The 53,532-nt window shown below is 67.7% G+C and carries 61 protein-coding genes and 2 tRNA genes (1 of these 63 only partly in view); 34 read left to right on the forward strand and 29 right to left on the reverse strand.

Annotation, left to right across the window (positions count from 1 at the left end; genetic code table 11):
• Positions 1-455: transposase (locus ACNS84_RS15120; RefSeq protein ID WP_496923260.1), on the reverse strand; the 455-nt coding region annotated here is incomplete at its 3' end.
• 229 nt (positions 456-684) lie between these two features.
• Here ACNS84_RS15120 and purF point away from each other — a divergent pair.
• Together purF and ACNS84_RS15130 are read left to right on the forward strand one after the other, a co-directional pair.
• The gene (gene purF, locus ACNS84_RS15125) at positions 685-2,184 is read left to right on the forward strand and encodes an amidophosphoribosyltransferase (RefSeq protein ID WP_435075695.1); all 1,500 of its coding nucleotides are present in this window, start codon (positions 685-687) and stop codon (positions 2,182-2,184) included.
• Between the two features lie 72 nt (positions 2,185-2,256).
• A complete protein-coding gene (locus tag ACNS84_RS15130) occupies positions 2,257-2,955 on the forward strand; it encodes a halocyanin domain-containing protein (RefSeq protein ID WP_435075696.1) in 699 nt (232 codons plus the stop codon).
• A gap of 16 nt (positions 2,956-2,971) precedes the next feature.
• On the opposite strand, the gene ACNS84_RS15135 is transcribed toward ACNS84_RS15130, so the two are convergent.
• Together ACNS84_RS15135 and ACNS84_RS15140 are read right to left on the reverse strand one after the other, a co-directional pair.
• On the reverse strand, positions 2,972-3,520 hold the full coding sequence (locus tag ACNS84_RS15135) for a metal-dependent hydrolase (protein ID WP_435075697.1): 549 nt from the start codon (positions 3,518-3,520) through the stop codon (positions 2,972-2,974).
• 67 nt (positions 3,521-3,587) lie between these two features.
• Complete coding sequence (locus tag ACNS84_RS15140; protein ID WP_435075698.1) at positions 3,588-4,148, reverse strand: DUF420 domain-containing protein; 561 nt, start codon at positions 4,146-4,148, stop codon at positions 3,588-3,590.
• Positions 4,149-4,325: 177 nt separating this feature from the next.
• On the opposite strand from ACNS84_RS15140, the gene ACNS84_RS15145 reads away from it, so the two are divergent.
• Both ACNS84_RS15145 and gatE read left to right on the forward strand, forming a co-directional pair.
• A tRNA-Leu gene (locus ACNS84_RS15145) sits at positions 4,326-4,410 on the forward strand.
• A gap of 173 nt (positions 4,411-4,583) precedes the next feature.
• Positions 4,584-6,467 (forward strand): Glu-tRNA(Gln) amidotransferase subunit GatE, encoded by a 1,884-nt coding sequence (gatE, locus tag ACNS84_RS15150; RefSeq protein ID WP_435075699.1) that lies wholly within the window; start codon positions 4,584-4,586, stop codon positions 6,465-6,467.
• Between the two features lie 138 nt (positions 6,468-6,605).
• Here the strand turns inward: gatE and ACNS84_RS15155 are convergent, their stop codons facing one another.
• Positions 6,606-7,088 (reverse strand): Lrp/AsnC family transcriptional regulator, encoded by a 483-nt coding sequence (locus ACNS84_RS15155; protein ID WP_435075700.1) that lies wholly within the window; start codon positions 7,086-7,088, stop codon positions 6,606-6,608.
• Between the two features lie 182 nt (positions 7,089-7,270).
• Between ACNS84_RS15155 and ACNS84_RS15160 the strand changes: the two genes are divergently transcribed.
• Positions 7,271-8,218, forward strand: a complete 948-nt coding sequence (locus tag ACNS84_RS15160; protein ID WP_435075701.1) for a DMT family transporter — start codon at positions 7,271-7,273, stop codon at positions 8,216-8,218.
• 36 nt (positions 8,219-8,254) lie between these two features.
• On the opposite strand, the gene ACNS84_RS15165 is transcribed toward ACNS84_RS15160, so the two are convergent.
• Both ACNS84_RS15165 and ACNS84_RS15170 read right to left on the reverse strand, forming a co-directional pair.
• Positions 8,255-8,827, reverse strand: a complete 573-nt coding sequence (locus tag ACNS84_RS15165; protein ID WP_435075702.1) for a DUF8526 domain-containing protein — start codon at positions 8,825-8,827, stop codon at positions 8,255-8,257.
• Positions 8,828-9,038: 211 nt separating this feature from the next.
• The gene (locus tag ACNS84_RS15170) at positions 9,039-9,386 is read right to left on the reverse strand and encodes a 2Fe-2S iron-sulfur cluster-binding protein (RefSeq protein WP_435075703.1); all 348 of its coding nucleotides are present in this window, start codon (positions 9,384-9,386) and stop codon (positions 9,039-9,041) included.
• 103 nt (positions 9,387-9,489) lie between these two features.
• On the opposite strand from ACNS84_RS15170, the gene ACNS84_RS15175 reads away from it, so the two are divergent.
• On the forward strand, positions 9,490-10,470 hold the full coding sequence (locus tag ACNS84_RS15175; RefSeq protein WP_435075704.1) for a biotin--[acetyl-CoA-carboxylase] ligase: 981 nt from the start codon (positions 9,490-9,492) through the stop codon (positions 10,468-10,470).
• A 10-nt stretch (positions 10,471-10,480) separates the two neighbouring features.
• Here ACNS84_RS15175 and ACNS84_RS15180 read toward each other — a convergent pair whose 3' ends face one another.
• The gene (locus tag ACNS84_RS15180) at positions 10,481-11,038 is read right to left on the reverse strand and encodes a universal stress protein (protein ID WP_435075705.1); all 558 of its coding nucleotides are present in this window, start codon (positions 11,036-11,038) and stop codon (positions 10,481-10,483) included.
• A 115-nt stretch (positions 11,039-11,153) separates the two neighbouring features.
• Between ACNS84_RS15180 and ACNS84_RS15185 the strand changes: the two genes are divergently transcribed.
• The gene (locus tag ACNS84_RS15185) at positions 11,154-11,411 is read left to right on the forward strand and encodes a DUF5789 family protein (RefSeq protein ID WP_435075706.1); all 258 of its coding nucleotides are present in this window, start codon (positions 11,154-11,156) and stop codon (positions 11,409-11,411) included.
• 100 nt (positions 11,412-11,511) lie between these two features.
• Positions 11,512-12,714, forward strand: a complete 1,203-nt coding sequence (locus ACNS84_RS15190; RefSeq protein ID WP_435075707.1) for a redox-regulated ATPase YchF — start codon at positions 11,512-11,514, stop codon at positions 12,712-12,714.
• Positions 12,715-12,756: 42 nt separating this feature from the next.
• On the opposite strand, the gene ACNS84_RS15195 is transcribed toward ACNS84_RS15190, so the two are convergent.
• Positions 12,757-14,655 carry an aldehyde ferredoxin oxidoreductase family protein gene (locus ACNS84_RS15195; RefSeq protein ID WP_435075708.1) on the reverse strand — a complete coding sequence of 633 codons (1,899 nt, stop codon included), beginning with the start codon at positions 14,653-14,655 and terminating at the stop codon, positions 12,757-12,759.
• A gap of 100 nt (positions 14,656-14,755) precedes the next feature.
• Here ACNS84_RS15195 and yqeC point away from each other — a divergent pair, with 100 nt between their 5' ends.
• The 3 genes from yqeC to ptsP all read left to right on the forward strand — a co-directional run bounded on the left by yqeC (position 14,756) and on the right by ptsP (position 17,632).
• Positions 14,756-15,508: a selenium cofactor biosynthesis protein YqeC gene (gene yqeC / locus ACNS84_RS15200; RefSeq protein WP_435075709.1), complete on the forward strand. Its 753-nt coding sequence runs from the start codon at positions 14,756-14,758 to the stop codon at positions 15,506-15,508.
• Between the two features lie 112 nt (positions 15,509-15,620).
• Positions 15,621-15,935, forward strand: coding sequence for an HPr family phosphocarrier protein (locus tag ACNS84_RS15205; RefSeq protein WP_435075710.1), 315 nt, complete (start codon positions 15,621-15,623; stop codon positions 15,933-15,935).
• Positions 15,932-17,632 carry a phosphoenolpyruvate--protein phosphotransferase gene (gene ptsP, locus ACNS84_RS15210; protein ID WP_435075711.1) on the forward strand — a complete coding sequence of 567 codons (1,701 nt, stop codon included), beginning with the start codon at positions 15,932-15,934 and terminating at the stop codon, positions 17,630-17,632. Before ACNS84_RS15205 ends, ptsP begins: the two co-directional genes overlap by 4 nt.
• A 3-nt stretch (positions 17,633-17,635) precedes the next feature.
• Here the strand turns inward: ptsP and dhaM are convergent, their stop codons facing one another.
• From dhaM to dhaK, 3 genes are read right to left on the reverse strand one after another with little or no spacing between them, the layout of a single operon-like run.
• Positions 17,636-18,016: a dihydroxyacetone kinase phosphoryl donor subunit DhaM gene (gene dhaM, locus ACNS84_RS15215; RefSeq protein ID WP_435075712.1), complete on the reverse strand. Its 381-nt coding sequence runs from the start codon at positions 18,014-18,016 to the stop codon at positions 17,636-17,638.
• On the reverse strand, positions 18,016-18,783 hold the full coding sequence (gene dhaL, locus ACNS84_RS15220) for a dihydroxyacetone kinase subunit DhaL (RefSeq protein ID WP_435075713.1): 768 nt from the start codon (positions 18,781-18,783) through the stop codon (positions 18,016-18,018). Before dhaL ends, dhaM begins: the two co-directional genes overlap by 1 nt.
• Entirely contained in the window at positions 18,780-19,781 is a 1,002-nt protein-coding gene (dhaK, locus tag ACNS84_RS15225; protein WP_435075714.1) for a dihydroxyacetone kinase subunit DhaK, read from the reverse strand. Before dhaK ends, dhaL begins: the two co-directional genes overlap by 4 nt.
• Positions 19,782-20,009: 228 nt before the next feature.
• On the opposite strand from dhaK, the gene ACNS84_RS15230 reads away from it, so the two are divergent.
• From ACNS84_RS15230 to ACNS84_RS15240, 3 genes are all read left to right on the forward strand, one after another.
• Positions 20,010-20,669 (forward strand): DUF998 domain-containing protein, encoded by a 660-nt coding sequence (locus ACNS84_RS15230; protein WP_435075715.1) that lies wholly within the window; start codon positions 20,010-20,012, stop codon positions 20,667-20,669.
• Positions 20,670-20,823: 154 nt separating this feature from the next.
• Positions 20,824-21,597: an SDR family oxidoreductase gene (locus ACNS84_RS15235; protein WP_435075716.1), complete on the forward strand. Its 774-nt coding sequence runs from the start codon at positions 20,824-20,826 to the stop codon at positions 21,595-21,597.
• Positions 21,598-21,613: 16 nt separating this feature from the next.
• On the forward strand, positions 21,614-21,772 hold the full coding sequence (locus tag ACNS84_RS15240; protein ID WP_435075717.1) for a hypothetical protein: 159 nt from the start codon (positions 21,614-21,616) through the stop codon (positions 21,770-21,772).
• A 217-nt stretch (positions 21,773-21,989) separates the two neighbouring features.
• Here ACNS84_RS15240 and ACNS84_RS15245 read toward each other — a convergent pair.
• Positions 21,990-22,063, reverse strand: a tRNA-Ile gene (locus ACNS84_RS15245).
• A 105-nt stretch (positions 22,064-22,168) separates the two neighbouring features.
• Positions 22,169-22,831 carry an FxsA family protein gene (locus tag ACNS84_RS15250; protein ID WP_435075718.1) on the reverse strand — a complete coding sequence of 221 codons (663 nt, stop codon included), beginning with the start codon at positions 22,829-22,831 and terminating at the stop codon, positions 22,169-22,171.
• 190 nt (positions 22,832-23,021) lie between these two features.
• On the opposite strand from ACNS84_RS15250, the gene ACNS84_RS15255 reads away from it, so the two are divergent.
• The 3 genes from ACNS84_RS15255 (at position 23,022) to ACNS84_RS15265 (ending at position 25,363) form a co-directional block, all read left to right on the forward strand.
• Positions 23,022-23,735, forward strand: a complete 714-nt coding sequence (locus ACNS84_RS15255; RefSeq protein ID WP_435075719.1) for a DUF1405 domain-containing protein — start codon at positions 23,022-23,024, stop codon at positions 23,733-23,735.
• A gap of 159 nt (positions 23,736-23,894) precedes the next feature.
• Complete coding sequence (locus ACNS84_RS15260) at positions 23,895-24,941, forward strand: hypothetical protein (protein WP_435075720.1); 1,047 nt, start codon at positions 23,895-23,897, stop codon at positions 24,939-24,941.
• 107 nt (positions 24,942-25,048) lie between these two features.
• Complete coding sequence (locus tag ACNS84_RS15265; protein WP_435075721.1) at positions 25,049-25,363, forward strand: hypothetical protein; 315 nt, start codon at positions 25,049-25,051, stop codon at positions 25,361-25,363.
• A 36-nt stretch (positions 25,364-25,399) separates the two neighbouring features.
• Here the strand turns inward: ACNS84_RS15265 and engB are convergent, their stop codons facing one another.
• Positions 25,400-26,020 carry a GTP-binding protein EngB gene (engB, locus tag ACNS84_RS15270; RefSeq protein ID WP_435075722.1) on the reverse strand — a complete coding sequence of 207 codons (621 nt, stop codon included), beginning with the start codon at positions 26,018-26,020 and terminating at the stop codon, positions 25,400-25,402.
• A gap of 319 nt (positions 26,021-26,339) precedes the next feature.
• Here engB and ACNS84_RS15275 point away from each other — a divergent pair, with 319 nt between their 5' ends.
• Positions 26,340-27,965, forward strand: a complete 1,626-nt coding sequence (locus ACNS84_RS15275; protein ID WP_435075723.1) for a Na+/H+ antiporter NhaC family protein — start codon at positions 26,340-26,342, stop codon at positions 27,963-27,965.
• Between the two features lie 173 nt (positions 27,966-28,138).
• Here the strand turns inward: ACNS84_RS15275 and ACNS84_RS15280 are convergent, their stop codons facing one another.
• On the reverse strand, positions 28,139-28,846 hold the full coding sequence (locus tag ACNS84_RS15280; RefSeq protein ID WP_435075724.1) for a DUF4013 domain-containing protein: 708 nt from the start codon (positions 28,844-28,846) through the stop codon (positions 28,139-28,141).
• A 142-nt stretch (positions 28,847-28,988) separates the two neighbouring features.
• On the opposite strand from ACNS84_RS15280, the gene ACNS84_RS15285 reads away from it, so the two are divergent.
• Complete coding sequence (locus ACNS84_RS15285; protein ID WP_435075725.1) at positions 28,989-29,762, forward strand: 5-formyltetrahydrofolate cyclo-ligase; 774 nt, start codon at positions 28,989-28,991, stop codon at positions 29,760-29,762.
• A gap of 31 nt (positions 29,763-29,793) precedes the next feature.
• Here the strand turns inward: ACNS84_RS15285 and ACNS84_RS15290 are convergent, their stop codons facing one another.
• The 3 genes from ACNS84_RS15290 to ACNS84_RS15300 form a co-directional block, all read right to left on the reverse strand.
• Positions 29,794-29,994: a DUF8106 domain-containing protein gene (locus ACNS84_RS15290; protein WP_435075726.1), complete on the reverse strand. Its 201-nt coding sequence runs from the start codon at positions 29,992-29,994 to the stop codon at positions 29,794-29,796.
• A 116-nt stretch (positions 29,995-30,110) separates the two neighbouring features.
• A complete protein-coding gene (locus ACNS84_RS15295) occupies positions 30,111-31,205 on the reverse strand; it encodes an archaeosine biosynthesis radical SAM protein RaSEA (protein ID WP_435075727.1) in 1,095 nt (364 codons plus the stop codon).
• The gene (locus ACNS84_RS15300; RefSeq protein ID WP_435075728.1) at positions 31,205-31,684 is read right to left on the reverse strand and encodes a VanZ family protein; all 480 of its coding nucleotides are present in this window, start codon (positions 31,682-31,684) and stop codon (positions 31,205-31,207) included. Before ACNS84_RS15300 ends, ACNS84_RS15295 begins: the two co-directional genes overlap by 1 nt.
• Positions 31,685-31,966: 282 nt before the next feature.
• Here ACNS84_RS15300 and ACNS84_RS15305 point away from each other — a divergent pair, with 282 nt between their 5' ends.
• From ACNS84_RS15305 to ACNS84_RS15315, 3 genes are all read left to right on the forward strand, one after another.
• Positions 31,967-33,904 carry an aldehyde ferredoxin oxidoreductase family protein gene (locus ACNS84_RS15305; protein WP_435075772.1) on the forward strand — a complete coding sequence of 646 codons (1,938 nt, stop codon included), beginning with the start codon at positions 31,967-31,969 and terminating at the stop codon, positions 33,902-33,904.
• A gap of 64 nt (positions 33,905-33,968) precedes the next feature.
• Complete coding sequence (locus ACNS84_RS15310; protein ID WP_435075729.1) at positions 33,969-34,310, forward strand: DUF8066 domain-containing protein; 342 nt, start codon at positions 33,969-33,971, stop codon at positions 34,308-34,310.
• A 62-nt stretch (positions 34,311-34,372) separates the two neighbouring features.
• Positions 34,373-34,741, forward strand: a complete 369-nt coding sequence (locus tag ACNS84_RS15315) for a DUF8147 domain-containing protein (RefSeq protein WP_435075730.1) — start codon at positions 34,373-34,375, stop codon at positions 34,739-34,741.
• Between the two features lie 30 nt (positions 34,742-34,771).
• Here the strand turns inward: ACNS84_RS15315 and ACNS84_RS15320 are convergent, their stop codons facing one another.
• The 4 genes from ACNS84_RS15320 to ACNS84_RS15335 all read right to left on the reverse strand — a co-directional run bounded on the left by ACNS84_RS15320 (position 34,772) and on the right by ACNS84_RS15335 (position 37,282).
• The gene (locus tag ACNS84_RS15320; RefSeq protein ID WP_435075731.1) at positions 34,772-35,125 is read right to left on the reverse strand and encodes an AzlD domain-containing protein; all 354 of its coding nucleotides are present in this window, start codon (positions 35,123-35,125) and stop codon (positions 34,772-34,774) included.
• Positions 35,122-35,751: an AzlC family ABC transporter permease gene (locus ACNS84_RS15325; RefSeq protein WP_435075773.1), complete on the reverse strand. Its 630-nt coding sequence runs from the start codon at positions 35,749-35,751 to the stop codon at positions 35,122-35,124. The genes ACNS84_RS15320 and ACNS84_RS15325 overlap by 4 nt, the downstream gene beginning before the upstream one ends.
• A 77-nt stretch (positions 35,752-35,828) precedes the next feature.
• Positions 35,829-36,701, reverse strand: a complete 873-nt coding sequence (locus tag ACNS84_RS15330; RefSeq protein WP_435075732.1) for an RNA methyltransferase — start codon at positions 36,699-36,701, stop codon at positions 35,829-35,831.
• Complete coding sequence (locus ACNS84_RS15335; protein ID WP_435075733.1) at positions 36,698-37,282, reverse strand: DUF8114 family protein; 585 nt, start codon at positions 37,280-37,282, stop codon at positions 36,698-36,700. Before ACNS84_RS15335 ends, ACNS84_RS15330 begins: the two co-directional genes overlap by 4 nt.
• 127 nt (positions 37,283-37,409) lie before the next feature.
• On the opposite strand from ACNS84_RS15335, the gene ACNS84_RS15340 reads away from it, so the two are divergent.
• Positions 37,410-37,994, forward strand: coding sequence for a DUF192 domain-containing protein (locus ACNS84_RS15340; protein WP_435075734.1), 585 nt, complete (start codon positions 37,410-37,412; stop codon positions 37,992-37,994).
• 6 nt (positions 37,995-38,000) lie between these two features.
• On the opposite strand, the gene ACNS84_RS15345 is transcribed toward ACNS84_RS15340, so the two are convergent.
• Entirely contained in the window at positions 38,001-38,231 is a 231-nt protein-coding gene (locus ACNS84_RS15345) for a hypothetical protein (RefSeq protein WP_435075735.1), read from the reverse strand.
• A gap of 142 nt (positions 38,232-38,373) precedes the next feature.
• Between ACNS84_RS15345 and folP the strand changes: the two genes are divergently transcribed.
• On the forward strand, positions 38,374-39,594 hold the full coding sequence (gene folP / locus ACNS84_RS15350; protein ID WP_435075736.1) for a dihydropteroate synthase: 1,221 nt from the start codon (positions 38,374-38,376) through the stop codon (positions 39,592-39,594).
• Positions 39,595-39,786: 192 nt separating this feature from the next.
• On the forward strand, positions 39,787-40,494 hold the full coding sequence (locus ACNS84_RS15355) for a 6-hydroxymethylpterin diphosphokinase MptE-like protein (protein ID WP_435075737.1): 708 nt from the start codon (positions 39,787-39,789) through the stop codon (positions 40,492-40,494).
• On the opposite strand, the gene ACNS84_RS15360 is transcribed toward ACNS84_RS15355, so the two are convergent.
• Positions 40,491-41,273, reverse strand: a complete 783-nt coding sequence (locus tag ACNS84_RS15360) for a creatininase family protein (protein WP_435075738.1) — start codon at positions 41,271-41,273, stop codon at positions 40,491-40,493. The genes ACNS84_RS15355 and ACNS84_RS15360 overlap by 4 nt on opposite strands.
• A 153-nt stretch (positions 41,274-41,426) precedes the next feature.
• On the opposite strand from ACNS84_RS15360, the gene ACNS84_RS15365 reads away from it, so the two are divergent.
• From ACNS84_RS15365 to ACNS84_RS15395, 7 genes are all read left to right on the forward strand, one after another.
• On the forward strand, positions 41,427-41,825 hold the full coding sequence (locus ACNS84_RS15365) for a nascent polypeptide-associated complex protein (RefSeq protein WP_435075739.1): 399 nt from the start codon (positions 41,427-41,429) through the stop codon (positions 41,823-41,825).
• Positions 41,826-41,835: 10 nt separating this feature from the next.
• Positions 41,836-42,576, forward strand: coding sequence for a methyltransferase domain-containing protein (locus tag ACNS84_RS15370; RefSeq protein WP_435075740.1), 741 nt, complete (start codon positions 41,836-41,838; stop codon positions 42,574-42,576).
• A gap of 41 nt (positions 42,577-42,617) precedes the next feature.
• Positions 42,618-43,709 carry a transcriptional regulator TbsP domain-containing protein gene (locus ACNS84_RS15375; protein ID WP_435075741.1) on the forward strand — a complete coding sequence of 364 codons (1,092 nt, stop codon included), beginning with the start codon at positions 42,618-42,620 and terminating at the stop codon, positions 43,707-43,709.
• A gap of 101 nt (positions 43,710-43,810) precedes the next feature.
• The gene (locus tag ACNS84_RS15380) at positions 43,811-44,932 is read left to right on the forward strand and encodes a pyridoxal phosphate-dependent aminotransferase (protein WP_435075742.1); all 1,122 of its coding nucleotides are present in this window, start codon (positions 43,811-43,813) and stop codon (positions 44,930-44,932) included.
• A gap of 93 nt (positions 44,933-45,025) precedes the next feature.
• Positions 45,026-46,228: a methionine adenosyltransferase gene (locus tag ACNS84_RS15385; protein ID WP_435075743.1), complete on the forward strand. Its 1,203-nt coding sequence runs from the start codon at positions 45,026-45,028 to the stop codon at positions 46,226-46,228.
• A gap of 41 nt (positions 46,229-46,269) precedes the next feature.
• Positions 46,270-46,722, forward strand: coding sequence for a DUF5804 family protein (locus ACNS84_RS15390; protein ID WP_435075744.1), 453 nt, complete (start codon positions 46,270-46,272; stop codon positions 46,720-46,722).
• A 75-nt stretch (positions 46,723-46,797) separates the two neighbouring features.
• Positions 46,798-47,541: a ThuA domain-containing protein gene (locus ACNS84_RS15395; RefSeq protein WP_435075745.1), complete on the forward strand. Its 744-nt coding sequence runs from the start codon at positions 46,798-46,800 to the stop codon at positions 47,539-47,541.
• A gap of 292 nt (positions 47,542-47,833) precedes the next feature.
• Here ACNS84_RS15395 and ACNS84_RS15400 read toward each other — a convergent pair whose 3' ends face one another.
• The 3 genes from ACNS84_RS15400 to pyrB form a co-directional block, all read right to left on the reverse strand.
• The gene (locus ACNS84_RS15400) at positions 47,834-48,694 is read right to left on the reverse strand and encodes a glycoside hydrolase family protein (protein ID WP_435075746.1); all 861 of its coding nucleotides are present in this window, start codon (positions 48,692-48,694) and stop codon (positions 47,834-47,836) included.
• A 313-nt stretch (positions 48,695-49,007) separates the two neighbouring features.
• The gene (gene pyrI / locus ACNS84_RS15405) at positions 49,008-49,466 is read right to left on the reverse strand and encodes an aspartate carbamoyltransferase regulatory subunit (protein WP_435075747.1); all 459 of its coding nucleotides are present in this window, start codon (positions 49,464-49,466) and stop codon (positions 49,008-49,010) included.
• Positions 49,463-50,404, reverse strand: coding sequence for an aspartate carbamoyltransferase (gene pyrB, locus ACNS84_RS15410; RefSeq protein WP_435075748.1), 942 nt, complete (start codon positions 50,402-50,404; stop codon positions 49,463-49,465). The genes pyrI and pyrB overlap by 4 nt, the downstream gene beginning before the upstream one ends.
• A 250-nt stretch (positions 50,405-50,654) precedes the next feature.
• Here pyrB and ACNS84_RS15415 point away from each other — a divergent pair, with 250 nt between their 5' ends.
• Positions 50,655-50,975, forward strand: a complete 321-nt coding sequence (locus ACNS84_RS15415; RefSeq protein WP_435075750.1) for an ASCH domain-containing protein — start codon at positions 50,655-50,657, stop codon at positions 50,973-50,975.
• Positions 50,976-51,008: 33 nt separating this feature from the next.
• Here ACNS84_RS15415 and ACNS84_RS15420 read toward each other — a convergent pair whose 3' ends face one another.
• A complete protein-coding gene (locus tag ACNS84_RS15420) occupies positions 51,009-51,362 on the reverse strand; it encodes a 2Fe-2S iron-sulfur cluster-binding protein (protein ID WP_435075751.1) in 354 nt (117 codons plus the stop codon).
• 142 nt (positions 51,363-51,504) lie between these two features.
• Here ACNS84_RS15420 and mvaD point away from each other — a divergent pair, with 142 nt between their 5' ends.
• Entirely contained in the window at positions 51,505-52,503 is a 999-nt protein-coding gene (mvaD, locus tag ACNS84_RS15425) for a phosphomevalonate decarboxylase MvaD (RefSeq protein ID WP_435075753.1), read from the forward strand.
• Between the two features lie 39 nt (positions 52,504-52,542).
• Here the strand turns inward: mvaD and ACNS84_RS15430 are convergent, their stop codons facing one another.
• On the reverse strand, positions 52,543-53,532 hold the 3' portion of the coding sequence (locus ACNS84_RS15430; RefSeq protein ID WP_435075754.1) for a cryptochrome/photolyase family protein. 531 nt of this gene lie beyond the right edge of the window; 990 of the gene's 1,521 nt are visible here — the last part of the coding sequence; the start codon falls outside the window, past its right edge — the gene reads right to left on this strand; it ends in the stop codon at positions 52,543-52,545.

Below are 53,532 nucleotides of genomic sequence, written 5' to 3' on the forward strand. Positions count from 1 at the left end.
GCTCCACTGTTACAATCGACCAAAAGCGTCGTTTTCACCGACTCAAAGGTGTCTTTGACACGTTTCGCGTAGTTGTGGCTCGATGAGCGGTAAGCGAGACTCGTCGAATCTATCGCTTGAACTTCACCGGATTTGTGGAGAGATGCGGACAACCGTAGAAGGACGCGCCAGATGCGCATTTCGAGATCCTGCTTCCTCGTACACACGGTGGTAAAATCGGGAAGCTCGTCCACCGCAAGTCCGAGTTTAGCAGTGATTCGAGGCATCTCGTGCAGGATATCGAGCAACCGCCGGTACGGTTGGTTGAGATACTCACGAAGACAGTGAATTGCAACGATGACCCAGTCAGCGTAGCCACCATTTCCTTGCTGAAGTGCTGGCTGAGGCTCACCAACGACAGATTTTTGAGACAAATCGACGCATCTGTCGGTGAAGCGGGCGAGTTGGGTGGGCATACTCGACTCGTTCCCGCTTCAATCACTCATAATCCTCGGCAACAGCGTCTCTCGTTGGCGTCTAAACACGGCCCGCGCCCTGTATTCAGCAGAACGCTGAGAACATATCACCGGTTGAGGGTTTCAACAGAGCCTCTGATCCGTATTCGTGGATACAATCTCCATCGTACGCTCCGATAGCACCACGAACACGAGGGTTTTTATCGCCTCCCGCCCCAGCGTCGCGTACATGAACGCCGGTGGGGACTACACCGCTGACGAGCCGCGAGAGAAGTGCGGCGTCGTCGGCATCTCGCTCGCTGACCGCGAGGCCGCGCGGCCGCTGTACTACGCGCTGTACGCGCTCCAACACCGCGGGCAGGAGTCCGCGGGCATCGTCACGCACGACGGGTTCCAACAGCACAGCCACGTCGAGCGCGGGCTCGTCGGCGACGCGTTCGACGAGGGGGACCTGGCGTCGCTGTCGGGCGGGACTGGCATCGGTCACGTCCGCTACCCGACCGCCGGGAGCCTCGACAAGAACTGCGCGCAGCCGTTCTCCGTCTCGTTTAAGTCCGGATCGCTCGGGCTCTCGCACAACGGTAACCTCGTGAACGCTGACGAGGTCCGCGAGGAGCTAGCCGCCGCGGGCCACGCGTTCACCTCCGACGGCGACACCGAAGTGATCGCCCACGACCTCGCGCGAAACCTCCTCGAAGAGGACCTCGTGCGGGCCGTCAAACACACGATGAACCGCATCCACGGCTCCTACTCGCTGGCGATCACTCACGACGACACCGTGCTCGGCGTGCGCGACCCCCTCGGGAACCGCCCGCTCTGCCTCGGAAAGGTGGACGGCGGCTACGTGCTCGCCAGCGAGTCCGCCGCTATCGACACCCTCGACGGGGAGCTGATCCGAGACGTGCGACCGGGCGAACTCGTCGTCCTCGACCCCGACGGCGCGGGCTACGACACGTACCAGCTCGTCGAGCGCGAATCGACCGCCCACTGCTTCTTCGAACACGTCTACTTCGCGCGCCCCGACTCGGTTATTGACGAGAACCTCGTGTACGAGGTCCGCCGGAAGCTCGGGCAGAAGCTCTGGGAGGAGTCCGGCGTCGAAGCCGACGTGGTGATGCCGGTCCCCGACTCCGGTCGGGCGTTCGCCTCCGGCTACGCCGACGCGGCCAGCGAGACGACTGCCGACGGCGAGTCTCGACCGGAGAGTGACACTGGAATCGAGTTTGCCGAGGGGCTGATGAAGAACCGCTACGTCGGACGCACTTTTATCATGCCGACGCAGGACGAGCGCGAGCGCGCGGTCCGGCTGAAGCTCAATCCGATCAAATCGACCGTGGAGGGGAAGTCGGTCACCATCATCGACGACTCCATCGTCCGGGGGACGACCTCGACGCAGTTGGTCGAACTCGTCCGCGAGGCGGGCGCCGAGGAAGTCCACCTTCGGATCGGCGCACCGGCGATCATCGCGCCCTGTTACTTCGGAATCGATATGGCGACCCGCGAGGAGCTCATCGCCGCCGACGCCTCCACCGAGGAGATCCGACAGGAGATCGGTGCAGACTCCCTCTCGTATCTCTCGATCGATGCGGTCGCCGAGGCGCTCGGCGAGAGCCGCGCGGACCTCTGTCTCGGCTGCGTCACCGGCAAGTACCCCTTCGACGTCGAGGGCGAGGAAAGCGACCGCGACCTCGACGACGTCACGCCCGATCCAGCGCCGGCGGACGACTGAGTCGGTTCGCTCGGCTCGCGGCGTGCGCCCGGAATCGGGAATTTAAATACGCCCACGCCGGGAGGTACGGGTATGAGCTTCGACGCCGACGAGACGACGATGAGCCGCCGCGGCCTGTTTCGGACCGGCGCCGCCGGCGCTGTCGCCGCGACCGGCCTCGCCGCCGGGTCCGGTACCGTCGCCGCCCAGTACGGCGGTTGGCTCGACGACGTGGACAACTACGACGGCACCTACGACTACACCGGCCAGGACGAGGTCACGGTTCAGGTCGGCGCGGTCGACGGCCTCAAGTTCGCTCCGGCGGCCATTCTGGTCGATCCGGGAACCACCGTCGTCTGGGAGTGGACCGGCGAGGGCGGCGCACACAACGTCGTCGCTGACGACGAGACGTTCAACAGCGGCGACCCCGTCGCCGAAGCGGGGGCCACCTTCGAGTACTCCTTCGACAACGCCGCGGAGGGAGACACGTTCAATTACCTCTGTGTTCCCCACGAAGCGGTCGGGATGAAAGGGGCCGTGGCGATCGGTTCCGTCGACGACGACCTGATCGACCCGAACGCGGAGGGCGGTGACGGCGGAGACGGTGGCGACGGCGGAAGCGGTGACGGCGGCAACGGCGGCGACGGTGGCGACGGAGAAGGAAGCGGCGACGGCGGCCGCAGCCTCAGCGCGAGCGACATCGGCGCGCTCGCGCTCGGCTTCGGCTTCGCCGGGGCGCTGCTCGTCCCGCTGTTCTACGCGGCCAACCGAATGGCGAAGGCAAACGAATAAAGACCGAACCGACGAGTCACCGACCGTTTTTCTGAGCCGCACCGGCGCCGAGCCGCGACCGAACCACCATAATGACAGCCGTCAGCCACAGCAGTAGTTCGATATAATAAGACGTACTCCCGGCGTAGTACAGCGCGAACTCGCCCGGTGGAATCGCGAGCGGATCGGGTCTCTCGACGACCGGCCACGCGAGGAACAGCGCGTCGCTCGCCCGACCGTTGACGACGACGTGGAACGCGTCCAGCGCGAGGTGCGATCCCCAGCCGACCGCGACCGCGAGTCCGTGCCGGTGGGTTATGGCGACGACGGCGGCGAGCGGCGCAAGCAGCGCCGAGTGACCGATCGACTGGTACACGTCGAACACGCCCAGTAGGCCCAACGGCTTGTCGACAGCGTCGGGGAGCGCGGCGCCGGCGACCAACCACCCCGTGGAGAGCGTCGGGACGGCCACGGACGTCCGGTCGCTCGCGTCCCGTGACGGCAGCCGCATCTGCCGCCGGACTCGCGGATGATCCGCGAGCCACCCGATACCGACGGCGACGAGCAGGTGGGTCGGGAACAACACGGCGCCACGTACGGGCGAGGTCGTCTTCAACGTTCGTCGTCGGGTCGGATTGCGGAGTGCGCTCGCCTCAGAAGGCGTGGTACAGCATGATGTACACGCCGATCCCCATACTGAAGGAGACAAGCCAGAGGACGGCGGCGACGAAGCCGACCTGCGAGTGACGCGTGTGGTACAACGCCGAGAACGGTCGTGTCGCAGCGAGCAGGAGCGCGTAGAAGACGAACGGGAGACAGAGTATCGCGAGGAGGATGTGAATTCCGAGGAACGGAAGATAGAGGTACGTGTAGACGGCCTCGGGACCGGGGAACTCCGTGGTTCCGACGTGGATCAGCCGGTAGAGGTACGCGCTCAGGAAGGCGGCGAAGAGACCGACCGACGTCAGCATGAACGCGCGGTGGCGACGGACGTTGCCGCGCGAAATGGCGCGCCAGCCGAGCAGGATCGTCACGATTGCGGTCGCCGAGACGGCGGCGTTGAAGTGCGGAATGGCGGCGAGGACAGCATCGCTCGCGCGCGGGAGGAGCGCGCTCGGGATCACGCCGCCGACGGCGCCGAACACCAAGGCGAGCGCGACGACGGAGCTCACTGCGGTCAGAAGCGGGACGTTCTCGCGGGCCCACGCGGACATATAGCGCGAAAGGAGCGCCACTCCCAAACCCGTGCCGGTTTCGATGACTGGCCCCGGACTCGGTCACCGCCGCCGACCGACGCCGTCGCCCGATGTCACTCTCCGACACGGCACTGTCGAATGGAAGGGCTTTTAATTGGGGGAAGGGTACGTGGAAACGCGACAGAACACCCGCGAGCGTGGGTAGCCAAGCCAGGCCAACGGCGCAGCGTTGAGGGCGCTGTCCTGTAGAGGTCCGCCGGTTCAAATCCGGTCCCACGCATCGCTCGGCGGTACACCCGCCACACCGATGCACGGTGTTGTCTCTACGACAGCACCCACGCACAATTTCCACCGACAACTACTCACCGAGCGACGGCGCCGCCGCGACGCCTCGCGGTCAGTCCTCGTCCGAACTGCCACCCTTTTAGTCCCGCCCTGTCGGAGTAACGCGTAATGAGCGAGGACGCGACCCCCGAGTACGACCACGAGGAGCTGGGGCTCGTCGCCGGGCTGGAGATCCACCAACAGCTCGACACGGAGACGAAGCTGTTCTGCGACTCTCCGACGACCGAGCGCGACCCCGAGGACGCCGAGCGGGAGATCACCCGCCGGCTCCACCCGACGAAGAGCGAACTCGGCGAACTCGACGACGCCGCGATGGAGGAGAGCCGCGTGGATCGCGAGTTCACCTACCTCGCGTACGACACCACCTGTCTCGTCGAGGAGGACGACGAGCCGCCCCGCCGCGTCGACGACGAGGCGCTGTCGGTCGCGCTGCAGATCGCCGATCTGCTCGACATCTCGGTCGTCGACCAGGCGCACGTGATGCGAAAGCTCGTCATCGACGGCTCGAACACGTCCGGCTTCCAGCGGTCGATACTGCTCGGGCAGAGCGGCGCGATCGAGACGAGCGAGGGTCAGGTGTCGATCGTCGACCTGATGTTGGAGGAGGAGTCGGCCAAGCGCGTCGAGGAGACGGACGACGGCGTCGTCTTCTCGCTCGATCGACTCGGCGTTCCCCTCGTCGAGATCGGGACCGGCCCGGACATCCGAAGCCCCGAGGGCGCCCGCGAGGCGGCCGAGCGCATCGGCATGCTGCTCCGGTCAACCGGCGCGGTCAAGCGTGGTCTCGGGACGATTCGGCAGGACGTCAACGTCTCCATCGCCGAGGGCGCCCGCGTCGAGGTGAAAGGTGTTCAGGACCTCCAGGGGATCGAAGACATCGTCCGCGGCGAGGTCGGTCGCCAGGCCGAACTGATCGAGATCCGGGACGCGCTCCGCGAGCGCGACGCGGCCGTGGGCGACGTCTCGGACGTCACCGACGTCTTCGCCGACACCGACTCCGGAGTTATCCGCGGCGCGCTCGACTCGGGCGGGAAGGTGACCGCGGTCCCCCTGTTCGGCTTCGACGGCCTCGTCGGTCGAGATATCCAGCCCGACCGCCGACTGGGAACCGAGCTCTCGGACCACGCGAAGCGTCACGGTGCGGGCGGCATCTTCCACACCGACGAGCTACCCGCTTACGGCGTGACCGACGAGGAGGTCGCGTCGCTCCGCGACGCGGTCAGCGCCGGGCCCGAGGATGCGGTCGCCATCGTCGCGGCCGACCCGGAGACGGCCGACCTCGCAATCGAGGCCGCCGCCGACCGCGCGGCCGCCGCAATCGAGGGCGTCCCCGAGGAGACCCGTGGCGCCAACGATGACGGAACCACGCGGTACCTTCGGCCGCTCCCCGGCGCCGCGCGGATGTACCCCGAGACGGACGTGCCGCCGGTCGAACCCGATCCGAGCGACGTGGACCGACCGGAACTGCTCGACGAGAAAACCGACCGCTACGTCGAGGCGTTCGACCTCGACCGCGGGCTGGCCGAACAGGTCGCCTTCGGACGGCGCTTCCCGCTGTTCGAGACCGCCGTCGAGCGCGGCGTCGACCCTACCTTCGCGGCATCGACGCTGGAGTCGACGACGACGGAGATACGCCGAGAGGGGGCACCCGTCGAGGCCCTCACCGACGATCACTTCCTCGATCTGTTCGCCCTCGTCGAGGGCGGCGACCTCGCGAAGGAGGGCGTCCCGGAAGTGCTGACGACGCTCGCGGAGAACCCCGAACTCACCGCCGAGGAAGCGGTCGAGGCGGCGGGCCTCTCCGGCGTGAGCGAGGACGAGGTCCGCGAGGCGGTCGTCGAAGTCGTCGACCGCAACGCCGACCAGATCGACGAGGAGGGGATGGGCGCGTTCTCCGGGCTGATGGGCGAGGCTATGGGCGCGCTCCGCGGGAAGGCCGACGGTGAGGTCGTCTCGGACGTGCTCCGCGAGGAGATCGGTAAGCGGTCGTAGCGCTCGCGCGCTGGCCGCAGTCCACCCGTCAGTCCAACGTCCTTGCCCCGTTTTTCACTTGACACGGTGTTCGGTCTCGGGGCGCTGCTGTACGTCGACCGCTCCGTGGGGCCGACGATCAGCAGTTAGAGGTCGGGACTACTCCGTCAACTCCTCGATCAGCGTGTCGAGGTCGTACGTCGCCGGCGCTCGCGGCTCGTCACGGAGCGTAGCGATGGTGAACGTCGAGTTCGTCCGTTCGACCTCGGGGATCGCCTCGAAGTCGCTGATGAGTCGCTCGACAGTGTCCGACGACGAGAGTCGCGCGAGAACAACGAAGTCAGTCTCTCCCATGGTGAAGAACGCCTCTGTGACGCCCTCGACGGCGAGTAACTCCTCCGCGAACTCCTCGTACGGCCCCTCGTAGCTCGCGAGCACCTCCACGATGACGGTGACGCCGAGCCCGAGCGCCTCGTGGTCGAAGTCGTACAGGTCGTTCTCGATCACGCCGTCCTCACGCAGGTTGTTCAGCCGGTAGTGGATCGTCGACACCGGAATTCCGGTCTCCTCGTGGAGTCGTTCCGGACTCCCGGTCCCGAGATCAGAAATCGCCTTCAACAGCCGTACGTCGCGCTCGTCCATACGGTCACTTCGCGTGAGGGATTGTTGTATATTCCGACCGATATACTTGCACTCGACTCCAAGAATCTACTCCGTTTTGGGAGGATATCGAACGCAGTTCATGTGTGTGATTGTTCATTCCAGAATGCGCGGATTTTGAGAGAATGTCTTAACTATCTCCGACAACTTCGAATCAATACTCAATGAACACGAAAAATCTGCTCTCCACTTCTGAATCTGTTGTCGTCGCGTTCGTCCTTCTCGCGATCCTCTGGGGTAGCTCCTTCGTCGCGATCGAGGCGGGCCTGCACTACTTCCCGCCGCTGCTCTTCGCCGGCATCCGATACGCGATCGCCGGTGTGATCGTCTTGGGTGTCGCCGCGGTCGCGTCCGGTCGGACGATCCCTCGCGGCCGCGACGAATGGCTCGGCGTTGCCGTCGCGGGAACGTTCCTGATCGCCGCGTACCACGGCCTGTTGTACGTCGGCGAACAGTACGTCTCCGGGGCGGTCGCCGCGGTGGTCGTGAGCCTCTCGCCAGTGTTGACCGCCGTGTTCGCCGCCCTCCTCCTCCCAAGCGAACGGCTGGGCCCGGTTGAGATCGGCGGGTTCGTGCTGGGAATCATCGGCGTGATCGTGATCGCGGATCCCACGGCCACCGGACTCGGCAGTTCGGCCCTGCTCGGTGTCGTGCTCGCGCTCGGCGGCGCCATCGCCTTCTCGCTCGGTGCCGTCCTGCTTCGTCCGCTCCGGACCGATCTCCCGATCGCGGCCCTGCAGGGGTGGGCGATGGTGCTCGGCGCCGGCATCCTGTTCGCCGGGGCGGCCCTGTTCGGCGAGTCGCCGGCGGCGATCGAGTGGAGCCGAACCGCGGTCGTCTCCCTGACGTACCTCACGCTGCTGTCCGGCGTCGTCGCCTTCCTGATCTACTTCGCGCTGCTCGACGCGGTCGGCCCGGCGCAGCTACACCTCGTCGGGTACGTCGAGCCCCTCGTCGCCGCGGTCGGGAGCTGGGCGCTGCTCGGCACCCTGATCGAGTCGGAAGCGATCATCGGATTCGTCGCAATCCTCGCCGGCTTCATCGCGCTCGAACGACGCCAGATCGCCGCGTACGTCGACATCGACGTCGACATGTACCACTGGACGCGCTGATCGGGCGGCCGGCACGAACTGATTTCTTCGACCCGCTTACCCCTCGACGTCCGCAGTCAGGCCGGCGCGCAGATCGCGACCGAAGTAGTGACCGAGCAGCGCGACGACGAGACCGAGACCGCCACCGACGGCCAATAGGGGAAGCCCCCACTGCTGGAGGTAGTCGATACCGATCGGGAGAAACCCGACTCCGAGGACGTTCGTCACGGCGACGGTCGCCCCCGCCGCGGCGCCGGCGAGCCCGGTCTCGGCGTACCGGCGAGCCGAGAAGACCAACCCGACGAGGAACGCGGCGAGGAAGACGCCGGCGGCGGCCCCGATAGTGCCGCCGACGAGCGGGATTGCTCCCCCGACGAACACGCCGACAGCGACGGCGACGAGCGAGAGCGCGAACGCCTTCGCCGAGAACCAGCGACCGCTCGCCCCGACGCGGCCGGTTTCGGCGTCCATTCCGGCCGTCGCGCCGGAAGTGTCTACCCCTGCGGTGTCGGCGCCCGCCTCGGTCGACGACGCGCTCGTTCCGTCCTCTGCGAGGTCGTCATCGAGGAGGTCGTCGAGGTCGTCCATGGGGTCGCCGTCGGACGCCTCCCGCTCCTTGGAGGGTTGCATACCGAAGGGTTCGCCCGCGAGCCCTTGGCTCTTGTGCCCACCGGCGGATTCCCCGTCAGTGACGTCTCCGAGGCGTTTACCGTCCGTTCACAGACGGGCCGCGAACTACGTCGCGACACGTCTTGCGGGCAGGCATCACCGCTCATTTCACCGGAAACGAGGTGTCTCGAAGGCCAACGCCAGCGACGCGGGATCGGCACACCGCTGACCCTCAGTCGCCTCCCTCGGACTCCCGCGCGCCCCACACGCGCTTGTCGACGAACTCGACCGTCATCGCCTCGTCGACGGTCACCTGACAGGAGAGGCGAGGGTAGCCGAAGCGGGCCGCGAGTCGGTCGTGCCAGTGGTCGGGCGGCGGCCCCTCGTGAATTCGGACGCCGCAGGTCGCGCAGAGCCCGCGCCCGCCGCAGTTGAGACGGCGCGTCGCCCGGGCGTACGGCGACAGGTCGGCGTCGAGCAGCGCGCGTCGCAGGTTACGCCCCCGCTCGACGGTCAGCTCTGTCCGCTCGTCGCCGTCGACGACGACCACCGTCACGGGGTCGCCGCTCGGGTCGCTCATGGAAGATCGAACCGTCGCACCGGGTGACCAAAGCGTTGTGCCCGGACCGTCGTCGGACCGCCGACCCGGAACGACTTTCGGCGCTCGCACCGACTCCGTCGGCATGAACACGCGTCGCGCGTTGCTCGACGCCCTCGCCGACGGGCCGGTCTCCGGACCGGCGCTCGCCGCGGACCTCGACGTCTCGCGAGCCGCCGTGTGGAAGGCGGTCGAAGCCCTCCGCGAGGAGGGGTTCGCAGTCGAGTCGACGGCCGACGGCTACGTCGCGCCCGCGGACCCCGCGTACTGCGCGGCCGGCATCGAGTTCGAACTCGACGCCCCGTACGTCGTCGAGTACCACGACAGCCTGCCCTCCACGAACGACCGCGCCCGCGAACTGGCGGCGGAGGGAGCCGAAGACGTCGTCGTCGTCGCCGACGAGCAGACCGGAGGACGGGGGCGATTGGACCGCGAGTGGGTCGCCCCGAGCGGCGGCGTCTGGCTGTCGCTTCTCACCCGCCCGACGGTGCCGCCGGCCCGGGCGCCCCTGTTTACGCTCGCGGCGGCGGTCGCGACGGTCGACGCCTGCCGCGAGGCCGGCGTCGAGGCGCACATCAAGTGGCCGAACGACGTGCTCGTCGGCGGCGACGAGGGGTCGGACGATGGCGGCGACGCTGACGGCCGTGGTGGCCGTAAACTCGCGGGAATCCTCACCGAGATGGAGGGCGAGGCCGACCGGGTCTCGTGGCTCGTCGTCGGCATCGGAATCAACGCCAACATCGACCGCCGGACCCTGCCCGCGGACGCGACCTCGCTGCGCGCCGAGACGGGAGCCGACGTCGACAGGCGACGTATCGCGGCGACGCTTCTCGAACGGTTCGCGACACTCGCCGAGACGGCAGACCGGTCCGATCGGATACTGGCGGCCTGGCGCGACCGGGCGAGCACGCTCGGTCGGCGGGTCCGGGTGGAGACTCCGAGCGGTCCCGTGGTCGGGACCGCCGTCGACGTCGAGTCACCGGGGGCACTCGTGATCGACACCGACGACGGGACGCAACGCGTCTACGCGGGGGACTGCGAACACCTACGCGACGCCGGCGACTGAGGGGGCCGATTCAGTCGGTCGATCTCTCTTCGCCGGTCGACGTCCCGTCGGCGACCGTCGCCTCGTCGGCCCCTCCGTCGCCCGCTCCGCTCTCGACGGCGGTCGCCGGGCGTTCCGGTCCTGCGGCGTCGTCGTCGATTTGAACCGTCAGGACGGGAACTGAAGCGGCGCGGACGACCGTCTCCGCGACGCTCCCGAGTAGGAGGCGGTCGATCCCGCCGCGGCCGTGGGTCCCCATGACGACGAGGTCACAGTCGTGCGCTTCGGCGTAGCGGACGATTTCGCGACTTGGCGACCCCTCGACGACCGCCGTGTCCACGTCGATGGCGGTCCCCGCGGCCAGTTCTTCGACCGCCTCGACGGCCCCGGCGGCGTCGCTCCGCAGCAGTTCGCCGAGCCCCTCCCACGAGACCTCCATCGACATTCCCGCGTAGCTCGCCGTGTCTACGACGTGAATGGCGTGCACGTCCGCGTCGTGGACTGCGGCGAGGTCCAGGGCGTGCGCGACCGCGCGCTCACCCTCGGCCGAGCCGTCGGTGGGGACCAGGATCCGGTCGTAGAGTGTCATGTGTTCACAGGAACCAATGTATTGCGCGCGCATAACTCTTTACAGTTTTTGCCGGATTCTGGCGGACAATTCGCTCGAGGCGCGCGTTTAAGCCGCCCCAATACAATACACGATTATGACAAACGAGATTGCACTCTCACGAGTTGAAGGCGAGTTCGAGGAGTACTCCTTCCCGGCGAGCCGAAGCGACCTCGCCGCGTCCTGTGCGGGGACGACCGTGCTGTTCGCCGACGGCGACGCCGACCTCGGTGAACTCCTCTCCGAAATCGACCAAGAGCGGTTCGAAAGCCCCGAAGACGCCTACACCGCGCTCCAGAACGTCCTCCCGATCGAGGCGGTCGGCGAGCCGAACCAATCTGACGGCGACGCCTGATCGGGCCGCCGCCGACCGATCGATCCCTCCGTGCGTCACCGTTCCGCACGCCACGGGCCGTCTCGCATCGCTTTTCACCGCGGGTCGCGCACTGCTGGTAATGAGTTATCGGATCGGCCTCGTCGGCAAGCCCTCCGTGGGGAAGTCGACATTTTTCAACGCCGCGACCATGAACGACGTGCCCGAGGGCGCGTACCCGTTCACCACGATCGACCCGACCGTCGGCGAGGCGTACGTCCGCGTCGACTGCGCTGCCCCCGAGTTCGACGAGACCTGTACGCCGAACGTCGGCGTCTGCCGCGAGGGAACCCGCTTCGTCCCCGTCAAACTCGTCGACGTCGCCGGACTCGTTCCGGGCGCGCACGAAGGGCGTGGGCTCGGTAACCAGTTCCTCACCGACCTCAACGAGACCGACGTGCTGATCCACGTCGTCGACTTTTCGGGCAAGACCGACATCGAGGGCGAGACCACCGAGGGCCACGATCCCCGCGAGGACATCGACTTCCTCGAAGAGGAGCTCGACGAGTGGTACCTCGACGTGCTCCGGAAGGGACTCGAGAAGTTCGAGACGCGCTACCACGGCTCCGAGGCCGCCATCGAGGTGGAGCTCGCCGACCAGATGTCGGCGTTCGGCATCGACAAGGACCGGATGAAACGGGTGATCCTCGCCGAGGGGCTCGACCTCGATCCGGAGACGTGGGATGACGCTGACGAGGCGTCGCTCGCCCAGGAGATCCGCAAGCGCACGAAGCCGATGGTCGTCGCCGCCAACAAGATGGACACCCCGGAGGCGCAGGCGAACTGGGAGACGATCACGAACGACCCCGACTACGAGCACCTCTCCTTCGTCCCTGCGAGCGCCCACGCAGAAAAAGCACTCAAAAACGCAAACGAGGCCGGCATCGTCGACTACACGCCCGGCGAGCGCGAGTTCGACGTCGTCGGCGACGTTTCGGGCGAGCAGAAGGCCGGTCTCGACCAGATCGGCGAGTTCGTCGCCGACTACGACGGGACCGGCGTGCAGGGCGCGCTGGAAGCGGCCGTCTTCGACGTGCTCGGCTGCATCGCCATCTTCCCCGGCTCCGCGAACGGGAGCAAAGACGAGAAGGGCGTCTTCCGCGACTGCTTCCTCCTTCCGGAGGGGGCGACGACCGAGGACTTCGCCTTCCACATCCACTCGGACATCGGCGAGGGGCTCCTCCACGGCACCGACTGCCGGAGCGGCCGGCAGGTGGGGACCGACCACGAACTCACCCACCGCGACGTGATCGAGCTGATCTCGACGAAGCAAGCGGCGCCGTAATCGCCGTCCGAATTCGTTCTCTGCGGTCGTCGCCGGAGTCCGTCACCGGCGGTCATCGGCAGCCCCGGGAACGTCGGCCGCGTGGCCCACCGGCGTTTCCGCGTCCGGCAGGTCGGAGAGCCCGAGTCGGTCCAGCAGCGTCGCCGTCGGTCGCCCCTCGCTGTCCCATCCCCGGTGCGCGTAGTAGCTATCCAGCAGGGCCTCGAACCGCTCGGGGTCGAGTCCGTCGCGTTCTCGACCGTCGCCTCGCTCCCCCTCGGTGTCCTTCGTCAAGGCCTCGGGGAGTCGGTCGTCGGCTCGCGTGAATCCCTCGCGGAGGTTGAACAGCCGCGTCAGCGTCCAGGTGCGCTCGCCGAGCAGCCGAAGGTCCTCCGGGTCGCGCGCGTCGCCGAGCGCCGCGAACCACTCGCCGGCCGTGGCGGGCTCGAACACGTCTGCCAGAAAGTCGTCGGCCACGAGACACCACACGGCGGCGCGCCGGTCCTGCTCGTCGGCCACGGCGGCGGCGCGTTCGGCCGGGCTCCACTCCGGCGCCGCAACCGCCTCGGTCTCGACCGGACGGGCTCGACGGTGACAGCCGCCGCGGTCACTCGTCGCGAACGCGAGCGCCATCGTCTCGGCGCCCCGAGGGTCGTACGAACCGAGCTCCATGCCTTTCACGGTCGGGATCAGATTCTCGCCGCCGAATCGGGCCGCCGCGGCCTCGACGCCGTCGGCGAGCGCGTCGCCGAGGGGAGTCGATCGCGACGCGATCGCTTCGATCAGCGTTCGCGCGGCCACCTCGTCGCCGAAGGATAGCCCGCGGTCGACGCCGTGGTCGCTCGGGTCGATCAATCCCGCCTCGCTCGCGCGGACCGCCCACGCGACCGCGTTACCCGCGGAGATAACGTCGATCCCGAGCCGGTCGCAGACGTCGCCGAGCGCCGCAACCGCGTCGAAGTTGTCGATGCCGAGTCCCGCGCCGAGCGCGATAGGCGTGCCGCCGCGGGGGACGGTGTCGTCGCCCTCGCGCCCTGTCTCCATCGCGTCCGAATCCGGTGTCGCGTCCGCACCGTCGGTCTCGTCTGCGTCTTCGGTTGGAATCCGGAAGCCGCCGGGAACCGGCTCGTCCGGGCGTTCGCGGCCCGCGTTCCGTTCGGTCGCGGGCACCACGCCGATGTCGTCGGCTCCCGCGAACCGGCGTGCCTGCCAGCCGCGGGTCGGCAGCACGCCCGTCTCGTCCGCGAACGAGACCGTTTCGAGGGTGTCGCCCGCGGCGAGCCATCGGCCGGCGTCGCTGTCCGCGAACCGCTCCGCGTCGCGGTCGCGGAGCGCTCGAAGCGCCGGCGGCGTCTCGGGCGGCGGATCGCGGGCCGCGACCGCCTTCAGGTTCTTCGACCCCATCACGGCGCCCGCACCGCCGCGCCCGGCGTGGTGGTCGCCGCCGTCGGAGGCGACCGTCGCATAGTGCACCCCCGCTTCCCCGGCCGGGCCGACGCAGGCGACCGCGGCGTCGGGAAAGCGCGCGTCTGTCTCGGCGGCGTCGAGCCCACGGAGATCGGTCGCGGGCTCGATAGACGCCTCGCCCTCTGCGAGCGAGAGCGTGACGGGCTCGGCGGCCGCGCCCTCGATGACGACACCGAGGTGTTCGCCGAGCGAGCCCGCCAGTCGGCTCGCGAACGACCCGCCGCCGTAGGAGTCGAGGAACGCGCCGGTGAGCGGAGACTTCGTGACGGCGGCGTAGCGCGGCTCACCCGGGAGGTGGCCCGTCAGCGGGCCGACGAGGAACGCGAGCGGATTCTCGGGCGACATCGGATCGATGCCGGGGCCCGCCTCGTACAGGTAGCGCGCGCCGAGTCCCTTCCCTCCGACGTAGCGCTCGCGCCACGCCGACGGGACGCGCTCGCTGCGGACACGGCGGGCCGAGAGGTCGACGCGGAGGATCCGGTCCGGGACGGTCATGATCTGTGTCTTCGCTCGCGATGCGAATTAAACTCACGACGGTACGGGGGTGACCCGTCTGACCGATGCGCTTTCGCCCCCGGCGCCCGTCGGGTCGGGCATGGACGATGTCGTCGACGCCCTCGACGCGGCCGCGGGAACGACCTGTCTCGTCGGCGCCGGCGGGAAGAAGACGACCCTGTACGCGCTCGCCGACCGACTCGACCGCGCGGTGCTCACGGCGACGGTACGAATCCCGATATTCGACCGCGAGGTCGCTGCGGTCAGAGTGACGGACGACCCAGTCACGGCGATCGAAGCACTCCGCGAGACGGACAGTTCCGCCGGGGACGACGCGTTCCCGCTCGGACTGGTGCCGGAGCGCGAGCGCGACGACCGGTACCGCGGGTACGACACGGCCGTCGTCGACGAGTTGGCGGCTGCTCACGACGGACCGGTGCTGGTCAAGGCGGACGGCGCTCGGACTCGACTTTTAAAAGCTCCCGACGAGCGGGAGCCGCAGGTCCCGGCGGGCGCGGATCGCGTGATTCCGGTCGCGAGCGTCGCTGCCGTCGGAGAGCCGCTCACCGCGGAGACCGTACATCGACCTGAGCGGGTTGCGGCGATCACGGGCGCCGAACTGGGTGACGAGATCACTCCCGAGATGGTCGGCCACGTGCTCGCAGAGCCGCGAGGCGGTTTAAAAGACGTGCCGCCGGACGCGACGGCGATTCCCCTGATAAATGCCGTCGACGACGACGCCGACGAGACGACCGCGCGATCCGTGGCGAGAGTCGTCCACGAGCGCGCGGACGTCCCCCGAGTCGTGCTCGCGCGGATGATCGCGGGCGAGGTCGTCGACGTCGTCGAGTGAACTCTCCCTCACCGCCGTCGGCCGCGACCCTTGCAGTCTGACGGGGACGGTCGCTGAGAGCGGACCGTCGCGCGGACGCAGTTATATGACCGAGGCTCGCTTACCCGTCACCATGGAACGTACCGTAACGGTGGTGCCGAAGGCCGGCCTCCATGCACGCCCGGCCTCGAAATTGGTGCAGACAGCGACTCGGTTCGACGCCGACGTGTCGATCGGTCGCGCCGAGGACGGCGACGACGGACTCGTTCGCGCCGACAGCATGCTCTCGGTGAGCGGGCTAAACGTCGGCCAAGGCGAGTCCGTGCGCGTCGTCGCCGAGGGCTCCGACGCAGCGGACGCGCTCGACGCGGTCTGTGACCTGCTGACGTCGGCGGTCGACGACGAGGGGGAAGCGGGCGAGGACGACGCCGACGGTGAGCCGGCGTGAGGACGCTCACCGGCGTGGGGAGCACGCCGCTGTCGGGCGTCGGCACTGCGCGCTGGTACCGGCCCGAGGCGGATATGACGCTCCCCGACCGCACGGACCCCGCCGAGGTCGACGCGGACGCCGAACTGTCGCGGTTCGAGGCCGCCCGCGACGAGGCGCGCGAGGCCATCCGCCGCGCCCGCGACCGGACCGCCGCGCGCGTCGGCGAGGACGAGGCGGCGGTGTTCGACGCGCACGAGCAGTTCCTCGACGACCCGGAACTCGTCGGCGACATCGAGGCCGCCATCGCGGACAGCACCGTCGCCGAGCACGCCGTCGCCGACCGATACGCGGCCGCGATCGAACAGTTCGAGGGACTGGAGGGGCCGATGGCCGAGCGCGCCGACGACCTACGGGACGTCCGCGACCGACAGCTTCGATCCCTGCTGAACCTCGGCGGACTCGCGGACCTCGGTGACCTCCCGGACGGCACCGTGTTGCTGGCCGAGCGGCTCACCCCGAGCGACACCGCGGAGTTGGATCCGGACGCGGTTGCGGGGATCGCCACCGTCGCGGGCGGTCGGACCGCCCACGCGGCGATCATCGCGCGCTCGCTGTCGATCCCGGCGGTCGTCGGCGTCGGCGAATCGTTGCGTGACGTCGAAGACGGGGAGGATCTGCTCGTCGACGGCGAATCCGGACGCGTCGTCGTCGACCCCGACGCGGAGGCCCGCGCGGCGGTCGGCGGGGGCGAGACGGCGGTGATCGCCGAGCGCGTCGCGACAACCGACGGCCGAGCGGTCGAAGTGGCAGCGAATGTCGGGAGCGAGGCGGAACTGGCACCCGCCGCGGACCGTGGCGCCGACGGGATCGGGCTGTTCCGAACGGAGTTCCTCTTCCTCGACCGCGACGCGCCGCCGAGCGAAGACGAGCAGTACGGCGCCGTGACCGCCGCCCTCTCAGCCTTCCCCGACGACCGCGTGGTCGTCAGAACGCTGGACGTGGGCGGTGACAAACAGGTCCCGTACCTCGACCTCCCGAGCGAGACCAACCCCTTCCTCGGTCGCCGGGGGATCCGGCTCTCCCTCGACGAGCACCGCGACCTGTTCGAAACGCAACTCCGGGCGCTGTTGCGCGCCGCGGCGAGCGATCACGGCGACGGACTCGCCGTGATGTTCCCGCTCGTCTCGCGGATCGAGGAGGTCGACGCCGCCCTCGCGGCAGTCGAGTCTGCGGCCGACGACCTCGCCGCGGCCGGAGTCGACCACGCCGTCCCCGAACTCGGCGCGATGATCGAGACGCCGGCCGCGGTCTTCCTCGCCGACCGACTCGCCGACCGACTCGACTTCCTGAGCGTCGGGACGAACGACCTGGCGCAGTACGTGATGGCGGCGGACCGCGAGAACGACGGCGTCGCTGATTACCACGACCCCCTGCACCCCGCCGTGTTGCGGGCGATCGACCGAACCGCGTCTGCTGCGGCGGGGACCGACGCGTGGGTGGGAATGTGCGGCGAGATGGCTGGCGACCCGGAGCTGACGGAACTTCTCGTCGGGCTCGGGCTCGACGAACTCAGCATGAGCGCGGTGACCGCGCCGGCGGTGAAAAAGCGGGTTCGGGAGGTGGACTCGAACGCGGCGGAGGCCCTCGCCGACGAGGCGCTCGCGTGCGAGACGCGCGCCGAGGTCAGGGACGCGCTCGGTCTCGACCCGGAGTGACCGTCACAGCTTCTGCATCCCGCGGGCGGCCTCGGCCTGCTCGCGAACCGAGTCGAGCGTCGCGGACGGATCGGTCGCGGCGACGGCGGCGTTGACCGCGCCCTCCAACACGGGTGCGTCGGCGATGACGGCCTCCGCGTCGCTCAGTTCGACGGCGACGTCGGCGTTCATCACGGCGCTCCCCAAGTCGACGAGCACGACGACCCCGTCGCCGTCGTCCGCCTCGTCGATGGCGGCCTCTATCGCGTCCGGTACGGTACCGATCCCGCCCTGTCCGTCGCCTCCGACGGGTTCGAGACGGGTGTCGCCGGCCATCTCCTCGGCTACCTCGACGATCCCCTCGGCCGCGCGTTCGCTGTGCGAGACGACGACGAGACTGACCATCAGTCGCCGCCCCCTGCGGTCGGGTCGGCCTCCTCGTCCGCGGCCGCCCCCTCCCCGTCGTCCGGGATCGTCGGCGAGGTCGCGTCGACGTCGGGTATCTCGCTGTCGAGCGCGTCGGCGGCGGTCGCGAGCAGTTCCTCCAGGATGTACAGCGTGCTCGTCGCGCCGGGGTCCTGGTGACCGACGGAGCGCCATCCCAGGTAGGAGGCGCGCCCCTTCCTCGCCCGGATCGGGACGGTGAACGCGACGCCGCGATCGGCCGCGTCGACCGTCTTCGCGAGCGCCTCGAGCGGCGAGAGCCCGTCCGTCTCGATAGACTTCTTGAACGTGTGGACCGCGGGGGTGAGCGCGTCGACCATCGTCTGGTCGCCCACTCGAGCGTCGCCGCGATCCTCGACCTTCGAGAGGTAGGTCTCGGCGAACGCCACGGCGCTCTCGGCCGTGACCCCGTCGTCGAGGTCCGCGCTCGCAAACACGAGCGACCCGCCGAACAGCGGGCCGGAGGCCCCGCCGACCTCGGCCATGAGCGTCTTTCCAACCGTCTTGCAGACGGTCTGCGGGTCGGGGTCGTCGAGGTCGTCAGTCGCGTCGACGGCGGCCGCCCACCCGCGGGCCATGTTGCCACCGTGGTCGGCGTCACCGATGGCGGAGTCGAGCTCGGTGAGGTACGAGCGCTCGGCCTCGAGACGGTCCGCGACCGCTTCGACCGCTGCGACGACGGCCTCGCCGTCGCTCGTCGCCGCCGCCCCGTCTCCCTCCTCGGTCATTGGGTCTGGGTGAGCGCGGGGGTGTCGGCCGGCGCGCCGAACAGCTCCTTCAGCTCGTCGTCGACGGCACAGACGGTGATCGATGCGCCGGCCATGTCGAGCGAGGTCATGTAGTCGCCGACCCACGCGTCCCACGTCTCGAGGCCGCGGTCGCCGAGCACCTCCTGGAGCCGGCGGTTGACGACGAACAGCTCCATCTGGGGGGTCCCGCCCATTCCGTTGACGATGGTGAGCACCTCCTGGCCGTCGTCGAGGTCGAGGTCATCGAGGACGGCCTCGGTCAACGCGTCGGTAATCTCGTCGGCGCTCATCATCTCGGTGCGCTCGGTGCCGGGCTCGCCGTGGATGCCGATGCCGAGTTCGATCTCGTCGTCGCCCAGATCGAAGGTCGGCTCGCCCTTCTCGGGCGTGACACAGGAGGTGAGCGCGGTGCCCATCGTACCCACGTTGTCGATCACCTTCTCGGCGACGCGCTTGACTTCGGACAGGTCTGCGCCCTGCGCTGCCTTCGCGCCGGCGGCCTTGTGGACGAGTATCGTCCCGCAGACACCACGGCGTCCGGAGGTGTACAGCGAGTCCTCGACGGCGACGTCGTCGTCGACCACGACGCTCTCAACCTCTACGCCCTCCATCTCGACGAGTTCGATGGCGGTCTCGAAGTTCATCACGTCGCCCTCGTAGTTCTTGATGATCGCCAGGACGCCGTCGCCGGCGTCGCAGGCCTCGATCAGCGCCTCGAACTCGTCGGCCGTCGGCGAGGAGAACACGTCGCCCGCGGCGGCCCCGTCGAGCATTCCGTCGCCGACGTATCCGGCGTGGGTCGGCTCGTGACCGCTCCCACCGCCCGTTACCAGCGCGACCTTCCCATCGACCGGGGCGTCGTCGCGGACGACCACTTGGGTGTCCGGGAGTCGGCGGAACCGGTCCGGGTGCGCCGCTATCATCCCGTCGAGCATCTCGTCGACGACGTCGTCCGGATCGTTGATCAGCTTCTTCATGATCGACATGTATGTTTCTCTCAGACCTGTTAAACGTAGTGGGCCGGCGCCCGGTTCCGGTTCGATATCACGAGAGCCCGTCGGCGACGGACCCGACCCGTCCGTCGGAAACCAGTCACCGTCCGCTCGGCGTGCGGTCGGTCGCCACACCGCGACGGCCGACGATCAGCGACGCATCCGTTCCCCTTGTCGAAATAAATATGTTATTCAACTGAATAGTGGCTGCTGATGAACGAAAACACCCTCCGCTCTCGGTTCGGGTTGTCGAACCCGTCGATAGCGGGCTTCGGCCTGACGCTGTCGGGATTCATCGGACTCATGGGAATCATCACGGCGGAAGTTCTCTATCCGGAGTACTCGACGCGACAGGACATCAGCGACCTCGGCTCGACGCGCCCGCCCGACCCCGTGATCCACGAGCCGTCTGCGACCATCTTCAACACGACGATGCTGGTGACGGGGGCGATAGTGCTCGTCTCCGCGTATCTCCTCTACCGCGCCGCCGACCGCCGCGGATTCCCGGTCGCGCTCGCGGTGTTCGGGGTCGGCGCGTTCGGCGTCGGCGTGTTCCCAGGGAACGTGACACCGTGGCACGGCCTCTTCGCGCTCCTCACGTTCTTCGCGGGCGGCGTCACGGTCGTCCTCTCCTCCCGAGTCGTGTCTAGACCGTTCTCTCTGATCTGCGGGCTGTTCGGGGGAATCTCTCTGTTGATCCTTATCAGCGTGTTCTTCTTCGGACTGGTGCTTCGCGTCCCGCACCCGCTGGAGTTCCTCGGTGGCGGCGGCGTCGAGCGGTGGGTCGTCTATCCGCTGATCCTCTGGCTCCCCGCGTTCGGCGGGTACCTTCTGGCTACGGCTGACGACGCGACGACCGCACTCACCGACTGAGTGACGACCGAGGACGCCGCCCGGCGCGTTCACCCTGAAAACCCGCGAAAACGGGACGATCGCGATCGATACACCCACTGTCATTCTCGGTGGGGTCCGTCGATCACCGATCTAGACAACGCATTTATTATTTATGAATGAAACATACGCCAGTATGGCGTTACTCACAGACAAGACGGCAGTCGTCACGGGCGGCGCGAGCGGACTCGGCCGAGCGGTCGCCGAACTGTTCGCCGACCACGGCGCGGCGGTCGTCGTCGCCGACCTCCGGTCCGAGCCTCGTGAGGGCGGAGCGCCGATCCACGAACGAATCGCCGACCAAGGCGGCGACGCCGCCTTCGTCGAGTGCGACGTGACGCGCTACGAGGACTGCGTCGACGCGGTCGCGGCGGCCGAGGAGTTCGGCGGAATCGACGTGATGGTCAACAACGCGGGCATCGTCGGGCCGCAGACGCCGCTCGTCGACCTCGACTTCGACGAGTATCAGACCCTGATGGAGGTCAACCTTCGCGGCGTCTTCCACGGTTCGAAAGCCGCGGCCATCGCCATGCTCGAGCAGGGGAACGGCGGCAGCATCATCAATATGTCGAGCGTCGCCGGGATGCAGGGGTACGGGGGTATCACGCCGTACTCGGCGGCGAAGGGCGGCGTCAGGCTATTCAGCTACGCCCTCGCGAGCGAACTCGGCCCCGACGACATCAGGGTCAACGCGGTCCACCCGGGTGTGATCGAAACGGCGATGACGACAGAGGATTCCCCGACGGTCGGCACCGAAGAGGGCGAAAAGCTCAAGCAGACGATTCCGCTCCGTCGCTTCGGGCAGCCCGAAGACGTCGCGGGCGTCTGCGGCTTCCTCGCGAGCGACCTCGCGTCGTACGTCACCGCGGAGTCCATCGTCGTCGACGGCGGGAACTTGAACAGCGCGTGAGAACGCCCCTCGCCCCTTGAAACGGGCACTCATCGAGGGATGGACCGTCTGGGACACGCTCGGGCAACTCCAACAGCTCGGCGACCTTCCGCAGTCGTTCACGTTGGCCTCGTTCTTGGAGACCGGGGCGAAGCTGGCGAAACAGGACGTGCTCAAGATCGCGAAAGGCGAGTGATCGGCCCTTTGTTTTTAAGAGGTGTCGTAGCAGGATCGCCGCTGAAAGGGATCACGTATTCGGCCAGCGTCGGTGGGTGGAGAGCGGTGACTACCGGTTGGTTGTCAGTTCGGACTAGACGCTACAGCGACGTCTCTCAGGATGTAGAACGACGAAATTGGGTGGCTGGGGAGTCCCAGCCCACCAATCATTCGGGCGACCCCGAATTCAATTGAGGTGGGCCAACACGGATTTGAACCGTGGACCTCCCGGTTATCAGCCGAGCGCTCAACCTGACTGAGCTATTGGCCCAGGTGAGCGCATTCAAGCGTTGCGCGGGTAGGATTTTAAGGGTTTCCTTTCGCCATTCGCCCGCCGTCTCGCGGTTTCGACGCCCGTCGGGGCACCGTCTCGCGGTCAGTCGGTTCGCTTCGATTCCTCGTCTTCGACCGTGTAATCCACGTCGACCACGTCGTCGTCGTGGTCCGCGCCATCGAAGCGGTCATCGCCGGTCGTGGCGTCATCGTCATCGCCGTTCCCGCCAACGCCGCCGGCACCACCGGCGCCGGGGAAGCCGTCTGAACCGTTGCCGTCGAATCCGCCCGGGCCGAAGCCGCCGCCGCCCATCGTGAAGCCGGCCCCGGTCCCGTCACCGTCTCCGGGGAACCCGCCGATGTACACGTTGCCCGACGCGAATCCGCCGGTCTCGCTGTCGAGGTACGGCATCACGATGTACTTCTTGACGGCCATCCGAATCGGGACCCGCGACAGCGGGAGCGCGAGCAGGAATCCGACCGCGTCCGTGACGAGCCCCGGCGTGAGCAGGAACGCGCCGGCGGCGATCAGCAGGCCGCCGTCGAGGAGTTCGTCGGTCGGCGGTTCGCCGCGGGCGAGCTTTCGCTGGACGCGTGCGAGCGTCGCCCGGCCCTCGGCGCGCAGGAGCAGCATGCCGAGCACGGCGGTCAACACGACCAGCGCGACCGTGACCGCCCATCCCAGTCGCGTCGCGACTACGATCAGGAACAGCGCGTCCACGAGGGGGACGACGAGTAACAGCGCGAGCAGCGTACGCGGGCGCATATCACGGGGATTCCCACCGGGGACTCATAGCCCTTTTCGTCCTTCCGGAACCGACGCCCCGGTTCGGAGGAACGGTGCCCCGAAAGCTTGGCCCCACTGGAAGCGACGCGCTCTCCGACTCGCTCCCGTCGACTGCAAACGATCGAACCGCGACCGCCACGGCTTTGAGCAGCGGGTCCGACCGCAGCGTATGGATCTCGTCGGCGCGCTCGGACGCGACCCCCCCGAGAGCGAATCACTGCCCCGGTGGGTCGCGCCGCTCCCGAAGGCGCTGGAAGACATCGCCTTCCGGTTCGTGTGGGTTATCGTTCTCATCAACCTCGTCGGCACCGCGTTCGGCTTCTGGTACTACCGATATCAGTTCCAGACGGTGCCCGTCGAGATGTGGGCGTTCGTCCCAGACAGCCCGGGCGCGACGCTGCTCATCGCGCTCGCGCTTGCGGCGTGGGCTGTCGGGCGGTCGAGCGACACCCTCGCGACGCTCGCCTTCTTCGGGAACATCAAGCTCGGGCTCTGGACTCCGTACGTGCTCGTCGTGTTCGCGCCCCGGTTCATCGAGAGCTCGGGCCCGCCGCTGTACGCGTTCCTCCTCGTGAGCCACCTCGCCATGGTCGTCCAGGCGTTCGTCCTCTACCGGATCACGACCTTCCCGCCGAAGGCGGTGGCGGTCGCGACCACGTGGTACACGGTCGATCTTATGATGGACTACTTCACGCCCGTGATCGGCGGCGTGACGCACACCTCGTTGCCGTACGCCGACGCGAGCCCGTGGTTCACGACGACCGTGTTACAGGTCGCGGCCGCCGGCGCGGTCGCGCTCACCGTAGTCCCGCTGTTCTGGACGCTCGGGACGCACGTCGAGACGCTCCGCGCTCGGCACGGGCGCGACGAAGGCGGGTCCTGACCGGGAGTCCCTCGCGGTCTCGCCGCCCCGCCGGCCAGACACGCGGCACGAACGCGACGCGCTTGAAGCGCTATCGGGACGCGGGCGCAGCGAACCCACACCCCGATTGCACCGCTATCGCGTCCCTCATTTAAGTTCGCCCGGCACGTTATCCGTTCCATGTCCGTCTACGACCGGATCGCGGCGCTGTCCGTGACGATCGAGTCGGTGAGCCGACGTCGGTACACCGGCGCGACCACCAGCGGGTTCGAGCGCACGACCACCGAGTTCCGGCTGGCCGGCGACGGCGTCGTCGGCCGCGGCGAGGACGTGACGTACGAGACCGCCGACCACGACGCGCTCGTCGGAACCGACCCCGTCGACATCGAAGGGGAGTGGACCATCGACGAGCTGTCGACGCACCTCGACGACGTGGACCTGTTCGCGCACGAGCCACCCACGCAGGAGTACTTTCGAAACTACCGTCGCTGGGCGGTCGAGAGCGCTGCACTCGATCTGGCACTCAGACAGCGAGACGAGTCGTTCGGCGAGTATCTCGGCATCGAAGCGTCGCCCGTTCGGTTCGTCGTCTCCACGCGCCTGGGCGACCCCCCGACGACCGACCGCGTCGAGGAACTGCTCGAACTCGACGACGAGTTGGAGTTCAAACTGGACCCCACCCCGGATTGGCCCCAGGAGGCGTTCGTGACGCTCAGAGAGACCGGCGCCGTCCGGATCCTCGACCTGAAGGGCTGGTACGAGGGCACCGACGTCGACGTCGAGGCGGATCCCGAACTGTATCGCGACGTGTTCGCGGCGTTCCCGGATGCGATCGTCGAGGACGCCGCGTTCACGCCGCAGACGAATCCCTTGGTAGAGCCGCAGGCCGATCGACTCTCCTTCGATTACCCGATCGACGGCGTCGAGAGCCTGGAGTCGCTCCCGGTCGTCCCCGGCTACTGCAACGTCAAACCCTCTCGGTTCGGCACGCTCGAATCGCTGTTCGAGACGATCGCCTACTGCCAAGACGAGGGCATCGACCTGTACGGTGGCGGCCAGTTCGAACTCGCCAGCGGGCGGAACGCGATCCAGACGCTCGCCGCCCTCTTCTACCCCGACGCGCCGAATGACGTGGCCCCCCGCCCGTTCAACGACCCCGAAGCGTCGCCGCCGTACCCGAAGAGCCCGATCCGGCCCGCTCGCAACACCGTCGGCTTCGAGTTCTGAGACGGCGCGGGACTGTCTGCTGTCGGTCTCTGGGGCTCCGGTCGGTCAAACGCCCGTTTGACCCTTGGACAGGAATATGGCGCTGGTCGTCGATACTGTCGCTACCAATGCTTCGCTCACTTCGCTTCGGCCACGTCCTCGTCGTCCTCGGCGTAGGGATCGCACTGTTATCCGTCTGGACCGGCGGTGCGACCGATCGGGGCTGTCCGATCGACGGTGTCGCGTACGACCTCGTCGGGATCCACCTTGCAGGGGCTTCGGTCACCGAGATCGACCTCGCCGCGGGGACGCTCGAGTGGTACGACGGCTGCAACTGGCACACGAACTCGCTCGTTCCGGTCGCGGTCGGCGGTGTCGTCTCGACGGCAGGGGTTTTAGCGCTCTGGCTCAACGGCGCTGCTGTGCCCGAGACGAAGGAGTGAGTCGACCGCGGGGACGAGACGTTATTTAAAACCCAGTTACGAGACGAACTTCAGCAGGTCGTCGCGGTTGTGTTCGTGGAAGCGCGTCCGGAGGCACTCTTCCAGCGCCTCAATATCGCCGCGCTTCGCACACATCGGCGCGATACGGTCCGACCACTGCTGCCACGGCGGGTAGAGTCCGAGGCGGTCGCAGATCTCGTCGAGTCGCTCGTCGAGGTCGTCGATTTTGTCGGTCTTGTTGACGGCGACGATGGGCTCGACCCCGACGTCTTCAAGGAAGCCGTACATCTCCACGTCGTGGGGAATGTTCCCGCGCTCGGCGTGGCGGTCGATGATATCGACCGCGGCCTTCCCGTCCATCACGACGACGCCGGCGAGGATCGAGTCGGCGTTCTCCTCTAGATAGTGGACGATGTTCGTCTTAATCGCCTCGCGGTGCTCCTCTTCGACGCCGGACATGAACCCGAACCCGGGCAGGTCCGTGAACATGAACCCCTCGCTGGCCCAGTCGAAGTGGTTCGGCTGGCGGGTGACCCCCGGCTTGCCGCCGGTCGAGAAGTCGTGTCCCGTCAGCTCGCGCATCAGCGTGGACTTGCCGACATTCGATCGTCCCACGAGGACGACCTCGGCGTCGCGGTCGGGCCGGTCTTCGAACATACCCGTACGTGGGCGGCTGAGCGGTTTAAAAGGCGCGTCGTCGCTCGGGGCGAAAAGCGGTTATGACGCCACTAGGAGGCGTTGTTTCCCGAAATGTGAGATTAAACTTATAAAAAGCACGATATTTTTATATACTCTGGTTCAGTGTGGGTCACCGTATTATGGCAATAGTACTGAGGGCTCGTGACCGTCGTACCGGCCCGACGAAGCCGACGAAAACCCGCGTCGACGCCCTATCTGGGCCTCGACGAGGGCCGCGACCGTCCGTCGGGGACCGCGCGTCCCCGTCGTCCGTCGCAGATCACACGAGGGTAGGCGCATGACGGGGGCCGAGACGTTCGGCGCCATCTCCCTGGTTCCGCCGCTTCTGGCGATCGTGCTCGCGATGGTGACGCGGAAGCCGGTCCTCTCGCTGTTCCTGGGAATCTGGTCCGGCGGCATGATCCTCACGTCGAGCCACGGCGTGGTGCAGACGCTGGACTGGCTCGTCAACTCGATCGGGGCGAGCACGTTCAACGCGAAGATCATGCTGATCGTGTTGTTCCTCGGCGCCGGCGTCGCGCTCATCTGGCGGCTCGGCGGGGCGAACGCCCTCGCGAACGCGGTGACCTCAAGGCTCAATACCCAACGAAAGGTCGGCGCGGCGACGTGGATCTTCGGCATGATTTGGTTCTTCGACGACTACTCGAACACGGCGATCGTCGGTACCACGATGCGGGAGATCTCTGACGAAGTGAATATCTCTCGGGAGAAACTCGCGTACATGATCGACTCGACGGCCGCGCCCGTCGCGACGTTCGGCATCTCGAGTTGGGTCGCGTATCAACTGAGCATGATCCAAGAGGGGTACGAAGCCGCGGGCGTCTCCGTCGAGGCGGGAGAGGTCCCCAGCGCGTTCGCGCTGTTCTTACAGAGTATCCCGTTCAATATGTACTGCCTCTTCGCGGTCGTGATGGTCGGGATCATCGTGTTCTCCCGCCGTGACTTCGGCGAGATGCTCGACGCCGAGCACCGTTCTGCCACGGAGGGGAAGGTCCTCCGTGACGGTGCCATTCCGATGCAGAGCGCCGAAGACAGCCTCGGAGAGGTACTCACCGACTCGCCGCAGCTCCGGTACTTCCTGGCCCCGACCCTCGCTCTGATGGTGACTGTGGTCGGCGGCGGTTTCTACACCGGACTCAACGCGTCGGAACCCGGCGCGGGACCGTTCGAGATCGCCGGCAATGCCGCGTTCGTCGACGCGCTCCTGTGGGGGACCTTCATGATGGTCGCCGTCGCGCTCACCTTGGGCGTCGCGAGCGGTATCGCCAACCTCGACGAGGCGATGGAGACCGTGATCGACGGCTTCAGCATGATGCTGACCGCGCTCACGATCCTCGTGATGGCGTGGACGATCGGCACCGTCACCACCGCACTCGGCACGGGGATCTTCGTGACCAACATCGCGGAGAACTTCGTCACGCCCACGCTGCTCCCGGTCGTCGTGCTGCTGGCGTCCGCGTTCATCGCGTTCTCGACGGGCACGTCCTGGGGGACGATGGCGATCATGACGCCGATCGCGGTCCCGCTGGCGTGGAGCGTCGGCGGCGGCACGCCGGCGCTGCTCCCGGTCGCGATCGGGACCGTGTTCAGCGGCGCCATCTTCGGGGACCACTGCTCGCCCATCTCCGACACGACGATCCTCTCGTCGACGTTCACGGGGTCCGACCACATCGATCACGTCCGCACTCAGATGACGTACGCCGTCACGGTGCTGATCGTTGCCGCGCTGCTGCTGACGGTGTGGGGCGCCACCCGGATCACGCCGCTGGTGCTGCTCCCGATCGGCGTGGTGACCCTCGTCGGTCTGGTGTACGTGCTCTCCGAGTTCGACGCGAACCGGAAGGGCGTGGAGGCGACCCGCAGGGTTCGCATCAGTAGCCGGTCGACCACCGACGACGACTGAGCGGAGCGTCGTTCCGAGCGCACGGTCGTCCTGAACGTGCGGGCGAAAGGACTCGTGCCCGCACGCCGGCGATCGGCCTACTTTTTTCACAGTTAGAACGCGTCGGGAGGGCAGACCGAGTCGAAACCGGCCCGCAGCGACGGCCGAGTGGGAGTCGTCGCGTTTCGATAGCCTCAGACGGTCACGCTCGCGTCGTCGCCGGTGCCCGCGCCGCCGGCCGGGCTCTCGACGCGGTCGTTCACGGTCGCGAACGCCGTACCGAACATCCGGAAGACGGCGACCTGCCCGTAGAACTGAACGAACGGGACGAGCAGCAGTCCGACGACGGTGACGGCCAGCACTGCCGTGGCGATCCAGATGACGATGGCCACGACGATGGGCATGAGCACCGCGACGAGGTACTCGGTGCTGAACAGCGCCGGCTTCAGCAGGTCCGGGTCGAACGCAGCGCCCAGTTCCCCGCGGGCCGCGTACGCCGACAGGGCGGCCGGCACGGCGTAGTAGACGAGGAACAGCACCGGGATGAACGCCAGCGTCAGCAGCACGCCGACCACGCCGATAAGCGCGCCGGCGTCCCCGCCGATCGCGCCGCCCGTCCCGCCGACGACGGCGATGACGACGCCGTACACGACCATCGGGATCACCGTGTACGCAAAGGCAATGATGGTCCCGATCACGCCTTTCATCAGCAGGTCGCCCCAGTCGGTGAACTCCGGCGGCACCTCGTCGCCGCCGATCGTCTGCTCGAGGACGCGCACGAGGTAGCCGACGATGAGGAACGCCGGGACGATGAGTATCGAGAGGAACCCCAACACGCCGCCGATGACAATTCGACCGATCCAGTCGCCGCGTATCGGATACGAGAATCCGTCTTCCAACATACGCCAAATCAACACCGATCTGATATATAAACGCGGCGGTAGTTCACGCCCGAGCGGGGGCTGTGGCGGGAGAGATCCCCGGTCGCTCGCCGCTCCGATCCGCGTTCGGGGCTTACTTGTCGTCCCCGACCCACCCGTCGACATGGATAAGCAGGCCGTCCGCGACGCCGTGTGGGACGCGTTCGAGACAGGCGATCAGGCTCGGTTCCCGTTTCCGCCCCACGGTCGGATCCCGAACTTTGCGGGCGCGGACGCGGCGTGCGAACGCTTGACCGAGACCGCCGAGTGGGCCGCGGCCGAGACGCTCAAATGCAATCCCGACGCGCCGCAGCTACCGGTCAGGCGCGCCGCGCTCCGCGCGGGCAAGACCGTCTACGTCGCACAGCCACGACTACGTGACCTGGACCCGTTCCTCCGACTCGACCCGGACGTGATCGCTGCCGACGCCGAGGCCACCGTCGACGACGCCACCACGGTCTCCGGCATCTCGACGCACGGCACGCCCGTCCCGCCCGAGTCGGTCCCCCACGTCGACCTCGTGGTGGCCGGCTCCGTCGCCGTCGCGACCGACGGCGCGCGAATCGGGAAAGGCGAGGGGTACAGCGACCTGGAGTGGGGAATGCTCCGCGAACTCGACGCGGTCGACGACGCGACGACGGTCGCGACCACGGTCCACGAGCTATCCGTGATCGACGGGCCCGAGTCGGCAGTCGCAGCCGAGGGGGGCGGCTCGGCGTCTTCGCTGCCGGTTCCTGACGCGCACGACGTCCCTCTCGACCTGATCGTCACGCCGGAACGGACGATTCGGACCGAGACGCCGTTCGAGCGCCCCGCCGGAATCGACTGGGACGCCCTCGACGACGAGCGACTGGATGAGATTCCGGTGTTGGCAGCGAGGGCGCCGGGGAGAAAATAAGGGGGTCAGACTGCCGAGGGCCGACGACCGATCAGTCCGCCTTCGGCGACGGCGCGGACCGCTCCGTGCGGTGGTCGGCGACGTGGCCGCACTCGGGACAGACGATGGTACGCTCCTCGCCGTCGCTGACGACGAGCCATCCCTTCGAGACGGGGTTCTGGAAGCTGCACTCCGCACAGAAGAGGACCGACTTCCGCGAGGACGACCGGAGATCGCTGGCGACTGCGTTCATATCATCGTTAGCATCCCGACGTATATGGGTCTTGTTCGACCTGATCGTTCGGGTAAAACAACCGTTTGGCGCTCTTGCGCTCGTATTCGATCTCTATGGAAATTCTCTGGAAATTCCTACCGCGCCAGCGGCATGTTATAGCTCGTCTCCGCCTCCATTACGTGCTCCCACGTCGCCTCGCACTCGCAGGAGACCTGCTCGAAGACGCTCGGGTCCTGTCGCTTGTCGAAGTCCTTGATGGCGGTCTGAACGCGGTCGTCGCACTCGCCGCAGTTGTGCGCACCCCGGTCGGAGCCGTGCCCGACGGGATCCGAGACGACGATTGCGTCGACGTCTGCCGTCGCTTCGAGGACGTGGGCGACCGACCAGAGCCACGGCGGCCGGTAGCCACCCCGGAAGAATAGCTCGTCGACCATCGTGTACCGCTGGACGTTCGTCGGGTTCATCGAGACGGTGTGACAGCCGTCGACGTCGGCGCAGCGCCGGATCGAGTCGATCATGTCCGCCGCGGCCTCCGGCTCCGCGAGGAAGGGGGGCTTCATCAGGAGGTACGCCTTTATCCCCACGTCCGCGTCGAACTCGCCGTCGGCGTCGGCGGCCTCGGCGCAGGCGTCCTCGAAGTCGGTGAAGTCGAAGTACTTGTTCACGCAGTCGTGACGGACCCGGTCGGTGGCCGTCTCCAGCCCGACGGCGACGTCGGTCGCGATGCCGTGGTCGGCGAAGTCGCCAATCTTCTCTCGACTGACGAAGTCGGGCAGCGACTCGACCACGATCCGGCTCCGGTCCGCGAACGTCTCGGCGATGGCTCGGCGCGTCTCCGCGGGCACCTCGCGCTCGTCGAGGAAGGACCCGGAGGTGTAGATTTTGATCAGTTCGGCGGGGGCGTCCGCGTTCTCCGCCTCGTGGTCGAGACACACCTCGATCTGGTTCATCAGGGCCTCGTGGCTCACGCTGCCGCCCTCCACGGACTCGGCGACGTAGCCGCACATCGTGCAACCGCCGGCGCGGGCCCACCGACAGCCGCCGGTATTCAGGATAATCGTGAGAGAGTTCACGACGCCGTCGGGCGTGTTGTCCTCGTCAATCCACACGCGGGTCGGCTGCGTCGGGTCGTACGTCTCCGAGCGCTCGGCGCGGATGTCGCGCATCACGGCGTTGTGCGCGTCCATCCCGCGCCCCTGCTCGTACGCGTCGGGGCTCGGCTTGCTCATTACCGGAGGGAACGGCCGAGCGCGTAAAGCCGTGTCGTCATCGCAGACGCGCCCGCGCCGACGACCGCACCAGCAGCGTTGACGGCGACGTCGCCCCACGAGAAGGACCGCCACGGAATCGGCGCCTGCACGAACTCGACGCCGAGACCGAACGCCGTTGCGGTGACCGCCGCCACCGCAACCGTGATAACTTGCCCGCGATCCGATCCCGCCGCGCGGACCAACAGGGCAGCGAGCACCGCGTAGCCGACGAAATGGAATGGAGCTGTGACCCCGACATCGGCCGGAAGCGCGTCACCGAGTTCGCCGCCGCTCCCGCCGCTCGCTACCGAGGAGCCGGTCGGGCCCGGAACGATGGACGCGACGAACGCGACGACCGCGAACGCGACGGCGACGGTCCCGCGCCGTAACGCTCCGGGGCCGCTGTCGATCTCGACGTGGTCGGGGTCGCTTCGCGGCCGACGTTCGGTCTCCGTCACACTCTCGGTTTCGGCTCGCGGGAAGTTAGGGCTCACGACGCGAGTGCGGACCTCCTGACGCGAGCGGGCTCCTAAATTCGATTCGGCTCGGTTGCACGGTTCGCCTCTCGTGACCGTCTCGCACCGGATTTGGTTACGGTGCGCGTATCGTCCCCGCGGCGGCGACGCAACGACAATCTGCCCCCGAATTAATGAATGGCAAATGGGATGTAACCGGTATCGGGTACGCCGAGAGGTGAACATCTAACACGATACAGTCCGTCTATAATGAACGAGCATTACATGACTGAAATGGGTGGCTACAGAGACCGAGTTGCACAGGTCGATCTCGGCGACGGAGCGGTTGAGTACCGCGGGATCGACAACGAAGACGCAGAGAAGTACATCGGCGCGCGCGGGCTTGGCGTCAAATACCTCTTCGACGCCGGCCCGGACGTCGATCCGATGGGGCCGGACAACCGCCTGGCGTTCATGACGGGTCCCCTGACGGGAACTCAGACCGTAATGAGCGGCCGTATCGCGCTGGTAACGAAGTCCCCCCTGACGGGGACGGTCACCGACTCGCACCACGGCGGCTGGTCCGGTGCGCGGCTCAAGTGGGCCGGTCTCGACGGCATCCTCCTCGACGGAAAGAGCGAGGACCCCGTCTACCTGTTCGTCGAGGACGGCGACGTCGAAGTCCGTGACGCCTCCCACCTCTGGGGCCAGGGCGTCCACGACACCATCGACGCCCTCGGCGAGGAGGTCGAGGGGTCCGTCGGCAAGAACCTCTCCGTGATGGCGATCGGCCAGGGCGGCGAGAACGGCGTCCGGTACGCCTGCGTCATCAACGAGGACGACCGCGCGTCCGGCCGCGGCGGCACGGGCGCCGTGATGGGCTCGAAGAACGTGAAGGCGGTCGTCGTGAAGAGCGGCACCGACATGCCGAAGCCCGCCGACCCGGAGACGTTCCAGGAGGGCTACCAGCAGGCGATGGAGGTCATCCGCGAGTCCGACGTCACCGCGCCCAACGAGGGCGGGCTCTCGATGTACGGCACCAACGTCCTGATGAACGCGACGGAGGAGATGGACGGCCTCCCGACGAAGAACGCACAGCACACCTCGACGGAGGCGTACAGCGAGGCCGACGGCGTCGACCTCGACGTGCAGGCCGAGCGCGTCTCCGGCGAGAACGTCCGCGAGAACATCCTCGTCGACGAGCCGACGTGTCACTCCTGTCCGGTCGCGTGTAAGAAGGAGGTCGACGTCGACGTCGTTCACAAGGGCGAGGACCTGAACGTCCGCATGGAGTCGTACGAGTACGAGTCCGCCTGGGCGCTCGGGCCGAACTCCGGCCACGACGACCGCGACGAGATCGCGGTCATGCTGGACCGGTGTAACGACCTCGGCATCGACACGATCGAGGCCGGCAACATGATGGCGATGGCGATGGAGATGAGCGAGGAGGGCAAACTCGACGACGTCGGCACCCTCGACTGGGGCGACTCCGAGACGATGATCGATCTCCTCGACGAGATCGGCCACCGCTCCTCCGACCTCGGCGACCTCCTCGCGGAGGGCCCCGAGCGCGTCGCCGACTCGAAAGACGCACACGGCAACAAGCTCTCCGTGAAGGGCCAGACGATGGCCGCCTACGACCCGCGCTGCATGAAGGGCATGGGGATCGCGTACGCGACCTCCAACCGCGGCGCCTGCCACCTGCGCGGCTACACGCCGGCCGCCGAGATCCTCGGGATCCCGGAGAAGGTCGACCCGTACGAGTGGGAGGGCAAGGGCGAGCTCACCGCCACCTTCCAGGACCTGCACGCGGTGTCGGACTCGTTCGACATCTGCAAGTTCAGCGCGTTCGCGGAGGGGATCGAGGAGTACGTGCTCCAGTACAACGGCGTGACCGGTCGCGACCTCTCCGAGGACGAGCTGTTCGAGGCCGGCGAGCGGATCTACAACCTCGAACGCTACTACAACAACCTCGTCGGCTTCGACGGCGCGGACGACACGCTGCCGAACCGCTTCGTCGAGGGGCATCCGGACGCCATCCCCGGCACGGGTGCGAGCGAGGACGAACTGGTCGAGCTCGACCAGATGAAAGCCGAGTACTACGAGACGCGCGAGTGGATCGACGGCGTCGTCCCCGACGAGAAGCTCGCCGACCTCGGCATCGACATCGGTCCCGGAACCGGCGTCTCCGCGGGCGACTCCGCGGCTCCGGCCGACGACTGAACGGTCGCGTCGCGACCGCAGACTCGCGTCCGTTTTTTACCGTCTCGCGCCGATAGCGGTACGCATGGCGTACGACCCGCTTTCCCCATCTGAGGCCCTCCGCACGCGGACCGGAACCGCCCTCGCCGGAACCGCGCTCCTGATCCTCCTCTACTCGGTACTGATACTCGCGCAGGTCCTGCTCGGGACCGTCCTCGCGGTCGGACTCACCGTCGGGCTGTACCTCGCCTACCGGACGTTCGCCGCTCTCGACGCGTTCGCCGACGCGGCGCAGCGGATCGCCGCGGTGCGCGAGCGCGAGGTCGAGCAGGGGTCTCGGTTCGGCTCCGCGACCGGGCGCGAGGAGTCGTCCGCGGCGGATCGGTCCGCCGACCGCTCGGACCGAGTCAGCGAGCGCGAGCGGTAGCCGTCTCGCAGACCGGGAACACGGCGCGATATTTAAGCAATGAGCCGTCGTCTCGCCGCGTGATGAACGCACGCCCCCTCGCCGCGATCGGCGTCGCACTGACGACGTTCCTCGTCGTCGCCGCGGTCTTCACCGAGGCGCTCGCGGCCCGGATCGCCTTCTCCGCGCTCGTCGGGCTCCCCGCGGGGATCGCGGCCGGGGCCGTCGCGGGTGCGGCGGTCTGGACGCGCCTCTGGCGCTCGCCGCGAGTCCGGCCGGCGCTCCTCGCGGTCGCCGCGTTCGGCTACGCGCTCCTCGCGGCCGCCGCGGTTTCGTACGCCGTGCCGCCGGCACGCGGTCTCGTGAGCGTCGCGACCGCGGTCCCGTTCGCCGGCCTCTGCGCGGTCGCGGTCGCGCTCATCGCGCGTCGATACGCGGAACGGATCGAGTGACAGGCCGGAATCGGCCCCCGCCCGCGCTCCTCACGCGAACACGACGAACCGGAACAGCCACAGCGTCGTCATCCCGGCCGCGATCGTCGCGAACACGTTCTCGGTGCGCCACGCGACCGCGCCGGCGACTGCGCCGGCGATCAGCCGCTCGTCGATGAGCGTCGCGGCGACCGTTGGCTGCAGGGTCACCAGATCGGGGAGGACGAGCGCCGCGAGGACCGCCGGGGGAACGTACCGCAGAGGGCGCGTGATCCGATCGGGCACCTCGTCGATCCGACCGAACAGGTGGATGAAGGAGAGCCGGAACCCGTACGTCGCGATCCCGATGAGCACGATGGCAATCCACACGCGAGCGGACCCCGCGACGGGTGGCGCGCTCGTCATTCGCCGACCGCCTCCGTCAGGAGGCCGACGACGATACCGGTGATCGCCCCGACGAGGAGCCCGAGATTCAGGGGAAGCCCGACCGCGACGACGGCGACCGCGCCCGCCGAGACGCCGGCGGCAGTGGTGGGACGGTCCTTCATCGCCGGGACGAGGAGCCCGAGGAACACGAGCGGCACCGCGAAGGTGAGTCCCCACGCCTCGGGGACGCCCGCCCCGACGACGACGCCGACGACCGTGCCGATCTGCCAGACCACCCACAGCGACGCCGCGGCGCCGAGGTAGTAGCGCCACCGACTCCGGTCCGGGTTCTCGTCGTACTCCGCGACCGAGAGCGCGTACGCCTGGTCGGTGAGCAGATACGCGAGACCTGCCCGGAGCCGTCGCCCGTAGTCGGCGAAGTACGGCGCGATGGACGCCGAGTACATCACCATCCGGAGGTTGATCACGACGGCCGTCCCGATCACGACCGCGAGCGGAGCGTTCGATCCGAGCAGATCCAGCGCGGCCAACTGAGAGGCACCGGCGAACACGATCACGGACATGCCGACCGCCTCTGCGAGCCCGAGGCCCGCGTCGACCGCGGCGATACCGGCGACCAGCGCGAACGGGACAATACCGAGCATCAGCGGTGACACGTCGCGCACCCCGGCCCGGAAATCGGCGGCGGTACGGTCGGCGTCAGAAGGGGGTCCGTCCACGGTCACTCTCGGGGGTACACCGGCTCGTCGTACTTGGCGGCGAGGTGGTCCGAGTGGTTCAGCTTCGCGTTCGCTTTGCGGAACGTGCCCAACAGCGAGTGGACCTCGCGCTCCGTCGGGTGCGCGCGTCCGAGCAGTCGGCGCATCAACAGCGCGTTCTTCCCGCGGACGTGCTCTCGCTGGCCGGTCGCCGCGAGGAACTCGTCGAAGTACTCGTGAAAGCGCTCGATGTCGGCCTCCGGCGCGCGTGTGACCTCGGTATCTGGTAACTGCGTCTCGTCGACGGTGAGTTCGCGCAGCTCGTACAACAAGATGTTCGCGGCCTGCCCGAGGTTCAGAACGGGGTAGTCCTCGTCGGCCGGGATCGAGCAGACTTCGTCAAGCCGAGAGAGCTCCTCGTTGTTGAGTCCGCGCCCCTCGCGACCGAACACGATGGCGGTCGGTGCGTCGACGGTTTTCAGTGACTCCCGAAGCTCGGCGGGGGTCTTGAACGGGAAGCGCTCGTGGCTCCGGTCGTCTTCACCGGTGATCGCTGTGGTGCCGACCGTATGGTAGTTCGCCACGATTTCGTCGAAGGTGACCTCATCGGCGTTCGGAAGCACGTCTTCGCGGGCGTGTCCGGCGAAGCCGTACGCCTCGCCGTCCTCCTTCAGCTCCGGGGGATCGACCAGTTTGAGGTCGGTGAGGCCGAAGTTCTTCATCGCCCTCGCGATGGTGCCGACGTTGCCGGGTGTTTCCGGCTCGACGACGACGACGACCGGCTTGCGGCGGGGCGAGCGATCGGGGTCGTCGCCGTCGACGTCCTCGACGTCGTTGACGGGTGCATCCCCGACATCCTCGACGGTGTCGTTCGCGCTCTTGTCCGCTCCGCTCATCGGTTCGACGGGTAGTCCGTCGAGAGGTCGACGTCCTGGAAGTCGTCTTCGTTCAGTTCGTCGCCGTCGTCGCCTCCCTTGCCGGCGAGTTCGAGGATGTCGATGCGGTCGCCCTCGAAGTCCTGCTCGACGCGCTCTTGGATCTCCTGCTGGTCCGGCAGTTCGGGAAGACTCTCGGGGTCCTCCTCGACGTGCTCGACGGAGCCGTACCCGTCCGGGGCCTCGTTACCGGCCGCGACCCACTCGTGGAACCGGTCGCCAAACTCCAGGCTGCCGGCGTATTCGCCCCCGCCCGCCTCGCGGTACCAGTAGATCAGGTCGGGCTCGTGTTCGGGACAGAGGAGCACCTCACCGTTCGGCTCCCCGTAGACGATCTCGGCCTGGTTACACCGGTGGACCTCGGCCTCTCCGTGTTCCAGATAGCAGACGTCGCACGGCTCCTCGACGAGCCCGACGAGCCTGAAGAGCCGCTCTCGCGGGTCTTCGGGGATCTCGTCGAGCGGTTTGAGCTCGCCGTCCTCGGTAATGATCTCCTCCTCGTCGAACCGCCATCCACGGAGGCCGACGCTCACTTTCGCCATGGAGGACGGTAGAGGTGGGTCGGATAAAAGCGCGTCCTTCGCGGAACGAACGGTCCGTTTCCGGCGAATCGAGTCGTCGCCGCCGTCGCCGCGACGCATATACGCGAGCGATGCGTACACGAACGCAATGCAACGGCGGCGCCTTCTCGCGACGATATCGGCGGCTTCGCTCGGCGGCCTCGCCGGCTGTGCGAGCGGCGGCTTCGATGGCGGCACCGATTCCGGCGCCGGGGTGGGATCGGAGTCGGGATCCGACGGACAGACGACCGGTGAATCCGAACCCGTACCCGACTCGGAGTGGCCGTCGGGCTCGTACGCCGACTACGAGACGACCGTCGTCACGGTCCGAACCGCGGACGGCGACTCCCTCGGGACGGTGAACGCGGCGATCGCCGAAACTCCCGACCAGCGGTTTCTCGGACTCAGCGACGCCGAGACGCTCCCGGAGGGGGCCGGAATGCTGTTCGTGTTTCCGGCGCCGCGGGAGACCTTGACGTTCGTGATGCGCGAGATGGATTTCGGGATCGACATCGTCTACGCCGACGGCGAGGGAACGATCGTCGAGATACACAACGCCCCGGCGCCGGGCCCAAACGAGGACGGTGGCGACCAGCGATATCCGGGTTCCGGCCAGTACGTGTTAGAAGTGCCGTATGAGTGGACCGATCGAAATGACGTCACAGTCGGCGACGTGCTGACGTTCGAGCGCTGACGCCGGTTAGCGTGGTCGCTCGCTCATCGCCGGATCAAGCGCGTTCAGTTCCGACGTTCGAGCGACGTTCACCGCGAGTACGACACTCATCACGGCGAACAGCGCCACGAGCGAGAGGACGAAGACGGTCACGCCGACCGTCATGATAAGTTGGCTCCCGAGCAGTTCGCCGCCGATCGTCGTGAGCAGGGCGACTATCGCGAGTCCGAGCAGTCGATCTTCAGATTTCGTGTCCATACGCGTGTTTGGTGCTGGAGGGCAATAACGCGTGCCCGACGGCTGCGGTCATGTCTCACACTGACACGTGTCCCCGTTCGCTTGCGTCCCGTTGACGTCCCTCACTCCCCCCGTTTATGTCGCTCGCGCCCGTGGTGTTGCTATGCGAAACGTGGACGCCGCGGGACTCGGAATCGGCGACGATCACCCGCCTCGGATCATGGGCGTGCTCAACGTCTCCGAGGAGTCGCCGTACGACCCGAGCGTGTACGACGACCCGGGCGAGGCGGCCGAGTACGTCGACACGGAGCTAATCGACGAAGGCGCCGACATCGTCGACGTGGGGCTGGAGTCCGCCAACAAGGACCTCGACGTGCTCTCGACCGAACAGGAGTTGGACCGGCTCGACACGGCGGTGGAGACCCTGCAATCGACCTCGGGCGACGCTGTGTGGTCGATCGAGACGCGCTACCACGAGGTCGCGGACGAGGCGCTCTCCCGCGGATTCGACATGGTCAACGACATCTGCGGGTTCGCCGACCCGGAGATGCCCCGAGTCTGCCGCGAGCACGACGCCGCCGTTTCGAAGATGGCGTCGCCGCCGGATCTGGAGCGACCGGGTGCCATCGAGGATGTCGACGATATCTACGAGGCGCTGTCGATGAACGGGTTCACCGACAAAACGATCCTCGACCCCGCCTTCGGCGGATGGTCCGAGGCCAAGACCCACGCGGACGACCGCGAGACCCTCCATCGCCTGCGTGAGTTCCGGGGCTACGGACGGCCGCTGCTCGTCTCGATCAACCGAAAGAGCTTCTTAAAAACGATCGCGGGTCGAACCACGGAGGAGGCGCTCCCCGTCTCGCTGGCGGCCACGTCGATGGCGGTCGAGCGAGGGGCACACGTGATCCGCACCCACGACGTCGCGGAGACCCGCGACGCCGCCCTCGTCGGTGCCGAGTTCGCGCGCGACCGAGTCCACTCGGACCGTGACGCGGGCGACATCGCTGTCGAGGAGTTGGACGTGACGACCGCACGGGAGGCAGAGCGGCACCTCGACAGGCTCGACGCCGGCCGCGACGTCGCCGAGGACGCCGCCGCGTACACCTACGAACTCTCCGGACTTTCGGATCGGGAGGTGGGCGCGCTTCGGGCCACGACCGCGGAAGTCGACGGGGTCGCGTTCGCCCTTGCGGGGGCGGCCGCAGAGGCCGCGTCCCCCCCGTCAGCGACCGACGGCGGGGCACCGGACAGCGACGAGGCCGGCGCTGTCGGACTGTTGGTGTGTACGCCGGGTGGGCGCTCACGCCTCAGAAACGCTGTATCAGGGGCTTCAGGGCCGCTCACTGCCGTGATCGATAGGATCGAAGACAGGTCGAAGTAAGAGAAAGTTTATGCCGTCGTATAGACAACCATTCGACCGGACGCCGGAGGGGCACGCGGGTAGGGGTACTCAGTGCTACTCCGGCCCATACCATATTTATCCTCGCCAGCGGCGGCGCCGTCACGGGGTCGCTGACGCCCATCGGCCGGACCCACCGGCTCGGCACGAAGCGATGAACGGGGGGGCCACAGCGTGAACTTCGAGACGTTCGAGCCGATGTACGAGGCGATCCTGGCGGATTTCGGCTTCGAGCGGGCCGCGGACGAGCGTGCCCGCGACATCGCCGCCGCCCTATCGACGCCGTTCCCGCTCGACCGGCTCGGCGATTGGCGCGACGCGACTGTGGCCGTCGCCGGGGCCGCGCCCCGCCTGGTGGACGACGTTCACCTCGCTCGCGACGCCGACGTCGTCGTCGCCGCCTCCACCGCTGTCGACGTCCTCCGTGACCGCGGCGTCGCGGTGGACTGTATGGTGACTGACCTCGATAAGAACCCGGAGACGGCGGCGGCGCTGACTCGCGACGACGTCCCGGTCGCGGCCCACGCGCACGGCGACAACATCTCGGCGGTCCGCAAGTGGCTCCCCAGGTTCGCCGACGAATGGACGCTGACGACGACGCAGGCGGCGCCGACGGGGCCGGTCGTCAACACGGGCGGGTTTACCGACGGCGACCGCGCGGCCTTCCTCGCCGACCACGTCAGCGCCGACCGACTCGTCTTCCCGGGATGGGCGTTCGACGACCCGGACGTAGACCCGATGAAGGCCCGCAAACTCGACTGGGCCGCCCGGCTGTTGCGATGGCTCGAACGACGTCGCAACGAGCGCTTCGACGTGCTCGACGGTCGACGGGAGGCAGCGGACGCGACGCTGGACTCGGTTCTGTCCGGGAGCGACCGCTAAGGCGACGACTCGACCCGGTCTTTCGGTAGCAGTTCCTCGCGCTCGCGAGCCTCCAGCCACTCCACCAACTGTACGAGTTGGTCGGTCGCCGCCTCGAACAGCCGCTCCGCCTTCTCCGGGGTCACGTCGGTCGGGTCGCCAAAGGCGCCGTTTGCGGAGTTATCGATGGAGTCGAAGAACGCCCGAGCGCCGTGAACCATCGCTTCCGATTCCTCGAGGTGAACCAGCCCGCCGTCGCGGGCGTTCTCCAACTGGTCCTCTCGGACGAGTTCGGGCGCGATGTGCGTGATCATCGCGGTCTCCTTCGGCCCCGCGTGCGGCCCGTTGTGCTCGAACAGATCGTCGACGAGGCCCGGGATCGACTCGTCCCACATCCACTCCAGCGCGTAGGTCGTGCCGTCCTCGTGGAGCCGGCGCGCGACCTCGCGGAGGTGCTGTACGTTACCCCCGTGAGCGTTCACGTACACCACGCGATCGATGCCGTGGTAGGCGAGATTCCGGGTGAACCCCTCGACGTAGTCCCGAAACTCCGGCGGGTCGACCCACATCGTTCCCGGGAACTGCCGGTGATGCGGACTGACTCCCACGTTGATCGTCGGCGTGCGGACGACGTCGGCCTCCTCGGCCGCCGCGCTCGCGAGCCCCTCGGCGATGAGGTGATCGGTCGCCAGCGGGAGGTGCGGTCCGTGCTGTTCGGTCGAGCCGAGCGGGACGAGCGCGACCGACTCGTCCGACAGTTCCGCCCCGAGCTCCGGCCACGTCTGGTCGGCGAGATACATACCCGAGCGTGTGGGCCGCAACGTATGAACCCACTCGTCCCGGCGCGGCTCGCCGTCTCGCCGGTGACGCCGTCATCGCCCCGTCAGGGTCGTTGATCGCAGCGTGGAGCCGTGTCGCCACCCTTTTTGTGTCGTCCCGCCGAATTTGCGATCATGTTCGGAGGAGGCGGTATGAACCCGCGCAAGATGAAACAGATGATGAAACAGATGGGGATCGACGTCGAGGAGATCGACGCCGAGCGGGTCGTCATCGAGACGGCAGACGGCGACCTCGTCTTCGACGACGCTCAGGTGACGAAGATGGACGCTCAGGGCCAGGAAACGTACCAGATCGTCGGCTCGCCGTCGGAGGTCGAGAGCGGCTCCGCGGCCGGTGCGGCCGGCGCGGTCGAAGCGGCGGACGCGGACGAGGACACGGCCGACGACGACGCGATCCCCGACGAGGACGTCGCGCTCGTCGCCGAACGCGCTGGTGTGCCGCAGTCGAAGGCCCGCGAGGCGCTCGAGGACACCAACGGCGACCTCGCGGCCGCGATCGCGGCACTGGAGTGATTGATTCGGCGTGACGGACGCCGCGTACCTGCTGGTTCACGGGGACCGGGAGTACCTGCTGGAGCCGGGCGAGGAGTTCGGAACTGACCTCGGCGTGATCGAGGTCCCGGAAGACGTCGCGGGGGGCGACACCGTCGAGACGCATCTCGGCACCGTCTTCCAAGTCCGTGCGCTCCGCGGACCGGACCTGTTCAACCACCTCGAACGCACCGGCGCCCCGATGATGCCCCGCGACGTGGGGCTGGTGATGGGTCACACCGGTGCGACGGGGGGCGACCGCGTCCTCGACGCCGGCACCGGGACGGGAATTCTCGCCGCTTACCTCGGTCGCGCCGGCGCCGACGTGACCACCTACGAGGTCGACGGCGAGTTCGCCGACGTCGCCCGCGCGAATATGGAGACGGCGGGCGTCGCCGACCGCGTCGAGGTCCGCACGGGCGACCTCACCGAGGAATTGGACGCGCTCGCCGCCGGTGAGCCCTTCGACGTGCTCACGCTCGACACTGGGGACGCACCGGCGGTCGTCGAGCGCGCCGACGAACTGCTCGCCTCGGGCGGGTGTCTCGCCGTCTACTCCCCGTTCGTCGAGGGGACGCGCGAGGCGGTCTACGCCGCCCGCGAGGCCGGTCTGGAGGGGATCGAGACGTTGGAGACGATCCAGCGCGAGATGGACTTCTCCGACCGCGGCTCGCGACCGTCCACGGCCGGCGTCGGGCACACTGGGTATCTCGTGTTCGCGCGAGCGCCCTGAACCGGCGCAACGTTCTTTTCGATTCCGCCGCCACGGAGCGTATGGTATCCCCGACGGGAACCGGCGACGGCGACGCCACCGACGACGGGGCTCCCGTCGGCGACGCCGTCCGCGAGCGCGGCGCCACGCTGACCGATCCCTCGGAGGTCGCTATCGCGCTCGTCGAGTACGGCGACGGTCTCGCGACCGCGGTCGAGTCGGCGCTCGCGGGACGGTCCGGCGTCGTCGCGTACGGCGTCCCGCTCGGGCTCCTCCCGTCGATTCTCGAGGCACGGAAGCGAACCGACGACGGCGCCCCGTGGCGGATCGCCTGCCGTCCTGGCGCCGTCGACGCGCTCGGTCGGGCGCTGGTCCTCGGAACGGACGCCGCCGAGGCGGTCGCTGACGGGTCTATTGTGCTCCGGACGCTCCCCGGCGACGAGGGCCTTCGCGATGTCGCCTCGGTGAGCGGTTCGGCGACCGTTACTGGTTTCGGGTCGCTGGTGTTCGCGACACCGGATCGTGCGGACGCGGTCGCGGGGCCGCGTCAGGAGCCGACGCTGCTCTCGGAGACGGGCGACTCGACGGCTACCGCGGTGTTTCACGCGGCGACGACGCGATTCGAGGCGGCGACGCCCGCCACCGTCTCGATGCCGTCGCGAACCGGCCTCCTGGCCGCGGCGCGCGAGGTGCTCGACGACCGGTTTGCAACCGACCTCGCGGCGGTTCTCGACGGGCTCGACTACGGCGAACTCGGACGATCCGGTGCCGTCGCCGACCGTACCCTGCTCGTCGCGCTGGCGGCCCGCCACGACCAACTGTTCCGGGACCTCAGGCGGTGGATCGACGGCGAGGGTGCGGCGGGAGGAGCGAGCGAGCGCGATGTCGACCGCGTCGCGGTCGCGCCGAGCCAAGAGCTCACCGACGACAGGCGCGCGCTCGTCCGGCGAGAGCTGATCGAGTCGATCAAGGTACCGATGGGACCGGGCCGGCCCAAGCTTCGGCTGCGGGCGGTCGACGAGGCGCTTCTCCGTGCCAGACCGACCGAGGTGCTCAGCGTGCTCCGCGGACGGTTCGCGCTTCCGCTCGACGAGAGCGGCACGCTCCGACGGGGTGCCGACGGCGGGGGACGCCGCCCCGTGTGGGACCGGTAGCGGCGAGCGGCCGGGTGCGGCCTGGACTCGATCAATTGAATCCCCGCCCGCGAGGGGTTCACGTAACAAGAACTAACTCCCGGCGGCGCTCCCAAACGGGTATGCCGAACTTCTCCGACAGAGTCGAACGGATCTCCATCAGCGGGATCCGCGAGGTGTTCGAGGCGGCCGGCGACGACGCGATCAATCTCGGGCTCGGGCAGCCGGATTTCCCGACGCCGCCGCACGCGCGACAGGCGGCAATCGACGCGATCGAAGAGGGAAAAGCTGACGCCTACACCGAGAACAAGGGGACGCGGTCGCTGCGAGAGGCGATCGCAGAGAAACATCAGACTGACCAGGGGATCGACCTCGACTCCGCGAACGTGATCGCCACCGCCGGTGGAAGCGAGGCGCTCCACATCGCGATGGAGGCGCACGTGAGCGAGGGTGACGAGGTCGTGATCCCGGACCCGGGATTCGTCTCGTACGACGCGCTCACGAAGCTCGCCGGCGGTGAGCCCGTCCCCGCCCCCCTGCGCGACGACCTCACCATCGATCCGGCCGCAATCGAGGCCGCGATCACCGACGACACCGCGGCGTTCGTCGTGAACTCCCCCGGTAACCCCACCGGGGCTGTCTCCTCCGAGGCGGACGTGCGGGAGTTCGCGCGAATCGCCGACGAGCACGACGTGCTCTGTATCTCCGACGAGGTGTACGAGTACACCGTCTTCGACGGCGAGCACTACTCGCCGATGGAGTTCGCCGAGACCGACAGCGTCGTCGTCGTCAACTCCGCATCGAAGCTGTTCTCGATGACCGGGTGGCGGCTCGGCTGGGTGTACGGCTCCGACGAGCGCGTGGAGCGCATGCTGCGTGTCCACCAGTACGCGCAGGCCTGCGCGTCGGCGCCGGCCCAGTACGCGGCCGAGGGGGCACTGCGCGGCGACCGGGGAATCGTCGACGAGATGACCGCGTCCTTCGAGCGCCGCCGTGACCTCCTGCTGGAGAGATTCGACGATATTGGCCTCGACTGCCCCACTCCGCAGGGCGCCTTCTACGCCATGCCGCGTGTCCCCGATGGGTTCGTCGACGAGTGTCTCGACCGCGGGGTGATCGTCGTCCCGGGCGAGGCGTTCGGCGAACACGGGCGCGGCCACGCGCGCATCTCGTACGCGACCGACGAGGCCGAACTCCGAGAGGCACTGGACGTGATGGGTGAGGCGTACGAGGCGGTGCAGTAGCGTCGATCCCACTCGAAAAATAACCCCAGAGCATTACCCGGGAGCGAGAGGTTTCCGCAAGTTATACTGCAACCGACGGAGTACCGGGAGCTAATGGACCGGAACATTCAGGTCAGCCGCCTCGACCGACGAGCGGTCGAGGACCAGGAGGTCGAAATCGTCGAGCGGAAGGGTATCGGACACCCTGACTCGATCTGCGACGGAATCGCGGAGTCGGTGTCGCGGGCGCTCTCGCAGCTCTACTTGGACCGCGTCGGGAAAGTGCTCCACTACAACACGGACGAGACACAGCTCGTCGCCGGACGCGCCGCGCCCGCCTACGGGGGCGGCGAGGTCGTCGAACCGATCTACATCCTGATCGTCGGCCGCGCCACGAAGGAGTACGACGGCCAGCAGCTCCCCGTCGACTCGACCGCGCTGGCGGCCGCCCGCGACTACCTCGCCGAGGCCATCCCCGAACTGGAGTACGGCACCGACATCGTCATCGACGTGAAGCTCGGCGAGGGCTCCGGCGACCTGCAGGATGTCTTCGGCGAGGAGACCCAGCAGGTGCCGATGGCAAACGACACCTCCTTCGGCGTCGGTCACGCTCCTCTCACCGAGACGGAGACGATCGTCCGCGAGGCTGAGCGGGCGCTCAACGGGCGGTACCACGACGAACACCCCGAGCTCGGTCCCGACGTGAAGATCATGGGTAAGCGGGAGGGCGACCGGATCGACATCACGGTCGCGGCCGCGATGGTCGATCAGTACGTCGACGATCTCGACGCGTACGACGACGCCGTCGACAACGTGCGTGAGTTCGTCACCGGGCTCGCTCAGGACCACACCGACCGCAAGGTCCACGTCGACGTGAACACCGCCGACGACTACGACGAGGGGTCGGTGTACCTCACCGTCACGGGCACCTCCGCCGAGCAGGGTGACGACGGCTCGGTCGGTCGCGGGAACCGCGCGAACGGCCTCATCACCCCGAACCGACCGATGTCGATGGAGGCGACCTCCGGGAAGAACCCCGTCAATCACATCGGGAAGATATACAACCTCCTCTCGACCCGGATCGCAGAGTCCGTCACCGACGAGGTCGACGGGATCCGCGACCTGCAGGTGCGCCTGCTCTCGCAGATCGGGCGCCCGATCGACAAGCCGCACGTCGCCGACGCACAGCTCGTCACCGAAGAGGGCGTCGCGATCGGCGATATCGAGGCGGAGGTCCTGACGATCGTCGACCGCGAACTGGCCGACGTCACCGACGTGACCAGAAGCGTCATCGACGGCGACGTCTCGACGTTCTGACGACCGCAACCGATTTGGGGAGCGGGCGATACCGATAGCGTGTGACGCGGGTGTGTCTCCTCGGCGATCCGGACGTCAATCTCACCTACGAGCTATTGTCTCGCGAGACCGCCCGGGACGCGCTCGCGACCTACGACATCGAGGAGCCGTTTGCGAACAGCCTCGCCGTCGACACCGTGAGCCTCGGCGCCGCGGTCGCACTGCTGAACGACCTCAACTGGTACCTCGTGCGCTTCGTCGACGAGGCGCTCGTACAAGAGCCGTCGATTTCGACAGACGAGTGGCTGTCCCGCGACCTCGCCCGCGAGGTGCGCGACGGCGCGGTCCCACCCGAAGAGACTGACCAACGCCTGAAACTGTTCGGCCTCGTCGACGGTCGACCGGTGGAACCACTGTACGTCCGCCGGAAACAGGGCGAGACGCCAGAGTACGACCTCCGCGACGTGGAGGAGACGGTCATCGTGCGCGTGAGCGAGTCCGAGTTCTCGGGATAACGCGCGGCGTCCGCCCTACTGATTCTTGCCGTCCCGGATACGATCCTACAAGTCGATACGGCGAGCAGTGAGCGTATGGCACGCGTCACCGTCTGGAACGAGTACCGCCACGAGCGCGAGAGCGACGTCGTCGCCGACCTCTACCCCGACGGTATCCACGCCGTCATCGCCGAGGCGCTGGAGGCGGGCGGTCACGAGGTGCACACCGCCACGCTCGACGAGGGGCCTGACCACGGGCTCACCGAGGAGGTCCTCGACGACACCGACGTGCTCACTTGGTGGGGTCACGCCGCCCACGACGAGGTGCGCGACGAGGTCGTGGAGCGCGTCCACGAGCGCGTGCTCGACGGGATGGGTCTCTTGGTGCTCCACTCCGCGCACTACTCGAAGATTTTTAAGACACTGATGGGCACTAGTTGCTCGCTGAAGTGGCGGGAGGCGGCCGAGACGGAGCGACTGTGGACGATCGAACCGGGCCACCCGATCGCCGACGGGATCGGCGAGTACATCGAGGTCGAGGAGGCGGAGATGTACGGCGAGCGCTTCGACATTCCGGCGCCCGACACGCTCGTCTTCAACTCCTGGTTCGCCGGCGGCGAGACGTTCCGCTCCGGCTGCTGTTACCGCCGCGGCAACGGGAAGGTGTTCTACTTCCGTCCCGGTCACGAGACGTACCCGGTGTACTACAACGACGACGTCCGGCGGGTGCTCCGCAACGCGGTCGACTGGGCGACACCGGGCGACGGCCCGACGCCCGAGTTCGGGAACGCCGACCCTATCGAGGACATCGACACGAGCGACGACCGGACGGTCCACTGATCGAGCGCGAGCGACGGCGAGCGAGGTCGACGGAGAGCGAGATTGAGGAAAAGCGAGGTCGACGGAGAACGAGGTCGACGGCGGCCGCCCGCACGAGAGGCGCGAGCCGCTGCTCACGAGTGTAGGGCGACCGCCGCTACGGCGTGGACGTTGAAAGGCGACCGCCTCGCGCGAACGCGAGACGACCGGTGTGTCGCACGCCGGCGGCCGGTCGAGTGAACGTCCGCCGCGTCGGTATTTAAACCCTCGTTCACGGAGTCGCCGAGGCGGGACGGCCACGCACCGCCTTCCGTCAGTCCGGTCTGTGGACCTCGCCGTCGCGCCCGTCCGCGTCTTTCCGTCGGAGCGCGGCGGCCGCGTTGTTGGCGTCGTAGCCGAAGAACACGTCCTTCGCGTACGTCTCCGCGACTTCGGTCGCGTGGATCAGGTCGTCGACATCGACGTCGACCGCGTACAGCTCCAGCGAGAACGGCGTCTCCGGCGGCGCGCCGTGGACGTCGTAGTCGCCGCCGAGACGCGTGCGGAAGCCGCGGGCGATGGTCTCCAGCCAGTAGGTCGTCGCGTACTCGGTGTCGTACAGCGGCACAACGAACTCGTCGACGTGGTCGGCGAGTCGGTCGAGGTCCAGACCGGCGCGCTCCCGGAGGTGACCCGGATACGGGTCCGGATACAGCGTCAGGAGCAGGCGGCCGGGAATCAGGTCGGCGGCGGCGGCCACGAACTCGGTGATGACGTCTGCGCGCCAGTCGATCCAGCGTTCGCGGTCGCTCTCCGCGAACAGTCGCTCGCAGCGGTCGCAGCGGCAGAACCCCTCGCGCGGGAATCCCACGTCATCGAGGCGGACGTCGGCGTTCTCGGCGGCGCAGTCCTCGACGATTTCCAGCAGTCCCTCGCGGTACTCCGGGTGGGTCGGGCAGATGTACGCCCAGTCGAAGTAGTCGCGGTCCCGAGTCGCCGGCTCGCCGCGCTCGTCGATGGGGACCAGCTCCGGATTCTCGGCGGCCGCGGCGTTGTCGCCGAAACACGACACCATGTTCACCGCGTTTGGGAGCGGCGCGGCCGCGCGCCCCGTGACGTCTTTCACCTCGTAGAAGCCGAGGTCGAACGGTTCCATCTCGACCTCGTCGGCGTTGCGCGTGACGACACCGTACATACCGGTCGGTACGTGGGTGAGGGGTAAAAACGGCGGGCATCCGTCTGCGGGTGATCTCCGTCCTCGCTTCCCAGACGGCGGTGGTTTTCGGTCGGTATCGCCTCGCTCGGCAGAGGGCCGTTCGCTACTCGACGGTGACCGGTTCCTTGTCGCCGGCGAACATGAAGTACGCGAGCGCGACGAGCGACAGGACCAGGACGAGCTTCAGTTTCTTGCTCATACACTACACATCGAACGGCGGGCGCTAAAACCTACCGGAGCGTCGGACGCGCCGAGAGGCCGTTCGAGCTCGAACCGCAGGACTGTGCCCCCCTCAGACGTCGATATGATCGGCGATGTCGGCGCGAAGGATCGTCGAGCAGTAGTCGCACCGAACCCCGTCAGCGACGACATCGAACCGCGTCTCGACGGGCTCGCCGGCGTTCGTGATGCAGTTCCGATTCGGACACGACAGCACGCCGGTCACGCTGTCGGGACGGGTGACGCGATTCTTCTCGACCACGTCGAAGTCACGGACGATGTTGATCGTCGCCTCCGGCGCGATGAGCGAGAGAACGTCGACCTCGGACTGTGAGAGCTCCCGTTCTTCGACCTTCACGATGTCTTTCCGACCGAGCCTGTCCGAAGGCACATTCATCCCCACGGAGACGCCGAATCCCTCGGAGCCGTCGATACCGAGGATAGCGAGCACGTTGAGCGCCTGCCCACCCTCAACGTGATCGATCACGGTTCCGTCGCGGATCTTCGAGACGCGGAGCTCGTGGTCGCTCATCGGTCCACCTCCATTCCTTCCTCTGCCTCGGCGTTCTCAAGCAGGGTGTCGAGCAACGCCATCCGCACCGGGATCCCGTTGTGCGCCTGTTCGAAGTACGTCGCGTGGTCGGTGGCGTCGACGTCCGGCGCGATCTCGTCCACGCGGGGGAGCGGATGCATCACGGTGAGATCGTCCGAAGCGGCTTCGAGCGTCTCGGCGTCGATCTGGTACTCGCCGGCGACGCGGTGGTACTCGTTCTCATCGGGGAACCGCTCCTTCTGAATCCGGGTGACGTACAGCACGTCGAGCTCGCCGAGCACGTCCTCCAGATCGGTGTGCTCGCGCATCTGCGCGCCGGTCTCGTGGAGGTCAAACCGGACCGACCGGGGGAGCCGCAGCGACTCAGGGCTGATGAAGTGCTGGTTGGCGTCGAAGTTAGTGAGCGCGGACGCGAGCGAGTGCACCGTGCGACCGTACTTCAGGTCGCCCATGATACCGACGGTGAGGTCGTCGAGTCCGTGGTTCTCCCGGATGGTGTGTAAGTCGAGGAGGGTCTGTGAGGGGTGTTGGCCGGCGCCGTCGCCCGCGTTGACGACGGGGACCGAGACCTTCTCGGCCGCCAGCGTCGCGGCGCCTTCGCTCGGATGTCGGAGGACGAGCGCGTCCGCGTAGCCCTCGATGACTCGGACGGTGTCGGAGAGCGACTCTCCTTTCGACACCGACGAGGAGTCGACGTCGCCCATGTCGATGGTGTCCATCCCGAGGCGTTTGGCCGCGCTATCGAAGCTCATCCGGGTGCGCGTGCTCGGCTCGAAGAAACAGAGCGCGAGCACGCGCCCGGCGTGCCGGTCCGCGTAGGCGGCGGGGTCGTCGGCGACCTCTCGGGCCCGGTCGAGCACCGCCTCGATGTCTTCCCGCGAAAGCTGTGTCGCGGTGATGAGGTGGTCCTGACGCATTGTCGGAATAGGGGATTGGAACGCTCTTGAATCCCTCGGCTCGGGGGTCGAAGAGCGTGTTCACGTCCGTGCGCACGCCTGTTTCGCTCGCTTCGAGATTCGCAGAATGCGATGCGTGTCCACACGCCTCTCGCATCGAAGATCGGCGACCATCGACCGGAGATCGGCAATCGGCGACCGGGAGATCGGCGAGCCACTGAGGGGAACCGACGCCCGCGCTTATAAACGGATCCGTGTCCAACAGAGCGTCATGAGCCAGAACGACCCCGCCGATCTGCTCCCGAACGACCGCGTGAAGCAGGCGGCGCTCGACGGCGACGTGACGCAACTCCATCGCGGGAATCGGTACGGCGAGGCGGGCGATATTTTCGAGATAGACGGCGTCAGATTCGAACTGACCGAGGTCACCGAACGAACCCTCGGGGACATGACCGACGCCGACGCGAAGCGGGAGGGGTCGCCGTCGCTGGAGGCGTACAAGGAACGAATGGTCCGCGCGCACGGCGGAAGCTTCGACTGGGACGACGACGCCGACGTGGTCCGCCACCGGTTCGAGCGCGTCGACGAGTAGTATTTAAAAGAAACCGCCGCGTCGATCCGCGCCTCAGTCGTCGTCCGCGGCCGCGCCGCCGGCACCGTCGCCCTCCTCACCCGCCGCAGTCGCCGCGTCGTCTTCGATGCTCGGCGGGTACTTTCCACGGTCGAGTTTGAGGTCGGACTGCGGCCGGGCCATGCAGGTGAGCGCGAAGTTCTCCGCCTCCTCGTCGGTGAGCCCGCGGGCTGCCGGCTGGGTCACCTCGCCCTCAACGATCTCGGCGCTGCAGGCGAGGCACATCCCGACGCGGCAGGAGTACTCCTGGGCGATCCCCGCCTCGATGCAGGGCTTGAGGATCGTTTGCGTGTCGGCCACCTCGATCGTCTCGCCGGTGCCGACGAACTCGACGGTGTACTCGGTCATAACGCGGAGTACCCGCCGACCAATCAAAAAGGGTTCCCCTCGATCCCGTCGCCCTCACGGGGACGGAACGTGGTGGTTGGCGGCGGTGTTCTCGTCCTCGCCCATCGCAACGACTAATCCCCCGCCGGACGGTTCCCGAGGTATGACCGGCAAGGCCACCGCGCGAGCCCACCCGATTCAGGGGCTCGTCAAGTACCACGGCATGCGCGACGAGGAACTGCGCTTCCCGTACCACGACAGCATCAGCCTCTGTACCGCACCGACCGCCACGACGACCACGGTAGAGTGGGAGCCCGACGCACCCGAGGACACGTACGTCATCGGCGACGAGGAGGTGGACGGCCGAGCCGCAGAGCGCATCGACATGGTCGTCGATCACGTCCGCGACCTGGCCGGCGTCGACGCCGCCGTCCGGCTGGAGAGCGAGAACTCGTTCCCGTCGAACATCGGCTTCGGCTCCTCGTCGTCCGGTTTCGCGGCCGCCGCACTCGCGCTTACCGAGGCCGCCGGCCTCGACCTCTCCCTCCCCGACGTCTCCACGATCGCCCGCCGCGGGTCCTCCTCCGCGGCGCGCTCGGTGACGGGCGCGTACTCCCAGCTCGACGCTGGACTCAACGACGAGGACTGTCGCTCGCACCGGCTCGATGTCGGCGTGAGCGAGGCCGGCTTCGACCCCGAGGAGGACCTCCGGATCGTCGCCGCACACGTCCCCGCTTATAAAGAGACGGAGGAGGCGCACCGCGAGGCGGCCGCGAGTCACATGATGCAGGCGCGGACCGCCCACGTGCAAGATCAACTCGTCGAGATGACCGACGCGCTCCGCGAGGGCGACTTCGACCGGATCTTCAAGACGGCCGAGCACGACTCCCTCTCGCTGACGGCCACTACCATGACCGGCCCCGCCGGGTGGGTGTACTGGCAGCCCGAGACCATCGCCGTCTTCAACGCGGTCCGCGAGCTCCGTGAGGAGGGGGTCCCCGTCTACTTCTCGACGGACACCGGCGCCTCGGTGTACGTCAACACCCTCGCCGACCACGCCGACGATGTCGAGGCCAGAATCGCCGAGATCGGCATCGACACCGACATCTGGGAGGTCGGGGGTCCGGCGCACGTCCTCGACGAGAGCGAGGCGCTGTTTTAGAGCGAAACGCTGTTTTACGGGTCTCTCAGCGGCGTCCGTTCACGCGTCCGGATCTTCGCCGCGCGCCCGCTTGTACATCGCGAGCGCCTGCTCACGGCGTTCGGAGTGGTCGACGATCGGCGCGGGGTACTCGGGTGCCGCGTTCGCGCGCTGGGTCGGCGACAGCTCGTGCCACTCGTGGATCAGGTCGGCATCGAGCCCTCGCAGTTCGGGGACGTACTCCGTGATGTATTCGGCGTCCGGATCGTAGCGCTCGCCCTGCGTCATCGGATTGAAAATGCGGAAGTAGGGCTGCGCGTCGGTCCCGGTCGAGGCCGCCCACTGCCACCCGCCGTTGTCGTTGGCGGTCTCGTGATCGGCCAGCTTCTCGCGGAAGTGATCGTAGCCGCGTCGCCAGTCAACGAGCAGATCCTTCGTGAGGAAGGAGGCGACGATCATCCGTACGCGGTTGTGCATGAACGCCTCCTCGCGGAGCTGGCGCATCCCGGCGTCGACGATCGGATACCCCGTCTCGCCGCGCTTCCACGCCGCGATCTCCTCGGGGTCGTCGCGCCACTGGATCCCCTCCTCGTACGTCTTGTAGTTATCCGTCACCACCTCGGGGTTGTGGAACAGCACCTGCGTGTAGAACTCCCGCCACGCGAGCTGCTGCTGGTACTCCTCGACCGCGGCGACGGGGCCCTCATCGTCGCCGTCGCCGGCGTCCGGGGACCCCGCGTCACGCTTTTCGGCGGCGGCCATCGCTTGCTTCGTCGCCTCGTACGTCTCTCGCACGCCGATCTCGCCGTATTTGAGAAACGCCGACATGCGCGAGGTCGCCTCGCGGGCCGGGTAGTCGCGATCGGTGTCGTACGCGAAGACAGCGTCCGAGAGGAAGTCGTCGAGCCGTTCGCGGGCGGCCTCTGTCCCGGCCGGGTCCATGTCGGCGTCCGGCTCCGCGAACCCCAGGTCACCCGGGGCGGGCAGATCTCCGACGGCGACCCGATCGGACGCGGCGCCGCCGTCTGTGAGCACACCGTCCTCGCTGCC

The sequence above is a fragment of the Halorubrum wangae genome (assembly GCF_051194135.1).
Lineage (GTDB): Archaea > Halobacteriota > Halobacteria > Halobacteriales > Haloferacaceae > Halorubrum.

Bases quoted from the DNA above. Each gene is read 5' to 3' on its own strand.
- ACNS84_RS15155 (WP_435075700.1), bottom strand. From the start codon at position 7,088: ATGGACGAGCGCGACGTACGGCTGTTGAAGGCGATTTCTGATCTCGGG.
- mvaD (WP_435075753.1), top strand. From the start codon at position 51,505: ATGACCGGCAAGGCCACCGCGCGAGCCCACCCGATTCAGGGGCTCGTC.
- ACNS84_RS15170 (WP_435075703.1), bottom strand. From the start codon at position 9,386: ATGAGCGACCCGAGCGGCGACCCCGTGACGGTGGTCGTCGTCGACGGC.
- ACNS84_RS15140 (WP_435075698.1), bottom strand. From the start codon at position 4,148: ATGTCCGCGTGGGCCCGCGAGAACGTCCCGCTTCTGACCGCAGTGAGC.
- pyrI (WP_435075747.1), bottom strand. From the start codon at position 49,466: ATGAGCGACCACGAGCTCCGCGTCTCGAAGATCCGCGACGGAACCGTG.
- ACNS84_RS15255 (WP_435075719.1), top strand. From the start codon at position 23,022: ATGGATCTCGTCGGCGCGCTCGGACGCGACCCCCCCGAGAGCGAATCA.
- ACNS84_RS15205 (WP_435075710.1), top strand. From the start codon at position 15,621: ATGGAACGTACCGTAACGGTGGTGCCGAAGGCCGGCCTCCATGCACGC.
- ACNS84_RS15295 (WP_435075727.1), bottom strand. From the start codon at position 31,205: ATGAGCAAGCCGAGCCCCGACGCGTACGAGCAGGGGCGCGGGATGGAC.
- ACNS84_RS15335 (WP_435075733.1), bottom strand. From the start codon at position 37,282: ATGGCGAAAGTGAGCGTCGGCCTCCGTGGATGGCGGTTCGACGAGGAG.
- ACNS84_RS15250 (WP_435075718.1), bottom strand. From the start codon at position 22,831: ATGCGCCCGCGTACGCTGCTCGCGCTGTTACTCGTCGTCCCCCTCGTG.
- dhaK (WP_435075714.1), bottom strand. From the start codon at position 19,781: ATGAAGAAGCTGATCAACGATCCGGACGACGTCGTCGACGAGATGCTC.
- ACNS84_RS15195 (WP_435075708.1), bottom strand. From the start codon at position 14,655: ATGACCGTCCCGGACCGGATCCTCCGCGTCGACCTCTCGGCCCGCCGT.
- yqeC (WP_435075709.1), top strand. From the start codon at position 14,756: ATGGACGATGTCGTCGACGCCCTCGACGCGGCCGCGGGAACGACCTGT.
- ACNS84_RS15275 (WP_435075723.1), top strand. From the start codon at position 26,340: ATGACGGGGGCCGAGACGTTCGGCGCCATCTCCCTGGTTCCGCCGCTT.
- ACNS84_RS15285 (WP_435075725.1), top strand. From the start codon at position 28,989: ATGGATAAGCAGGCCGTCCGCGACGCCGTGTGGGACGCGTTCGAGACA.
- ACNS84_RS15235 (WP_435075716.1), top strand. From the start codon at position 20,824: ATGGCGTTACTCACAGACAAGACGGCAGTCGTCACGGGCGGCGCGAGC.
- engB (WP_435075722.1), bottom strand. From the start codon at position 26,020: ATGTTCGAAGACCGGCCCGACCGCGACGCCGAGGTCGTCCTCGTGGGA.
- ACNS84_RS15305 (WP_435075772.1), top strand. From the start codon at position 31,967: ATGACTGAAATGGGTGGCTACAGAGACCGAGTTGCACAGGTCGATCTC.
- dhaL (WP_435075713.1), bottom strand. From the start codon at position 18,783: ATGACCGAGGAGGGAGACGGGGCGGCGGCGACGAGCGACGGCGAGGCC.
- ACNS84_RS15280 (WP_435075724.1), bottom strand. From the start codon at position 28,846: ATGTTGGAAGACGGATTCTCGTATCCGATACGCGGCGACTGGATCGGT.
- ACNS84_RS15395 (WP_435075745.1), top strand. From the start codon at position 46,798: ATGGCACGCGTCACCGTCTGGAACGAGTACCGCCACGAGCGCGAGAGC.
- ACNS84_RS15130 (WP_435075696.1), top strand. From the start codon at position 2,257: ATGAGCTTCGACGCCGACGAGACGACGATGAGCCGCCGCGGCCTGTTT.
- ACNS84_RS15320 (WP_435075731.1), bottom strand. From the start codon at position 35,125: ATGACGAGCGCGCCACCCGTCGCGGGGTCCGCTCGCGTGTGGATTGCC.
- ACNS84_RS15380 (WP_435075742.1), top strand. From the start codon at position 43,811: ATGCCGAACTTCTCCGACAGAGTCGAACGGATCTCCATCAGCGGGATC.
- ACNS84_RS15400 (WP_435075746.1), bottom strand. From the start codon at position 48,694: ATGTACGGTGTCGTCACGCGCAACGCCGACGAGGTCGAGATGGAACCG.
- ACNS84_RS15365 (WP_435075739.1), top strand. From the start codon at position 41,427: ATGTTCGGAGGAGGCGGTATGAACCCGCGCAAGATGAAACAGATGATG.
- ACNS84_RS15190 (WP_435075707.1), top strand. From the start codon at position 11,512: ATGAGTTATCGGATCGGCCTCGTCGGCAAGCCCTCCGTGGGGAAGTCG.
- ACNS84_RS15340 (WP_435075734.1), top strand. From the start codon at position 37,410: ATGCAACGGCGGCGCCTTCTCGCGACGATATCGGCGGCTTCGCTCGGC.
- ACNS84_RS15175 (WP_435075704.1), top strand. From the start codon at position 9,490: ATGAACACGCGTCGCGCGTTGCTCGACGCCCTCGCCGACGGGCCGGTC.
- pyrB (WP_435075748.1), bottom strand. From the start codon at position 50,404: ATGCGTCAGGACCACCTCATCACCGCGACACAGCTTTCGCGGGAAGAC.
- ACNS84_RS15415 (WP_435075750.1), top strand. From the start codon at position 50,655: ATGAGCCAGAACGACCCCGCCGATCTGCTCCCGAACGACCGCGTGAAG.
- gatE (WP_435075699.1), top strand. From the start codon at position 4,584: ATGAGCGAGGACGCGACCCCCGAGTACGACCACGAGGAGCTGGGGCTC.
- ACNS84_RS15325 (WP_435075773.1), bottom strand. From the start codon at position 35,751: ATGCTCGGTATTGTCCCGTTCGCGCTGGTCGCCGGTATCGCCGCGGTC.
- ACNS84_RS15385 (WP_435075743.1), top strand. From the start codon at position 45,026: ATGGACCGGAACATTCAGGTCAGCCGCCTCGACCGACGAGCGGTCGAG.
- ACNS84_RS15230 (WP_435075715.1), top strand. From the start codon at position 20,010: ATGAACGAAAACACCCTCCGCTCTCGGTTCGGGTTGTCGAACCCGTCG.
- ACNS84_RS15260 (WP_435075720.1), top strand. From the start codon at position 23,895: ATGTCCGTCTACGACCGGATCGCGGCGCTGTCCGTGACGATCGAGTCG.
- folP (WP_435075736.1), top strand. From the start codon at position 38,374: ATGCGAAACGTGGACGCCGCGGGACTCGGAATCGGCGACGATCACCCG.
- ACNS84_RS15290 (WP_435075726.1), bottom strand. From the start codon at position 29,994: ATGAACGCAGTCGCCAGCGATCTCCGGTCGTCCTCGCGGAAGTCGGTC.
- ACNS84_RS15315 (WP_435075730.1), top strand. From the start codon at position 34,373: ATGAACGCACGCCCCCTCGCCGCGATCGGCGTCGCACTGACGACGTTC.
- ACNS84_RS15360 (WP_435075738.1), bottom strand. From the start codon at position 41,273: ATGTATCTCGCCGACCAGACGTGGCCGGAGCTCGGGGCGGAACTGTCG.
- ACNS84_RS15310 (WP_435075729.1), top strand. From the start codon at position 33,969: ATGGCGTACGACCCGCTTTCCCCATCTGAGGCCCTCCGCACGCGGACC.
- ACNS84_RS15160 (WP_435075701.1), top strand. From the start codon at position 7,271: ATGAACACGAAAAATCTGCTCTCCACTTCTGAATCTGTTGTCGTCGCG.
- ACNS84_RS15375 (WP_435075741.1), top strand. From the start codon at position 42,618: ATGGTATCCCCGACGGGAACCGGCGACGGCGACGCCACCGACGACGGG.
- ACNS84_RS15330 (WP_435075732.1), bottom strand. From the start codon at position 36,701: ATGAGCGGAGCGGACAAGAGCGCGAACGACACCGTCGAGGATGTCGGG.
- ACNS84_RS15185 (WP_435075706.1), top strand. From the start codon at position 11,154: ATGACAAACGAGATTGCACTCTCACGAGTTGAAGGCGAGTTCGAGGAG.
- purF (WP_435075695.1), top strand. From the start codon at position 685: ATGAACGCCGGTGGGGACTACACCGCTGACGAGCCGCGAGAGAAGTGC.
- ACNS84_RS15345 (WP_435075735.1), bottom strand. From the start codon at position 38,231: ATGGACACGAAATCTGAAGATCGACTGCTCGGACTCGCGATAGTCGCC.
- dhaM (WP_435075712.1), bottom strand. From the start codon at position 18,016: ATGGTCAGTCTCGTCGTCGTCTCGCACAGCGAACGCGCGGCCGAGGGG.
- ACNS84_RS15165 (WP_435075702.1), bottom strand. From the start codon at position 8,827: ATGCAACCCTCCAAGGAGCGGGAGGCGTCCGACGGCGACCCCATGGAC.
- ACNS84_RS15420 (WP_435075751.1), bottom strand. From the start codon at position 51,362: ATGACCGAGTACACCGTCGAGTTCGTCGGCACCGGCGAGACGATCGAG.
- ACNS84_RS15180 (WP_435075705.1), bottom strand. From the start codon at position 11,038: ATGACACTCTACGACCGGATCCTGGTCCCCACCGACGGCTCGGCCGAG.
- ACNS84_RS15265 (WP_435075721.1), top strand. From the start codon at position 25,049: ATGCTTCGCTCACTTCGCTTCGGCCACGTCCTCGTCGTCCTCGGCGTA.